Below are 57671 nucleotides of genomic sequence, written 5' to 3'. Positions count from 1 at the left end.
TACATGATTACAGCAATTTTGATCAATCCATGGCGAAATTTCGGGGGTGGGCAGAATGATAGTTTTGGACATTATAATTAGTTTATTTGTGATTGTCCTCTTGCAATTCGCAGGTATGTATGTGTTTAGTTTAATGACGCCCTACCGCGATATGGAGGAAATAAACAATGGCAATGTAGCTGTCGGCATCACCATGGGTGGCAAGTTTGTAGCTACGGCGATTGTTTTATGTATTGCAGCTTACACCAATTCATCAATTTGGCATATGAGCTTATGGTTCGCGGTAGGGTATGTATGTTTGATTGCGACGTATTGGATCTTTGACTGGCTCACGCCTGGTGTGAAGCTATCTGATCAACTAAAGCATGGGAATGTAGCTGTTGGCACCTTGCTAGCTGCAGTCTATATTGGAATCGCAATCGCGGTCAGCAGTCTTATTATTTAATTAGATAGCGATCTGCGTTATTTCTACGTCTCCAAGCTGTGACAGATCCAAGAATTGATTATCAATGTTAATGAGCGGCCGGAAGAAATCAGTTGGATTTGTCAAGACAATTGTACCGACGCGTCCGTCACTAAGTGACACTTTCTTACCGATAAAATTAGGAATCATGTTGCGGATAAATATTTGCGTTATTTTCGGATCAAGTTGGCCAAAACTCATGCGGTGCAGTTCCTTAAGTACGACCAGAAGATCACGTTTTTGTTGATAAACCCGGTTGCAGATCATAGCGCTATAAACGTCTGCAACCGCAATGATCAGCGAATACGAATGGATTTCTGTACTCTTTTTGCGTAAAGGATAGCCTGTACCATCCATACGTTCATGGTGCTCAAGAGCAACGAGAGCAAGGATTTTGTCATTTAAGGATTGTTTGATGATTTCGTAGCCGTATATCGTATGTTTTTGAATTTCATTGTACTCATCGTTGGTAAGCTTTGCGGGTTTATGTAGAATGTCCGAAGAGATCTTGCTTTTGCCAATATCATGGAGATAGCCTGCTTTTCCAATATGAAGGGCTTCCCGCTCACTTTTATTCATCCACTTGGCAATATAGTAGGATAACATACCTACTTGCACACTGTGCAGGTACGTGTATTCATCTTTGCTATCCAAAGAAAGCAGTAAGGAAACAACGTCTTTCTCCTCTTGAAAGCTTTCTATCATCGGATTGAAAGCGGATTCTATAAGTTCATTATTAATAGATTCCCCGTTTTGGGCGGCAGCAAATAAATCTTTTATACCGGTGATTGCATCGTTAAAGCAGTATAATTGTTTGCTATTTGCTTGTCGGACTGCAGGCTCTTCAAGCCCATTTATGGCTTCATTCCCTCTAGGGTAAATATCTACATAATCTACATTGTGGCGATTGAGCATCAAAATATCTCCGCTATCAACGACAGTGCCTGATGAAAGAAGATGAAGTCCTACCATATTGTAGGAATCTGAAATTAGTTTATCACCAACAATAAGCTGAAGCACATGTATACGCATAGAAGCCCCTCTCCTAGTCCTATAATCCGTAGGTATATAGTTATACTACATCCCAATATATCGGCTGTAAAGACTTTTAGCCTGAATTAAATCTTCGGTTCCTTGGATGAGAACACGGCCATCTGGAAAGATGATCATTTGCAAATCCGGGGCTGCTTGGAATTTTAAAAGGAAGCGATTTTTGTCCACCGGACCAAGCGGTTTTAATCGTTCTTCCCAATATTCAAGCGGTTTGTCGGAAGGAGTTACCGGATGAATTTGGACGGAATTACGACCGCATAAGGATTGAATCGTGTCACTTTCCACACCGACTTCTAAGTAATCGTACTGCTTCATTGCACAAGCGGGACAGTCTGATTTATGCGCACCTGCTACACTAATTGCTGAGTTTTGGTTGAACCATAAGTCCCACTGCTGCATTCGGAGATTAAGCTGATCGTGCGCGCCAACAAGCAATTTAAGAGCTTCCGTTGCTTGAAAAGAAGCTACGACATGAATGATCCCGCCAATAACACCAGCTGTATCGCATGTTTCAGTCGTGCCTGCTGCAGGTGCTTGTGTGAAAAGGCAGCGAAGGCATGGGGTTTGTCCCGGTATGATCGTCAAAGAGACTCCTCTAGAGGCGACCGCACCGCCATAAATCCAAGGAATTCCTAGTTTGATACTCACATCGTTAATTAGGAAGCGAACCGAGAAGTTGTCGGTTCCATCTAGGATTAAATCTACATCACTTAACAGCTGTTCAGCATTCAAGGAATTCAGATCGGTTACATGAGGCTCAATCGTTACCTGTGAGTTCACGAGTTGTAACCGTTTTGCTGCTGCAATCGCTTTGGGTGTTGTGGCAGCTGCATCCTCTTCATCGTAGAGCATTTGTCTTTGGAGGTTGCTAGTATCAACAAAATCACGATCAATCAATCGTACGTAACCGACCCCTGCGCGGACCATATGGTTGGCAAGAACGGTGCCCAGCGCACCCATGCCTACGATAGCAACTCGACTTCCTCCGAGTTTACGCTGTCCTTCTATGCCAATGGGGGAAAACAGAACTTGTCTGGAATAGCGTGTATCAACGTCATCATGATGATCTATATGTAAATGTGTGTCCAAGTGAGGTCATCTCCAGTCGGGTTTATTCAAATTGTGGCGTTTGGAGCGGGTTCCAAGGACCTGTTTGGCTGCCTTTCCACTCCGAACCGTCTTCCCATATTTCTTTTTTCCAAATAGGTACGATTTGTTTCAGACGTTCAATCGCATATCGACTCGCTTCATAGCAATGTGCTCGATGCGGGGAAGAAACGGCAATAACGACGCTAGCTTCGGCAATAGCGACCTTGCCCAAACGGTGTGTGATTGCACAAAGCGTGCCTGGCCACTTATTTTCTATCTCTTCACCGATGGTTTCCATGGTTTTGAGTGCCATCGGTTTGTAGGCTTCATATTCCAAAAGGACGGTCCGCTGTCCATAAGTCATCTCTCTTGTTGTTCCGATGAAAGCAAGCGAAGCGCCGTGATTAGGGTGATTGACTTTAGAAGCTACCACGGCAGGATCAATCGTATCGTGGGTGATTTCATACATAGAAGGTTGTCCACCTGAAACAGGAGGAATCAATGCAAGTTCATCTGCAGCTGTGACGATTTCCTGATCTCCCGCATAAGCTTGGTTTTTAGCAAAAAAACAAGTCGCAAGTTGAGTGGAAGCTGCCGGATAGGCTGCTATGATCTGTTGTTTGAGCTGCTCAATAGAAACGGATTCTTGTTCGATATCTATAATTAGGACGGAAGTCCCGAATAGGTCTACCAGACCTGCAAAGAGTTGGATGTGGACGTTCATGGCTCGCTCCTAATGGCTTAGTTAGTGGAATTCCTTACAGCATATCATATTTTGGCCTGAAAATGGTATAATGGGTGGAGTCTTTGGATGAGAAATGGAGCCTAATTATGAGAGGGGAAATGGTTAGATGCAAGAGGATTTACGCATACAAGTGTCAGACCTACATATAAAGAATGAAGCTTTCACAATAACTGAGATGGTTGCTCTTGCAGAGCAGCAGTTAGCACTTCAGGAGCGTGTACCGAATATGCAGGGAGATGCTTTTGATTTGAAAATGTGGTATCGAAGCTGGAAAAGCAGCCGTAATAGGGGGCATGCTGAAGAACCTTCACATGTGAAAGTGGAGGCAATAGACGAATTTCAAGCACTTATGCCATGGTCTCAATTAGATTCTGCCTTGTTTTTATATGCCCAAGGTGGACAAGTGCTCAAGAAAGGTTATCCGATTCGCCTTTATGTACCTGATGGCAGCAGTGAATGTCTCAATGTCAAAAGTGTTGTTAAAGTGTGGTTTCTTCATGATCAGACGCTTGGGGAAGAAGCGACGTTCGGTTTCAAAAATAAAGTGGCACTTGATGAGCTAAAATTCAAGAAATGATAGGGGATTCTGCTGCATAAGATTAGACATGCTTCGGATCTGGCTTACAACGAAAAGAGGTGATCGGTGTGTCTGAGCCCTTGCAACGACTCGTTATTTTACATACGAATGACATTCATAGTCATTTTGAACAGATGCCCAAAATTAGCGCATATTTTGATCGCGTACGTCGACTATGGCCGGCTGATCAGGTGTTGACACTTGATATCGGCGATCATATGGACCGGATGCGCCCTGAAACGGAAGGCACGAATGCTTCAGCCAACTTGGAAATTATGAACGCGACCGGCTACGAAGCGATGGTCATGGGTAATAATGAAGGGCTGACTTTCACACCGGAATTGTTAAGAACGGTTGTGAAAGAGCATGCCAAATTTCCAATTATCGGCAGCAATATTGTAGAAGTGGCGACGAATAAGACGCCGGATTGGATGCTTTCAACACTTACGATTGAGAAATCGGGCCTCGCCATTGGCATCATTGGGGTAACAGCAGCTTACCAAGCGTACTATGAACTGCTTGGATGGCATGTAACGGACCCAATCGAAGCTGTAAAGACCTATGCTAAGCTTCTGCGCCCAAAGGTGGATATCATTATCGTCATGTCCCACTTGGGATTGCGCTCGGATCAACGTATGGCTGAGGAGCTGGAAGGCATCGATGTGATCCTTGGCGGCCATACGCATCATGTGCTTGAGGAGCCGCTCCTGCTCAGCGGCACCTATATTTGCGCGGCCGGCAAGTTCGGTCAGTATGCCGGCCACATTGAACTTGCCTACGATCCGGCGCAGCGCCGGATCGTAGAAATGCAAGGCCGCGTCGTCCCTATGACGGACGCGAGTGAAGAAGACAGCAGCGTTACCACGCTGCTGGAGCACTACCGCATCGCCAGCGCAGCTGCGCTGGATGCGGAGGTGGCGCAGCTGCGGGAACCGCTGCGCCTCGATTGGTACGGCGAATCCCCGCTCGGCAACTTGCTTGCCGCAGGGATTCGCCGCTGGACCAGCGCCGAGATCGGGCTGGTCAATAGCGGCCAACTCCTTCAGGGACTGAAGGAGGGGCGCCTGACACGCGGCAGATTGCTGGAAATCTGCCCGGGTCCGATCAACCCCTGCCGCTTGCTGCTCAGCGGGGCGGACCTGCTGCAAGCACTCGAAGAGTCGCTGCTTGATGAGTTTATGGAGAAGCCGATTCGCGGCTTCGGCTTCCGGGGCGAGGTGCTGGGCGTGCTGTGTGTCGACGGATTGATCGTCATGACCGACAGCACCCGTGCACCTTACGAACGCATCATCGCTGTGAACGTGGGCGATGAGCCTTTAGACCCTAGCCGTGACTATGTCGTTGGCACGATCGACATGTTTACTTTCGGCTCAGGTTACTTATCCCTCAGTCGAGGTAAGCAGGTGACGTATATGCTGCCTGAATTTATCCGTGATGTTCTTGCTTCTGAGCTTCAGGATGAAGAAGCGATCCAAAGCAGTCATTTCCAAAGATTTACGGATAGAAAGCCTCCTGCTCATACGGTATAAGTCGAACAACCACAACCTTTGTCGAAATAGTTGTCAGATCTACCAAGTTACAGGTAGAATAGATAATTGGACAGGAGTACTACTATAAACTCTCAATTCATAGGGGGAAAACATGCATACTATTTTTGAAGCGATCATTATCGGGATCGTAGAGGGATTAACCGAGTTTTTACCGGTTTCTTCTACGGGACATATGATTCTAGCACAGAGCCTATTAAACACCCAAAATGATGAGGTAATGAAAACCTTTGATTTTGTCATTCAGCTTGGCGCCATAATGGCTGTCGTCCTTATCTATTGGAAACGAATTTTATCTTTATTCGGGTTAGTGAAAAGGAAAAGCGAGAGCAGGTCCGGGAAGAAGCTGAACTTGCTGCACATTCTTATCGGTATCATACCCGCTGGTGTTATCGGAGTCTTGTTTAATGATTTCGTGGATGAGAAGCTTTTTAACTCAACAACCGTGTTAATTGGGCTCGTTCTAGGTGGTATCCTGTTGATCATCGCCGAGAAGAAGAAGGAACAGCCGAGTTCAGTAGTTTTAGATGATTTGACTTATCGTCAAGCGTTTTTCATCGGTTTGTGGCAATTGGTATCCATTTGGCCAGGATTCTCCCGGTCTGGATCGACCATTGCGGGTGGCATGCTGTCCGGCGTAAGCCGCGCTGCTTCTGCAGACTTCACTTTCATTATGGCGATTCCAATTATGTTTGGAGCCTCTGGTGTTTATTTTCTCAAAAACTACCATGCACTCTCTTCGAATGACTTTGGTTTCTTTGCAGTAGGTTTTGTCGTTGCCTTCATCGTTGCTTTGTTAGCGGTTGTTACATTCATAAAGCTTGTTCAAAATATGAAATTAACGTATTTTGCCTACTATCGATTTGCAGTAGCCATTATTTTCGCTCTTTATATGTTCTTAAAGTAATCATGACTCTTTCAATTATCGAACCGCGTCGAATGATGCGGTTTTTTATATTGAACTTTTTACTGAAATCTATTACATTTAGATAGAAAGTAATGCTCACCTATTCGGGGGTCCTGAAATGCTGTTAATGCCGATCAACATGTGTCATCCTGGAATGAGGTTGGCCAAGAATATTTACAACGACGATGGTATGGTCCTGCTGGCCGTGAATGTTGAGCTTTCTCAGAGACTCATTGATCGACTTTTTACATACGGAATCGACTACATATATATTCAAGATTCTCGGACCAATGACATCATTCAAGAGGATATTATTCAGGATGAAACGAGAACAAAGGCTGTTCTCGAAATCCGTAACACCTTTAAGAAGGTAATGGAAGATTCGAACAAACGCGGAGCCGTAAATTATTATGATATCGGACGTAATTTCCGTGATGTGATGAAAATGATTATTGACGATCTAAGCGCTCATCAAGGGGCTATGGTTATGCTCAATAATATAAACGTTAAAGATAATTACTTATTTCAGCATTCTGTTAATGTAAGTATTTATGCCATCATGCTGGGAATTAGCTTTGGATATAGTCGAGAGAACCTCGAAACACTCGGATTAGGCGCTTTACTTCACGATATAGGTAAGACGAAAGTACCACTGGGTATTCTTCGTAAGCCTTCGCAATTGACTGAGCAAGAGTTTACTGAGATGAAGAATCATACGACATACGGTTTTAACATTTTGAAAGACGAACCGAACATTCCTCTTCTGTCAGCACATTGTGCTCTTCAGCATCATGAGCGAATTAACGGAAGCGGTTATCCGCGTGGGATTCAAGGGACAGAAATCAATGAATTTGCCAAATGGGTTGGGTTAGTCGATTCTTATGATGCGATGACGACAACAAGAGTATATAGAAGACCTTTACTGCCGCATGAAGCTATGGAGCAGCTATTCACGGGCTCTGGCACGATGTATGATCAAAGTCAGATTGCCTTATTCCGTGATAAAATCGCAATTTATCCATTAGGCATAACCGTTCGATTGAATACGGGGGAGTTTGGCATTGTATCGAAGTTAAACGTAACCGTTCCTCATAGGCCGATCGTTCGCGTTCTGCAGGATGAATCCGGTCAAGAGCTGAAAGAACCGTACGAAATTGACCTGTCAACGAAGCTTTCTACATTAATTTCAGATATTGGGGAAATTAAAGTAGGCGAATTTGATCCAGATGAAAGTATGCCGACCATATTTTAAGATAAAATATAGATAACAAGCACGAAGAACCTGGGAATCCAGGTTCTTTTTGCAAATTAGGGGGATGCCTGTGAGAGAATCAGTTGTGAAAGGGAAGTTCTGGAGATGGGGATATGCGATGCATCGTTTCCGATGGCTCGTGCTGGTTATTGGCGTGCTTCTGCTTCTCAGCTTTGCTATTTTTGCTCAGAAAACGCCGGGTATGCTCAAAGACAACGGCTTCACGCCTAAAGGCAGTGAGTCCGATCGCGGCCTCATTCAAATGAGGGATGAACTTGGTGTTCCACTTACGATGCTGAACCTGGTTTATACAGGGGAAGGGCTCGATATGACGGAAAAAGTCCATCAACAAGCCATTATGGATTCGCTTAGCGAAATGAAGAAGCTCCCCTATGTTGAAAGTGTGAAATTCGTCGCAACACCTCGTAACGAGGGGCATCGGGATGTACTGGCTGTGAACGTGTCACTGAATCTAGATACCGACCCTGCTCTGGAGAAATATCCGGAACTTAAGGAACGCGTGCATCCGCCAATAGGCATGAAAGTATATGTGACTGGCGGACCTGCAATTTTGCATGATATGCAGGAAGCGAGTAAGCATGATATTGCCAAATCAGAAGCGATTGGCTTACCGATAGCGCTGATTGTCTTGCTAATCGTGTTTGGCACCCTAGTCGCGGCGCTATTACCTATGATTGTAGGGCTTATGAGCGTTACCCTTACTTTAGGGATAACCTATTTTATCGCCCAGCACCAATCCTTATCAAACTTCCTTCCGAATATGGTGACGATGCTCGGTCTTGCCGTAGGGATTGATTACGCTTTGTTTCTCGTCAGCCGCTTTCGAGAGGAACTCAAGGTTCGGAAGAATGTGGCTGAAGCTGTGGCCATGACGTGTCAGACGGCTGGGAAATCGATCTTTTTTTCCGGTATAGCCGTGTTGATTGGGCTGCTTGGCATGTTATTCGTAAATCTCACCTTCTTCCGCTCCTTGTGCTTAGGCGGCGTAATTGTCGTGTCGATATCCGTTATTGTCGCGAATACGATGCTGCTGTCGCTTCTAGGTATACTTGGTGAACGAATTAACTCCTTGCAGGTCGTTCCTAAACGTTTTCGCAAGCAAGAAACGTCTCGCTTTTGGGAACGGATCGCTTATGCTGTCATGAAACGGCCCGTAATGCTGGTTGTCATTGTCGGGGGTGCCCTAATCTACACCATGACCCCGATGAGTCATATAAAGTTAAATGTCCCGAATGCCGAGGTACTGCCTCCTAGCTATGAATCCCGATATGGCTCGGAATTATTGAAGGCGGCCTACGATCCGCGTATGATGGGGCCTATCCAAATTGTTATTCATACAGAAGGAGAAGTGTGGGAAGAGGCTTCGATTCGTCAAGTTCAGGCTTATAGTGAGCAGGTTAAAGGGGTATCTGGTGTAAAAGAAGTACAGAGTTTCCTCAGTTCCCTAGGTCAACATTCGGATGCTGAGTTAACAGCTATGTTAAGGGATTCAGGTGTCAAAGCACAAATTGAAGGCAATAAATTGGCAAAAGATCGCACTGCTCTGATGGTTGTAGTGCCTGAGAAAGATACCGATGATCCTTCGACGGACCGCCTTGTTCGAGAACTTCGCAGCTTAAGTAAGGATGGACTTGATATGGCAGTCACAGGCGGACCGGCCTATAGGCTGGATATCATAGATCGAATTCAGAACGAGATACCTAAAGTATTAACTTTTGTGATGGGGATTACCTACATCGTATTATTGCTTGCTTTTAGGTCCGTTGTGCTTCCGCTCAAGGCTGTATTAATGAATATGCTCAGTCTTGGTGCGAGTCTCGGTGTTGTTGTGCTAGTATTCCAGCATGGCTACATGGCTGATTTGCTGCACATTACATCCATTGGTTATGTCAGTGCTACTCTGCCAGTAATCATTTTTTGTGTAGTGTTTGGCATATCCATGGATTATGAAGTATTCCTGATTTCTCGCATTATGGAGGAGTATGAGGTAAGCGGTGATAATGATAAAAGTACGGCTGAGGGGCTTAAGAAAACGGGAAGCCTAATTACAAGTGCAGCTTTCATTTTAGTTGTCGTTGTAGGTTCATTTATTTTTACAGATATCGAAATCATGAAGGCGTTGGGGCTCGGTCTAGGTCTCGCTGTTCTGATTGATGCAACCATCGTTCGAGTGATGCTCGTTCCTGCACTTATGAAACTGCTTGGGGATGCGAACTGGTGGGCACCTAAGTGGCTGCGAATGAGTTCGCAATTGAAAGCAGAGAAGGAATAGTGGAGCTTCAGATTAACATGCCCGCCGTTTCCTTTTTTGTGAATCATAAGTTACAATAAAGGGCATAGGTATAGGCATGATAGGAACAATTAGCTAGTGAATAGGAAATGATAGGTCAGGTGTAAACAGCATGAATATGAATGGAACAAGCTCCATCTTACCGGAGCTAACCCCCGCATACGATCCATGGGACCCTATTCGGTCTTATCGCAAATACGGGAAACACGTACTAACAAGTGTTGAGCTTACAATAACGAATTTATGTAATATGCGATGTGAGCATTGCGCGGTTGGGGATTCGTTAACCATGACGGAAGGACCTCGCATCCCCTTGCCGATCATTTTGAAGCAGCTCGATCAGGTTGAGCATTTAGAAACGATCAGTTTGACCGGCGGAGAGCCGTCGTATCACATCAAGATCGTCAAAGACTATATGCTGCCAATCCTTAAATATGCACGAGAGCGCGGTATTCGTACACAAATCAATTCCAATTTAACGCTTGACTTAGCCCGGTATGAACTTCTCGCTCCTTATCTGGATGTCATGCATATTTCTTTCAATTACTTGAATGCGGACGATTTCCATCAAGTCGGCTTTGTGAATAGCGGGCATCCGGTTAGTCATGATACCGCGGCGCGCATGTATGAACGCATGGTTGATAACACGATCGCGCTTAGCAAAGGTGGACTTTATGTCTCAGCGGAATCGATGATTAATACACGCACACACGAGAAATTACCACAGATTCATAAGCTGATTGAGGAAATGGGCTGCAAGCGCCATGAGGTTCACCCGATGTATGCCAGTTCCTTTGCTTCTCATCTTCCAATGGTATCTCTGGACGAGTTGAGAACGAGCATTCATCGGTTGTTAGACAGCCGGAATCGTGACATGTGGATGCTGTTTGGCACACTGCCATTCTTTGCTTGCAATGATCTTCAAGAGGACAGAATATTGGTTAAAAGGCTTCGCGAGGAGCCGAATGTAACTGTACGTAATGATCCGGATGGACGTAATCGCTTGAATGTGAGCACGTTTACAGGCGAGGTGTTCGTCACGGATTTTGCAAATGAACCACCTCTTGGTAATATCAAGGATGACCCGCTAGATACCATTTTTGCACGTTGGGAGAATAATCCGCTGAATCAGCGTGTAAACTGCTTCTGCAGCAGCGCTTCTTGCTGCGGCCCTAACCTGCTGGTAGCCGACTCGTATTACCGTTCTGTTGATTTCAAAAGCCGCAAAGCTATCATCTAATCATTTTACTGAAGGAGATATACGCTTGCCACACACTTCGTTTGATTTCGGTTCCATTGTTCTTAACCTGATAGTAATCATTATATTAGTCCTACTCAATGGTTTCTTCGTTGCTGCCGAATTTGCGCTTGTGAAGGTTCGGCAATCCCGCATCCAGCAGTTAGTCAATGAAGGCAGCGGCAAAGCAAAGTATGCCATCAAGGTAACTTCGCAGTTAGATACTTATTTATCAGCAACACAATTGGGGATTACACTTGCCTCTCTGGGATTAGGTTGGGTTGGTGAACCTGCCATCGCGGGGTTGATCATGGAACCCCTCTTACATAAGCTTCAAGTAGAATCTTCGGTGTATACAGCGACCTTGTCTTTCATTGTTTCATTTGGATTTATTACGTTCCTGCACATTGTACTCGGTGAGCTGGCCCCGAAATCGTTCGCGATTCAAAAAGCGGAGTTAACCTCGCTATGGCTCTCAGCGCCGCTGCTCTTCTTCTACAGGCTGTTTCGCCCGATCATCTGGGTGCTCAATGGTGCAGCCAATAAATTTCTATCATGGATTGGTGTAGAGCCGGCAAGCGAGCATGAGGCCGCCCATACGGAGGAAGAGATTCGGATCCTGATGGATGAGAGTGTCAAAAGCGGCCATATCGATCAGGATGAAATGGTGCTTTTCGATAATATTTTTGAGTTCTCAGAGCGTATTGCCCGTGAGGTTATGCTGCCGCGGACAGATATGGATTGTCTATTCCTTGAGCTAAGCTTTATTGATAATTTACGTATGGTTCATGAGACGAAGCATACCCGTTACCCTGTGGCTGATCAGGATAAGGATAACATCGTCGGTTTCGTTCACATTGCTGATTTGCTAACAGCTGATCCGGATGAAGAGCAGGAAATTAAAAACTTTATTCGCCCAATTCTCAACGTTCCAGAGTCGATGGAAGTCAGCCGTGTATTAAAATTAATGCAGAAAAAACATTCTCAACTTGCTATCGTTATTGATGAATACGGCGGTACTGCAGGACTTCTGGCACTAGGGGATATTCTGGAGGAGATTGTTGGCGAGATGCACGATGAGTTCGATATCGATGAGCGGCCGGGCGTTGAGGTCAAAGATAAGTATACGTCTGTAGACGGCCGTGTCCTGATTGAAGACTTGAATGATATGCTGGATCTGGACATCGAGGACGATGATGTGGATTCTATCGGTGGTTGGTTGTTTAAGAAGCTTGAAGGTGCACCTGTCAAAGGCAAAAAAGTGGCTTTCGGCAACCATGTGTTTGAAGTATCCGAAGTAGATCGACTGCGTATCGTGCGCATTCACATCACGAAAATCAACCCTGTCAGACCTATAGATGAATAAGCGGAGGAGTACTGATGTCGCCTAAGACGATCTTAATCATGGTGCTTGGATTACTGCTATTGTACGGATTGTTCACCATAGGTTTGCCATTCTTACTCGCGCTCGTGACAGCTATTTTCTTGGACCCTTTAACCGTGCTTCTCATGCGTGCTGCAAGAGTGAACCGATTAATTGCAGCTACGATCATTTGTACCGTCTTTACACTGCTGACGCTGACCTTATTTTATTTCATTGGGTTAAATGTCGTCACAGAGCTCATTGACCTTGGCCGAAAAGCGCCGAATTATATGGATGAAGTGAATAAGTATATGGATCAAGCTGTCAACCGCACACAATTGTTCTATGACTCTTTGTCACCAGATATGGCGGCTCAAGTGCAGACTTGGCTGGAAAGCAGTACGGAAACCTTAACGGGGGCGTTAACTAATGTATTAAGCGGCATTTCTGGCTTCTTTTTAAATCTAGCTGGAAAAATTCCGAATTTATTTATTTTAATGCTCATGTACGTCATTGCTTTATATTTGTTTATGTTTAGTTTACCTAAACTTAGGTTGTCTTTTCTGTCCATGTTTGAAGAGCATTCCAAACGAAAGATGGAAAACGTGCTGACTTACCTGCGGGAAGCTATCTTTGGCTTCATTCGTGCGCAGCTCATCATGGCCGTGTTGACCTATTTGGTCACATTTGTAGGCCTACTGGTCCTAGGTGCTGAATATCCGCTAGCCATTTCCTTATTAGTGATGGTTATGGAGTTCGTTCCTGTGATTGGCACCGGGCTTGTGTTTATTCCTTGGCTCGTTTATCAACTGCTGATTGGAAACACGGGAATGGGTGTAGGATTATTAGTCCTATTCCTTGTTTTGACGATATTCCGCCGCATTGTCGAGCCTAAAGTGCTCAGTGATGCTGTAGGAATTAATGCGCTCGCAGCTTTGATCAGTTTGTACATTGGTTTCGAGCTTTTAGGAATAACAGGTCTCTTTCTAGGGCCGTTGGTTGTTATTATTTATCAAGCTATGCGTAAAGCTGGCCTGTTAAACTTAAATATTAAACTGGATTAAGCCACAGTAAATGAACAGGGTGGTTGGGTATGAAGTTAATTTTATTTGATTTGGATGATACGCTGTTTGACTTCTCAAGTACGTGGAATGTCGTGATGAAAAAGATGTTTGCGGAACATGAGGTGACAAAAAAGTATGACAACGAGTCGTTCTTCACTGCATTTCAAAAGAAAAGCGACGAGCTATACTACTTATATGAGCAGCGAATTTGTACGGTTGAAGCGTATCGTAGCCGAAGGTTGATCGAAACATTAGCTGACCACCAATACACGATGTCGGAAGACGAGGCAGAAGCTTTCAACCTCCAATACATCCAACGATATGAAAAGAGCTTAGAGCCCGATCCTCACGTGCTGGAGCTGCTGCTGAAGCTCAGGGACCGTTATCACCTAGGAATCATTACGAACGGACCTCACGATATGCAAGAGGGTAAAATAGTGCGTCTAGGTCTGAAGGAATTGTTCCCTCCCGAGCAGGTGTGGATCTCTAATGTCGTTGGAATGGCCAAGCCTGATCCGCGTATTTATCAACTGGCCCTTGATTATTTCAATGTGCTGCCAGAGGATGCCTTGTTTGTAGGTGACTCTTGGGAAGCTGATGTAGCTGGTCCGCTGCAAATAGGCATGAAAGCAATTTGGCTCAATAAATATGCTAAAACGCCTCCTGCCTCCGATATGAAACCGCTAGCGATCGTTAGTCAGCTTCATGAACTTATTCCTCATCTAAATTAATGCACCCTTGAAAGTTGCTTATAAAAAAACCCTGCTTCGTTGCCTAATGGCAGCGCATCAGGGTTTTTTTCATTACTTGTACAGTACGGACGGTCAGCTGAGAAGTCGATTTCCGACCTCTCAGACACAGTAGATGAGCTTCGGCTCGAGGAATTCTTATTATAAGCGCGTTTTTTGCGCTTATTTGTTTGTATATACGCTTGGCTCCTAATGGCATCTTCCAACAGCTATGGAAATGTTGTAAAACATGTGATTTTGTCCAAGTCATCCCGCATATAACGAGCATATAGGCCATTTTTGGTTCTGCGCTTGATTTCAATTACTCACTAGACAGAAGAGGAGGAGAGATATGCATATGCACGCGCATTCGCAATTTAAAAAATATTTCCCATTCATCGGTCCATTTGATCCTTGTCCACCCATTCGAATGAAATTTTATAACACACCGCCACAATTATATATCCACTTTCAACCGCCTGGCTTGCCACAATATAGTCCCTACGAAGCACTCAGAAAAGGAACGCTCTGGCCGGCACTTTACGGGCCTTATGAGGCTAAAGCAGTAGAGGGGGTCCCATTGACATGAGTGAACCCATGTTACCCGATTCGTATTACAGACAACTTCACGATCTGCAAGCTGTAGATTTCGTCTTAGTTGAGCTGACGCTGTATTTAGATACTCACCCTGATGATCTGGGTGCTATTCAACAATATAATCAATTCGCACAGAAAAGAATGCAAATTGCAAGTCAGTTTGAGTTGGAGTTCGGCCCTCTCATGCATTTCGGTCACAGTTATACCAAACAACCTTGGCAGTGGTGTGAGCCTCCATGGCCATGGCAAGTCTGAGAAGGAGGAGAGCGCATGTGGATTTATGAAAAAAAGCTGCAGTATCCAGTCAGAGTCAGTAAATGCGACCCTCGGATGGCTAAACTGCTCCTTGAACAATATGGGGGTGCTGACGGGGAGCTAGCTGCGGCATTGCGATATTTAAATCAGCGGTATTCGATTCCAGACAAGGTAGTGGGGCTGTTAACAGATATTGGCACGGAGGAGTTTGCCCATTTAGAAATGATTGCAACCATGGTTTATAAGCTTACAAAAGACGCAACCGTCGATCAACTGAAAGCCGCTGGTCTGGATGACCATTATGCGAGCCATGACAGAGCGCTCTTCTATCAGAATGCATCCGGTGTGCCATGGACAGCAGCCTACATACAAGCCAAAGGAGACCCCATCGCGGACCTCTATGAGGATATTGCCGCCGAGGAGAAGGCAAGAGCAACCTATCAATGGTTGATTGATCTAACTGATGACGTTGATCTGCAGGACAGTCTAAAGTTCCTCCGTGAGCGGGAAATTGTGCATTCGCTGCGATTTAGAGAAGCTGTTGAGATTTTGAAGGATGATCGAGAGGCCCAGAAGGTTTTTTAAGCAGGGAGGTATGGAGTAGGACGAGGTAGCTAGGATAAAAAAAGCAGGCCGAGAGGCCTGCTTTTTGTTTAAAGTATACAGTATAAGTTTTCTGAGGCATTAGAGATCTCCTTTGGCTAGGTTCGTCAAAATTAGTACAGGAATACGTACAGATGAACTCTTCTTTTCAGCCACCGTCCCTTAGAATCTTTACTTTTTCCAATGGGAGTGGATGTAGCCAAATCAGATTCATATTGTTGAAAAGGGCGCACAGCCAATGCACAAGCTGTAAAGATATTTTTGAGCCTGTCGATTAACTGTTCATAACTTCGGAAATTCTGCGGGAGACCACAAAATGTATGCGAAAAATCATACATAATGAGCGGCACACACAANTGATTTGAGCCCTGATTCTGTATATGTATCCGAAAAATCATATACATTCTCTGCATGTGTCCGTGCACTTTAAAACTGTCCACAATTAATCGACAGCCCCTTTTTCACCGTTACAGTCGCGAGGGAATGTGGAATTGAATCTCTAACGATGTTTTGCATTCTTACAAACGAAAAGAAAGCAGTTTAGCGAGTGGTAGCAAAGAGAAGTTCGCTCCACCGCAGCAAGGTAGAAAAAGATGAAGGCAGCACAAAGTAGAACAAAAAGGGAATGGATATGGGGTGGAAAAGCGGCGCTTTGCGGTGTCCGTATTTGAAATCTTGTTATAACCGCTAAATAAATTTTAAAAAACACGATTTCAAGAAACGGTTGGAACCCCACATCCATCCCTCCCCCTGCTCAAAACGTATGGGTTAACACGAAAAAAGACCGTCAGGTTGCCCTGACGGTTTTTCTTACGGAAGATGTAAGCTCGGAAACCGACCGTTACAGCCGTCATACACAACTTCAACGCTGCTCTCGCTTACTTTAGGCTCTGAAATCGCGCTTATCACAAGTGTTGTAAAGGATACGAAAGAAAGCCAACTGTTACTAGTATTAGTCCAATAGCGGCAATCCGTCTAATTGTTTCTTGCTGCAAACAAGCCTAAGAACTCCTTCAGCGCAATCGTTGTGGTGGATAAACCGCTGGATGATGGAATGAATTTGCTGATACTAAGCCGCTGATTCTGCCCAGAAATATAGTCAGTTGGATAGGGGATTACGTCAATTTTGAGTTTTTGGAATTGCTTAACGGATCGGGCCATGTGGAAGGCAGATGTGATGAGAATTGGAGCTTTCCATCCCTTTTCTGTGAGAATAGCTTGGGTATTCACGGCATTTTCCTCGGTATTGCGACTCTTATCATCCATGTAAATGGAAGATTCGGGAACGCCAAGTGCGAGAAGATGCCTTTTGGCAATCCGAGATTCATTGCCCGTGTCAGGAAACACTTGACCGCCAGACAAAAGGATAGGCAGCTTTGTGCTTCGGTATAGCTCAGCGACTGTTAATACACGCGCAGCTGTGTTTCCTGTCAGATATCCTTCCCCTTTGGTAAGAGGGTCTGCATGATCTAAGGTGGCACCTCCAGTTAGTAGAACTAGCACGTCGCCGGACACTTGAACTGGTGGTGTGTACCTTTTTTCAATGGAATTTAGTAATGTATTACCGAAATAAGGCATGGAGGATACACCTAAAAGAAGTGCGGCTAGACCCACAAGCAGCGTGCCGAGGTACTCCTTTTTTTGCTTCAGCCATAAAGCTATAGCTAAGAGTAGAAGTATGATAATTCCTGGAGGGAATAGTATCGTGTAAGCGATTTTTATCAAATATATCATCAGGCGTCAAACCCTTTCTTGTGCGAGCTCAAGTATGATGTTTAGGGATTTTCGACAAATGTTGGTATTTTCCTGCAAATTTACAAGAGCTTCAAAGAGGAGAGATGAAAAAAAGCCCCGGCTTCGCGATTAGACGAAGCCGGGACTAGCAAAAATGATATTTGCATCAGAGACTGTCGATGAATTCACAACTGGTATTCATAACTCCAAAATACGATTTTAGAGACATTCAGCTTTCGTGAGGGCTGATGGGCTATCGTGGCTACCAATGTTGTATTTTATACAACAAGTAACACGCCAAAAGGCTATTTTGCAACTTGAAGTTGCATTTCGTACAACATTTTGAGCTCAATTGATGCGATATGGTCCATATTTGGCTAATTTGTTGTACATGATGCAACAATGAAGGAAGAGAGGCGAGATTTAGGCATAAATTGTTGCACTTTCTACAACATCATTCAACAGCGAATACGAATCATACATCTGAGCTAGCAACCTAAATTCTGCGCATTTGGCGATTGATAACGGTTTAAGACAAATCTATGTAGAGCAAGATTGGTCAAATGATTCAACGGTATCCATCAGCCAACTTAATTTGTAATTTCTTTGCCGCGAACCCACACATGTTCAAGCTCTAATTGAGGGCTGACAAGCAGCAAGTCAGCCTGCTTGCCCTGCGCAATCGAGCCGTGCGATGCCTCGAGGCGCAGCAGCCTCGCAGGGTTGCCGCTCGCGAAGCGGCTTGCGTCTTCGACGCTGACACCGACCTCGCGCACCATAAACCGGAGCGCCTCGATCATCGTCAGCGTGCTGCCGGCGAGCGCGCCGCTTTCCGTCAGCCGGGCTGCGCCCGACTGTACGGTCACGGCTTGCCCGCCCAGCTCATACTGCCCGTCGCCGAGTCCCGCGGCTGACATGGCGTCCGTGATCAGCAGCAAGCCATGCGGCTGCTTCGCCTTAGCCAGCAGGCGAATCGCTGCTGGGTGCACGTGGATCCCATCGGCGATCACTTCGCCGCTGATGCGTTCGTCGGTGAGTATCGCACCGACGGTTCCAGGCTCGCGATGATGCAGCGGCTTCATCGCGTTGTAGGTGTGCACCGCATGCGTAAGCCCTTCGCGAACCGCCGACTGAATGTCGGCATAGGTCGCGTCGGTGTGGCCGCAGGCGGCAACGATGCTATGATCGCGCAGCCACGCGATCATTTCGAGGCCCCCCTCGCGTTCGGGGGCCAGGGTTAACTGCTTCATGAGCTGCGGATAGCGCTCGTGCCAGTCTTCAATCCATGAGAGCTGAGGCGGTACCATGAGGTTCGGATCCTGCGCACCTGCCCATTTGGGTGAGATGAAAGGACCTTCCAGATGTACGCCGAGCAGCTGAGCGTAAGGCATCTCCTGGCTCTTATAGCGGTCTACTTCACCAAGCACCCGATCAATCGCCTCTCGAGTCGCTGTCATCGTCGTAGCCAGCATGGAGGTTGTGCCATGTAAGGCATGAAACCGTGTAATAATGTCAAGTGTCTCTGGATTCGAATCCATGAAATCGGCGCCGTATCCACCATGAACGTGAACATCGATGAATCCTGGCAGCAACCAACTCCCATGGGCATCGACTGACCTAGCGGCAGAACCGGCTGATGAAGGGTCCCACTTGGACATCTCGCCAACAAAAGCGATAGAGCCATCCTTTACATGAAGGATACCTTGCTCAATAATTCCATGCTCAGTAACGATCTTAGCCCCCGAAATCACAAGTTCACTCATTCAAAAAGCCTCCCCGCCTCAGCATCAAGAAGAACGACAAGGTGTGGGTGAGTTTGCAAAAGGGTTGCCGGAATTTCCGTTGTAATCGGACCGGTAAGTGCACGATGTACGATTTCGGCTTTATCGGCTCCACGAACGATCAACAGGATCGTTTTGGCTTTCAAAATGGTGCCTACTCCCATGGTTAAGGCGTGGGACGGAACTTCGTCGATGGAGGTAAAGTAACGTGCATTCGCTTCGCGTGTCTCCGCTTTTAATTCTACGCGGTGTGTACCGCTGATTAAGGAATGATCGGGCTCATTGAAACCAATATGCCCATTATGGCCTAGGCCGAGAATTTGCAAATCGATCTGCTTCGCTTCTTCTAAAAGTTGATTATAACGCTCGCATTCCGCTTCTAGATCCGCTGCATTTCCGTTTGGGATATGGGCTCTAGCAGCAGGTAAGTCGATATGTGCAAACAAATGCTGCTGCATATAAGCGTGATAGCTTTCTGGGTGATCTATTGGTAGACCGCAATATTCATCCAAATTAAAGGTAGTAACGGATTTAAAGCTAACCCGTCCTTTATCATAAGCTTTAACTAGCTCCTCATAAATGCCTACAGGCGTTCCGCCAGTGGCTAAGCCAAGTACCGCTTTAGGCAGCATTTGGACAAGCGAGGTAATAATGCCAGCTCCTGCTTCATTCAGCTCTTGTTGATTTTGAAAAATATGAAGGTTCATGATCGTCTTCCTCACTTTTCATAGATAAGTTATCAAATAGGGATGTTTGCAAGGGGTGAACCCTATTTCGATTAATTATGATTGAATTTTGCATAAAAGTATCATTTTCAAAACAAATTACTCTCATTTCAATCATAACTGAATTTTTTCTTATCGGCAACAGACTTTTTCCTTAATATGAACATTGACTTACTTGGGTATGTTTGCCATTCTTATCTAAGATCATTTTAATCATATTCGATAAATAAACGTAGAAGGAGCATGAGCATGAGTAATCAGAGAAAACAACCAGAAGCGATGCTTTTTGACTTGGATGGAACACTATTTCAGACGGAGACCTTACTTCTGCCTGCTTACCATAAGACGTTCGATGAGCTTCGAGCTAAAGGTCTTTTTACTGGGGAGACTCCACCGGAAGAACGAATCCTAGGGGCGCTAGGCATGCTTCTTGAGCACATCTGGGAACGGGTAATGCCGAATGAGCAGCTTGAAACTCGTCAGGAAGCAGACAAGCTGCTGATTAAGTATCAAGTGGAGGGACTGCAGCAGGGGCAAGGCGATCTTTATCAAGGAGTGGCTGAGACCTTACAAGTTTTACATAGTAAAGGAATTCGTTTATTTGTCGCAAGCAATGGACTAGAAGATTATGTGCGGCATGTGATTGAAGCCAAAGGTGTAGCTCATTTATTCGAAGGATTGTATAGTGCAGGGCAACATCGAACGAGATCCAAGGTGGATTTAGTAAAAATATTGCTGGAAACCCATCATATCCAATCCGCGTGGATGGTTGGCGATCGCTCCTCCGATGTGGAAGCAGGACTCCAGAATAACCTAACCGTAGCTGCTTGCGATTATGCAGGTTTTCGAGAGTCGGGTGAGCTAGAGGGTGCACATATACGAATCCGCAGCTTCGCCGAACTGCTTGAATATTTATAATTAAGGGTAGGCTGTCGCAAATATGGCTAGGTGGGCATACACTGTAGAACTTTGATAGATAAAGGGTGCTGATCAGAAATGCCTTCTTTTGTAGGAATATTCAACATTAATAGGAATGAAGGAAATCTGGTGAATGGCGATAATTTCGTGATTGCTCCGACAAGTGCAAGCAAAACGTATTCTGGCGCCGGCGGCGGAATAACGGGAGATTTCGGGGCAATCAATACGCTGGTTAGTGCAACGATCACATTTGACCCGGATGGCATAGAGGCTGGAGCGAATAAAGTCGCAACAGCGACATAGTTGGCAGTTAGACAATCATTCGTTAGATCGATTCAGGCTCATGTGATGTTGAGCAGATGAATCGATCTTTTTTTTGCAGAAGCCGTATTGACATCAGCCTGTTTAAGTTACTATTATGAATATATGAGTAAATGCTCATATATAAGGTGTCACTTAAAAATCAAATAGCGGCACAACACTCTAATGGGTTGAGACACAGGGAGGAAATTCTATGCATCATCATGAGTCTGAAGTACAGTCACACCAACATAAAGATCATTCTAAGTGCAGTGGTCACATGGATCACCAAGGACACGATCATGCACACCATGGACAACATCATGGACATCACCACCATGGTCACAGCGGAAATAAACAGGGACTCTTTATTGCGCTATGTATAACAGCGAGCATCATGATTTTAGAGTTTGTAGGTGGATTATGGACCAATAGTTTGGCTCTTCTCTCTGATTCAGGCCATATGTTAAGTGATGCTGGCTCTCTTGTATTAAGTCTTACCGCCCTTTGGTTCGCGGCCAAGCCATCCTCAGCTCATAAATCCTATGGTTTTCATAGAATTGAAATCTTAGCGGCTCTGTTCAACGCTATCACACTATTTGTAATAGCAGGGCTCATTATCTGGGAAGCAGTTGGGCGATTTATAGATCCTCCTGCTGTTGCCAGTGGTTCAATGATGCTCATTGCATGCGTCGGTTTAATAGCTAATTTACTTAGTGCTTGGGCACTTATGCGCAAAGGGGATGTGCATGGCAATCTTAACCTGCGCAGCGCTTATCTGCATATTCTAGGTGATGCTTTGGGCTCTGTGGGGGCTATCTTAGCCGGCGGGGCTATGCTGATCTTCGGTTGGTATGCGGCTGATCCAATCATTAGTATCCTTGTGTCTCTACTTATTCTTAAGGGAGCTTGGACCGTTCTGAAATCGACGATTCATATATTGATGGAGGGAACACCCGCAGCTGTTTCTTATGGGGATGTCAAACACGTATTGGAGAGCATTGATGGTGTTATCAATGTTCACGATTTACATATTTGGACGATTACTTCAGGCCTTGATTCTCTGAGCTGCCATTTGCTCATTGCGGATGATCGTAATAGTCAGGTAGTTCTCCAGCAAGCTATTCATCAAATCGAGGAACGATTTCAAATCACGCATGCGACTATTCAAATTGAAAACTCGACTAACGCCCATCCGGAACTAAAAGTATAGCTAAGCAAGCATTAAGGAGGGATAATCATGGAAAAAATAGGGATAGAAGCAATTAAAAGAGAGGACACATGTACTTGTACAGGTATTGGCTCGGTAGAACTCATGCAGGAACCTCAAATAACCGAGGAGCAAGCGGTAGGGATTGCGGAGGTATTCAAAGCCTTAGGCGACCCGACAAGGGTTAAAATGATCTATTACCTGCAGCAAAGGGAGTTATGCGTGCATGATCTTGCAACGCTTCTTGAGATGGGGCAGTCGGCTGTTTCACATCAGCTTCGCTACTTGCGGGATTTGCACATTGTCAAAAGACGTAAAGTGGGAAAAACGGTTTTTTATTCGCTAGATGATGAACATATTGAGCAAATTTTTGTTCAAACATTAGGACATCTTCAGCATATGTAGGCCGGAAGCTAGCTTTAGCCTTTAGCTGACGCTTCCGATTGCTTGCTTGCGTTATGATTCGGCTTTTCCTGTCTTCGGTTTATTCTTCTATTTTTATTTTCTTTTGTTTCATCATCCAGACAGCATATTCAAGTGGCCTTGTAACCGCCTTCTGATAAATCGAATGTTGACCAATTTTGCGAAAAACTTCGCGTGATGGCTTCGGATTGACTTCAAGCAGCCAAACATGACCTTTGGGATCCACGGCAATATCCATGCCTAACTCGCACAACTTACCGAATTTAGTTTCCAGATACTCAGCAAGCTTATACGCGAAGCTGTTCATCTCGTTTTTAATTGCATCCATTTTTTCTTCGGAAGAAAAACGATAGGCTAACAATTTATCCTGGGTTATGGCACTCCCGCCGCCATGAAGATTGGAAGTGATGCTGCGTTGAGGACCAATACGGCCAGCACAACCGGTCACTTCCCACTCGCCGCGGCCATTTTTCTGAATTAGCAAACGATAATCGTGTACGCGGCCATCTCTCAATGTTAGCTGGATTCCTTGCTGAACCACATAATCCGGGCTTAATTTCAGGGTATGCAGTTTGATGGCAAGCTGTTTTTCCGTAGCGCGGAATGGAGCGATGATGGTTCGCTGCTGATTCCTGCCTTGTAATAAATAAAGATCAGAACCGAGCTGTTCAATTCGTAATATTCCTCTTCCACCCGTACCATTCTTCGGTTTTACATAGATTAACTTGTGCTTCTTTAGAACCTTCAGCAGCTCCTGTACGGAGCTAAATCGTACAGTAGCTGGTAAATAGGGGCGAATGCTTTCATTCTCTGAAAGGGTTTGATGCATCGACCATTTATTAGCTAAAGGCCTGCTTAAAAAGGTTAGCTGGGCATGTCGATTACGAAATGCTTTGAGTATCTGATAATTTGCCGCCGCTTTATACCGGCAGCGATCATAAATAACAGGGGGAAAAGATGTTCGCTTGCGAATCCATTTCCCCGAACCGGAATCATACGTCAGCGTACGAACGGCGTTGTCACCTTCGACATCATCCGGGGTAAATACCTCAACTTGAACACCAAATTTCTTTCCTTCCCTACTTAGCCGCTGGAAGTAAGAAAGCTCTTCGAGCCGAGATTTACTTAAATAGATAGCGAGTACGCCCAGTCGTTTCGAAGACAAGCATAATCACCTTCTTCTCTCATGATTGATCAAGTAAAGGCTGTAACGGATAATGCGTTCAAGAGATTTTTGACGAATTTTGGGTTCATCGAATTTCATTGGTTTAGAATTAGCTTCGAAGAACCAGATGTGTCCAGCGGTATCGACACCAATATCCATCGACATTTCGCCAAGTTGATTACCGGATGACTTCTCAATTTGCGCAGCGAGTGTAACAACGGCTTTACGAACTCGCTTCAAAATATTTGTGGCTTCTGCGGCACCAAACGCATTCGTAAGCAATTTGCGTGGCTCGTCGATGGATCCGCCGCGAGGCACATGTGTCGTGATGCTAGCTCTACCCGCTACACGAGCTCCAATACCGGATACACTCCAGTTTCCTTTGGACGTCTTCTGGACCAAAGCGCGTAAATCGTAAGCGCGGTCTTTGTATCTTGCTAATGCGATACCTTGCTGCACGATGTAGTCATGAGTCCCCCGGTGTTTATTCCATTCATTCCATAGTTCATCCGTGGAATTGTGGTAACTATAAGCCATCTTCTTATCTTCTTGGCGGCTCAGCCGATAAGTACGGCGGCCATTTACAGTCGTTAATCGATCAATGCGCATAATGCCTCTCCCAGCTTTACCTTTTACTGGTTTTAAGTAGAGAACGGCATGTTTACGCAATAGCTGAGTCAAATCAATTGCAGAATTCAATTGCTGCGTATCGGGTATATAAGGTTTGCTTTCTTTAGCACTATTTAACCAACCGAACAAGGTCCACTTGTTAAAGAAGGAAGGATTGAATAATTGAATGCTAGAGCTGCGATTGCATGCTTGAATGGTTTGCTGCACCTCAGGCTTCATTTCCATCTTGCGATAGGGAATACGATTGTATACGACTTGTGGAGCGGGAACGAGTTCCCTGCTCCATTTTTTGGTTTCGACATTAAACCGATAGCCATATATTTCGGGGCTGGATAAGGTAAAGTCCTTCGTAGTCACGATGTAAACATCAACACCAAGTCGTTCGCCAGTTTGAATTAAATCCTTGAAATTGTCCAGATTGCCGCGAAAGATACGATTACTATCCTTTACCGTGAGAATGGCAAGTGTAGGCTGTTGTCGTATCTCATGAAGGAAGAAGCCCATTAATTTTCCCTCCTAGAGCGGAAGCGACTCAAATAGAGGCAGTGCTCATATATATTTTGTAAGGTGGCAGTGTCTCCTTCTTTCAACGAGGGGTGTTTGAAGATGGATCTTCCGGGTTTAGCATTAGCTTCGAACATCCAAATTTTCTCGCTCTGATCAATACCTATATCGAAACCAAGCTCACCAAGCAAATGGTTATAGTTATTCTCGATGCCCTCGGCAAGCTTAATGGCTGTCTCCTTGGCATTAGCGAGTATCTGCTCTGCACGAGTCCCATAAATTTGACGAAGCACCTGTTCGGGTGTCATCAATTGACCGCCATTACGGATATGGGTTGTGACGCTGCCTTTCCCAGATTTCTTCGCGCCAATCGCTGCTACGACCCAATTGTTATTACCGTTCTTCGTTAAATGGAAGCGGAAATCAATAGGACAGCTGTCAATTTCAATGAGACGAATCCCTTGCTGTGCGACATAATTCGTGAGACGGCCGCGTCCAGTTCCAAGCATTTGCATTAAACCTTCGAATTTTCCGTAACGGATGAGAACATTTTGACCGCCCTTGCGGTACCGAACAAAGTAACCTCGCTTAGGATTATACGTTACGCGGAAAATACCGATACCTAGGCTCCCTGCCGTGGGCTTCAAGTAAATGAATTTATGATTATCAAGCATTTCCTTGATTTGATCAGCAGACGGATTGATCCGGGATTCTGGAACGAAGCGGAAAGCATCATCGCCATCTAACATCTTGTAAACGTCCCATTTATCAAAAAAGCTCCAGTTAAAGAGGGGAATCCCTCTGCGTACAAATCGGTCCTTAAAGCCCTCAATACCTGCGGATTTCTCTGCTTTACGGCTGGACAGACGATTATAGACGACATCAGGCAAAGGGAATGTTTTGCGAGTCCAGCCTCCATCTTCTTTTGGGATAATCCCAGTAACGGTTTCTTGGATCCAGTTCACACTACTTGGGCTAAAAGCAAAAATAAAGGACTTATTAGAGCCTGTATTCATAATTTGACGAATGAATCCAGTTTTTGTACCGAAGGGAGACGAACCGTTAGTCACATTGGTTAAGATACCAATAAGCGGACCGATGCGAAGTTCTTTATTATTGTTATTGGCGACTAATACACTCCCTGTTCGAGGAATGCGTAAAGAGGCCATCAGGGAAAGCGGTATATACATATGCTGACCACTCTTCTTGATCAGACGAATCGGTAGGGTTGAGCTTTTGCTGCCGACCTTTACAGTAATCGATTTATTGCCGGTTAACCGTAAAGCTTTGACGAGTTCACTTGTTAAGTAGACCGATTTATCCGTTCGTTGTACGGCGTGGAGCATACACGTTGTCAAACTCATTAGGTTACCCTCCTAAACTTGTTGCCCTACGGGGCTTTCCGTGTCAAAGCAGGCAGACATAACCTTCTGCCTGCTCGGGCACTTCACAAAAAGCCAAGCTAGCTCAGCTTTTTGTGAAGCAAAAATCCAGCATAATGGATAGGGTTTGCGATGGATTTTGTGCGTGCTTTTTCGTTATGTGTTCGCGCAAAAATCGATCTTCCCGGCTTCGAATTCACTTCAAGAATCCACACGCGACCATAGATATCAATCCCTAGATCAATGCCGAGCTCAGCCAGTCGCCCGTGATGAGCTTCCAGAAAAGGGGGGATCCGGCTTGAAAGCATGGCGAGTGTGGCAATAAGCTCATTTGCCTTGGAGTCACCAAACTCCTTGGTAAGGAACGAGGACACATCTTCAGCAGTACCTCCGCCATGTAGATTTGAGGTGATGCTTCCAGGTTTGCCAATACGTACGGCCATGCCGGTACTTTCCCATAACCCCCGGCCGTTTTTTTGCACGAGGGAGCGTACATCGTAAGCCATTCCCTCTGTTGAATGGAGAGTTAGGTATTCTTGTATTAGATAGGGTCGCATACCAATCAGGTTGCGAAGCCAAAACCAGCACGAATCAAAGTTTTTAAAATCACGCTCTATGGGTTGATTGTGAGCATCGCGCCCTTTTATATGATAAGAGCTGATACCGTCTGTTGATCTTATCTTGTGAATGTGCAATGCCCCTCTGCCTTGACTGCCGCCCTGTGGTTTGAGAAAGACGTCGCTCCTTGTACGAAACCACTTTCTTAGCTCGATGCCGTTTGTCAGCAAGCACGTTTCAGGCAAATAGAGGTGCAGCGTATTGTCTTTTTGCAGGATTTGATCCACTTCCCACTTCCCGCTCAAGCCATAACCGAGAAAGCGAATATGTGGCGTCTCACGAAGCTTGCTCACATGATAACGGTATTGTTGATAGCTCTCTTTGTTATTAAAGAAACACCGATCATAGATGATCGAGGGAAGAGGAAAGAGCTTCATCACCCATTCTTGTCTTTCACTTAAATAGGTGTACCCCCGCACCAGCTCTTGCTTCCAATCGATTCGATTCGGTGAGAAAACGAACACGTCAAGACCCTTGGTGGCACCATGATAAGTGAGATGCTCATAAAAGTCTGAACTTCCAAAGGGCAGCTTTCGATTCAATTCCGTAACCATAATCCCTAACAAGGGACGATGTGATCTTTGCCGCATGCTTTCACCTCAGAACTTCGCTAAATAACGCGAATATTGCACAATTTGTTTCACAGATGGCCTAATTTTTCGTTCATTGTTAAGTGGGGTATTGTCATCCTTAGATGGTTTGGAGTTCACCTCGAGCAACCAAACCTTTCCCATTTTATCTACAGCAAGATCGATCCCTAGCTCTCCAAAATGATTAGGTATATTCGTTTCAATCCCTTTGGCAATATCCAGAGAAGCCTTGCGCAAACGTCCAATGACAGAGACACGAAGTGCTGACGAAAAAGTTGATTTTGCCAGTGCTTCGGCTACGGTGGTTAGACTTCCGCCTCGTGCCAGGTTAGAGACAAAATGCTGCGTTCCTGCAATACGGGCAACAATCGATGTTATAGCCCATTCTCCCTGAGCCCCTCTCTGCACAAGTGCTCGGAAATCAACAGGATTGCCGTCTGCAGTGATGAGATCAAGTCCTTGTTGTAACTGATAACGTTGTGTCTTAAGCTTGCCTGATAAAGATTGAAAAACAGCGGTTAACGAGGCGAAGGACTGTTTGCGAACTCCGGCGAGACTCGTGTAATGACAGGTGTAAGCTTCCCCCGGCTCTTTACGAATGCGAATAATACCTTTACCTAGACTTCCGGTAATCGGTTTGAGGAAGAGAACAGTATGGCGGGCAGCCATGGTTTTCAACATCTGATAGTTTTTGAAGAGGTAGGATTCGGGTAAATAGCCATGGAGGCTGTTATTTTTGCGCAAGGCTTCGAAAACTTCCGTTTTGTCCAAATATTTCTCATTGAAGATGTCAGTGGCAAAGCGTGCTTTGGCATCATTCATGAATTGTTGAACATTCTTCATGTTCTCGAATTTGCGCGAGGTGAGCCGGTTATAGATGACATTGGGGATCGGAAACGTTTTTTTGCTCCAGGCACCATTGGAATACGAATACGCAGATAGTGTTTGGGCATTGGCATGCATTTCATCAGGTGGAAAAAAGCATACAATAGCCCCAAAAAGGTCACAGGCGTCCGTCATTTCTTTACAAAAAGCGGTGATAGCACCGAAAGGACGATCAGTTGAGCCAGCATAAACCCGGCTAATCATGACGCCAATCAAGGGTCCAATCGACAAGGTGCTTGTGTTTTGCTTATAATGGAGATTGAGCTGAGCTCCATGATGAAGACCGATTTTGTTTGCGATAGCAGGGTTTATACGTAAACTGTTCGACGTTGAGGCTGTAACAATTTTGACATCCTGCTTGGCAGAGCCAAATCGCATAGTAATCGTTTGATTAGACGGAACTTTCCATTTTCTTGCAATGGCTTCACTTAGAACAACGGTCCGATCATCCAAATAGATGCTGGTGCCTTGAATGGATATTCCAACTTTCGTCCGGGTCAATAGCGAACACTCCTTCCAGCATCAAAAATGGCATTGTTTGCTTAAGCAAAGTAAACTACTCCATCATATGAGGACATATTTCCCTTGGTGCCTAGGCATCTGTCCGAAAGTGCCCTTTTATTCATTGAGGAAGTACATAGGACATAACAAACTAAAAACGAGGAGGAAATAAAATGAATGTACATGATAAGGCTTACGAATTGGCAAAAGCAATTAAAGAAAGCAACGAATACAAGGATATGAAGGAGTTTCGATCCATCATTGACGGCGATGCATCCAGTAAAAACTTGTTGGAAGATTTCCGCAACCGTCAGAATGAGCTGCAGCAGAAAATGGCAGGGGGCGACATGCCGCCGCAAGAGGAAATGGAGCAATTGCAGAAACGATATGAGGAGCTCGCCCGCAATCCGCGTATTAATCAATTATTCGACGCGGAGCGCCGATTGTCGATCGTACTTGAAGATGTGCAGCGGATTATTGCTGAACCGTTAAAAGCAATGTTGGAATAAAAAGAGTGTATCCCTTGCAGAAGTCTAGCCGTCTAGAATTCTACTCCTGGGATACACTCTTTTTTTTAGCAGCTAAGAAAGTATAAGTTTTATACTTTTGCTTCGCATCTACCTTGACAAACGCGCTCGTCCCTGAAGGACGACGGAGTCGTTATCCTTGGCAAACAATCGAAGAGGAGCGAAGAAGAGGGATACCTGTTTACTAGGCTCGCTGTTGCGAAATATCTCGAAACTGTCTATAGTAAAAAGGGTATTTATTAAGAAAAGAGGACTTGAAACCGTTATGGCAAAAGCAAAAATCACGGAGCTCGATATCGTTAGAGCCTTCGCCATCCTTGCAGTCGTTATGATTCATGTTACCGCAGACTGGACAGTGGATCCGGCATTGAAGGGGAGCAGATCAGAGTTAGTTATTTTATTTTTGAACAAAATAAGTTATTTTGCCGTTCCGCTGTTTATTTTTTTGAGTGGCATTGTATTGTTCTACATTTATACAGATAATTGGAGCGGGAAACAGGCTGGCATTTTCTACTGGAAACGTGTCCGCCAAGTGTTAGTTCCTTATATCGTTTGGTCCTTCTTCTACTATATATTTAATCCTTGGCTCTGGACGCCGGGGCACCCTATTAAGTTTGATCTACGTGTTTTTCTGGAACAGTTAAAATGGGCAGATTCCGGCTATCATTTGTATTTCATGATTATTATCGTACAGTTCTACTTGCTGTTTCCGCTGCTAGTTTGGGTTGTTCGAAATGCTCCATGGTTTCGCCGAATGCTGGCACTTTGGGGACTAGCCATTCAAGCAGGCGTTTACATTTACACCCACTGGTTCGGTACAATTAGTCATAAACCAGAGCTTTGCATAACGTACTTCGGGTATTTCCTCGTGGGCGGTGCAATTGGCATGAACTATGGTGCCTTTCGTTCTTGGATGGATCGGAACAAAGGGTGGGTGCTGCCGGCTGCAATCCTCAGTGGTTTGGCCTATGTGATGCTTTACCTATTAGGACTAAAAGGATATAAGTTTGAAAATACGTGGTTCGAAATTTTATGGCTGCTCTATAGCATTGGCATTGGTGTAAGCTTTATCTGGATCGCGAAATGGCTTCTCCAAAAATCCACCAGAATGGCACGCTTCTTCGTCTCGCTAGGATCGGTATCATTTGGTGTCTACTTGATGCATCCAGCGTTGTTATCTCTATGGAAATATAAAGTAAATATGCCTGGCTCGATTTTGCTTTTTAACGTGTATAATGGCATTGTGTTTGTGCTGATTGTTGCGATACCGTGGATACTTACGCTGCTATATAGGAAAGTAAGAAAATTGTTATCGATACGATAGAGATGAGGACCCAGGTGGTTGGGTCTTTAACGAGAAGAAGTGACTACGGTTGTGATAATCCTGCAATTATACATGCTTTTTTTCTATGAATAGCTGTTGTTCGTTAATTCCTGCAATCGTGCAGGCTTTTTCGGTCTTTTTTAATTTCAGGAATGGAAAGGCTGAAAATTCCTGCATAATAGCAGGCTTTTCCTCTTTTCAACCGATTTTAGTAAAAATGCCTGCACTTTCGCAGTTATTGGGCCTTGAGTGAATAATCGTTCTCCTCGACACTCTTTTTGTCGACCATATGGGTGGAGACTTTCTTAATATATTCTACATATAAAAGAAAGGTTGTTGAAGGATGAACGAAATCATTTCTTTATTGCAAAATCATCGCTCCATTCGTAAGTTTACGAATGAGCCAGTAAGCTCGGAACAGCTGGATGCTATTCTGGCAGCCGCTCAGGCGTCATCTACATCCAGCAATATGCAAGCATACAGCGTTATCCACGTTACGGATGACGGGTTGAAGAACCAGCTTGCCGCGCTAGCCGGCAATCAAGCTTACGTCAGCGAGTGTCCGCTGTTCCTTGTGTGGTGCGCGGATTTGCACCGCTACGCGCAGGCTGTCCACCGTCACGGGGACACCCCGGTTACTGGCAACGCTGAGAATTTCATCGTTGCCACGGTAGATGCTGCATTAGCTGCGCAAAATGCAGCCATCGCCGCCGAGTCGCTCGGACTCGGTGTGGTGTATATTGGCGGGCTGCGCAATAAGCCCGCTGAAGTGTCCCAGCTGCTGGGCTTGCCGCAGCTGGTGTATCCAGTCTTCGGCATGTGCATCGGCATGCCGGATCAAGAGCCGCTACTGCGCCCGCGGCTCCCGCGAGAAGCCGTATACCATGAGAATCGGTATACGGATAACGAAGGAGCGGTCGACGTGTACGACGAGAGCATCCGCGACTATATGAAAGTTCGATCGGGCGGCAAGGTTGATACGACCTGGTCCAAGGATATGGCCGCTAAAGCGCAGCGGCCGCGAGAGCACATGAAACCATTCCTAAGCACCCAGGGTTTCGAGATGGAGTAAGCGAGACCGTCGATTCATTCGACCAATCTTGCTCTTCATGAATCAATCGACAGTCTCTAAGTTTTAAACTTTCGCTTCGAACATATATAAAGAACTTGTCTCATACAATGGAAATAGGTGGAGATAGGTTCTTTTTTATCTAAAGCGAAAGGAGTGATCATTTTGAAAGGCTTTAAAAATGTCGTTTACATGAGCTTAGCGTTAGGCATGCTATTTTACTCCATTCCGCAATTGGAGTTTCGAGATGTAGGGTCGCTGCCTATGGTGTTTAGTATCATCTGGGTCGTGATGGCTCTGCTAGTGACAGCTGCTCATTTGCATCAAATACTTGGGGTAGATGAAGAGAAACGCAAAGAGATGAACCGCATCAATCGGATGAAAAAATGGCAGTTGGAGCAGCTTGTTCAAGGCCGCCGGAAACTTCTGCAGTTTCGTAAATAGCTAAGAAGAAGAGATTTCCATTTTGACAACGAACGTATGTTTGCTATAATACAAATAAAGCATCCAATCCAATAGGGTTGGATTTTTTGTATAGGAAAAGCTGATCTCATTGTTCTTGCGCTTTGGAACGATTATACTAGTAGTACAGAGTAATACAGGAACAAGCGAATGAGGTGTAACAGTTGGATACACAATCCGTGGATACGTTAACGAAGCATGAACAAATTTTGCGTTACATTGAAAGCTTGAAGCTTGGAAGCCGGATCTCCGTTCGCAAAATTGCCAAGAACATGGAAGTCAGTGAAGGTACAGCTTACCGGGCGATTAAAGAGGCCGAGAATCAAGGTCTGGTCTCGACCAAAGAGCGAATCGGAACCGTAAGAGTCGAGAAAAAACTGCGGCAGAACATTGATAAGCTCACATTTGCTGAAGTCGTAAACATGGTCGATGGGCAAGTGCTTGGCGGCTCGCGTGGTCTCCATAAGACGCTGCACAAGTTCGTTATCGGCGCGATGGAACAAGATGCCATGATGCGTTACATTGAGGCAGGCAGCCTACTTATCGTTGGTAACCGTAACCGTGCCCATATCTGTGCTTTGGAACAAGGCGCAGGTGTGCTCATTACGGGGGGATTTAACACCAGTACAGAGGTGAAAGTCCTTGCAGATGAACTGGAGCTACCGATTATTTCGAGCAGCTACGATACATTTACAGTTGCCTCTATGATTAATAGAGCCATATACGATCGTTTGATCAAGAAGAAGATTATGCTTGTAGAGGACATCCTTGCGTCAGGTGCTTCGCTATATGCCCTTAAGGCAAATAGTACACTGAAGGACTGGCAGCGCATGTCAGAGGATACTGGGTACAGCCGTTTTCCTGTCGTAGACGAATGGAACCGAATTATCGGTGTTGTGACCTCTAAGGATATGGTAGGGGCTAATTCGCTGCAAACGGTAGATAAGTTAATGACGCGCAGCCCGCTTACTGTAACGCCCCAAACTTCGGTAGCATCTGCGGCTCACATGATGGTGTGGGAAGGCATTGAACTGCTGCCCGTCGTGGATACAAACCGCAAAATCCTTGGCGTGCTTAATCGCAGCGATGTGCTGAAAGCCATGCAGTATATTCAGAAGCAGCCGCAGAATGGCGAGACGTTCGAGGATTTAATCTGGTCCGGACTTGAAGAAGTCAGGGATGAGAAGGGGACACTGCAGTTTCATGGCGTTATTACCCCGCAGATGACGAATCATTTGGGGACGGTATCGGAAGGTGTTCTTACAACACTAATGACCCAAGCGGCCTATCGCATCGTGCAGGAGCATAAGAAGGGGGATCTCGTCATGGATAACATGTCGACCTATTTCTTAAAACCGCTGCAAATTGACTCCAAAATAGAAATACGACCCACCATTATTGAGGTGAGCCGTAAGTTTGGCAAAATTGATGTAGAAATTTATCATGCTGGGACTTTGGTTTCCAAAGCGATGCTAACCGCTCAAGTCATTTAACGCAGCATGCGGTCGAAGTGCCCGTGATTACGAATGCCGGCGAATAAGTTGAAGAGGCCTAGCAAGACCAGCACGGTGCCGAAGATGCGGCGAAAGCTGGATTCACTAAAGAAGAAGATTTGGGTGATGGCAATCAGAACGAGCATCAAACCCATGCAAATATTCATGCGTGCCGAGTAGAGACCGCGTTTGGCGGGTTCCTTTTCTCGGCGTGCCTGAAAGCTGAAATACACGGATAAGGCAAGCAGCAGGCAAATAAGAGAGAATAAAGTGATTTGAATCGCGAGCATGTGATTAATCCGTCCTTTTAAGTAAGTTTACTTTTAACTTTAGCGATTATAGGAGAAGATTGCAATCACATCGCGCTTAAATCTTGCCGAATCCTCATGTTCGTTTTTCCTGGGCTGTAATCCATACCGTCAATTCAGTCTGAATTAACACGATCGATTTAACTTCAACGATATATTTTTTATCATGCAAAATGTAGGTCTTTTGGGTGATCAATTTCTCATAGAGAGGCTGGGCATCTTTTACGTAAGTAGCTTTTTGACCGATGACGAGCTTGAGCTCGCTTTTAATATCGCTCTCAATTTCCTTCTGAATATCTTCACTTATGATTTCTTCCTGATTTTTTGAAACTAAATGTACGTTGACGACATTAATTAAGGATTGCTTATTTTTTGTTTTGTTTAAGTTGTCGATATCGGCACGCAAGTCACGATTTTCTTGCAAATATTTATGCATCTCCACATATAGCTGCGTGTAGTTATACTGATGAATGCTCATATAGATTGCGCTCCCAATGATGGCTCCCGAAAGCATCAGTCCTAAGCTCGAAAGCAGACGTTGATATCGGGCAAAAGGAGGGATCCTCAAGGCTGATTGCCCCCTTTGCAGATCATTTGAATGAGTGAAGTGCCCATCTGAGCGCCAATAAAGGCAACAATGATCAGAACAATTTGCTTTATAGCGGGATTCAAATGCCCTATAGCTACATGGCTTTCAATATAGCGTATTGGATCAATCGTGCCGCCAACAGCAGCTACCATGGCCCAGATTTTAATGTTTTCTGCAATGGTCATCATTTTTTCTGTAGGTGATTGAAGCGTGAGCACGGCTGCTATTCCACTTAACATGCTGCCTCCAAATACGACCCCGAATGCAATACAGAAATACACGATAATATTTGCCCAAAAGACATACATGTCCTAATCGCTTCCTTTCCTGCTAAGTTAAAGAGGACAATCTCTCTATACTTAATGTATGGGAATGCCTAGCGCCAATATGATAAAATATAAGGAATAAAATGAAAGAAGGGAGGACATGCTGATGAGTTCGTTCGTCCACTTGCATGTTCATAGTGAATACAGTTTATTAGACGGTGCGGCACGTATGGAGGAGCTTGTTTCCCGAGCGGCTGATCTTGGCATGACCTCTCTGGCATTGACGGATCACGGTGTCATGTACGGGGCCATTGCCTTCTACAAAGCCTGCAAACAGCGAGGCATTAAGCCAATTATTGGTTGTGAGGTTTATTTCACAGCGGGATCTATTCGCGATAAAGGGACTAGACAGGAACAACCGATCTATCACCTCATCCTGCTTGCCAAAAATTATCAAGGCTATCAAAATTTAATGAAGCTCTGTTCAATCGGGCATTTACAGGGCTTTCACTATAAACCCCGTATCGATTTGGAACATTTATCCAAGCATTCAGAGGGACTTATTTGTCTGAGCTCCTGCTTAGGCAGCGAGGTTTCCCAGCACTTGCTTCACAATCGTCACGATGAAGCCAAGAAAGCGGCTGAGCGATATCGTGATATTTTCGGCGATGATTTCTTTCTGGAAATTCAAGATCATGGGATGATTGAGCAGAAAAAAGTAATGATCTCAATGATCGAGCTGAGCAAAGAAACCGGAATTCCGCTGATTGCCACGAATGATGTGCACTATGTGACTGAACCGGATCATGTGATGCAGGACATTCTTATCTGTATTGGAACAGGCAAGACGGTGGAAGATACAGATCGGCTTAAGATGGGGACAAGTCAGATGTATTTGAAAAGCGAAGAGGAGATGAGACGTTTATTCGTCCATGTACCCGAAGCGCTTACGAATACGAGCGTTGTAGCTTTACGTTGTGAACTCGAACTTACGTTCGGTAAATCGATTTTGCCTAGCTTTCGTCCGATTCCAGAGCACCTCACAGCCGGAGAATATTTGCGAGAGCTCTGTGTGCAAGGGCTGGAACAGCGGTACTCTGCTAAAGCTGAGTGGCATACTGCGGATTCTCCGCTGCGGAAACAAGCAGAAGAACGTCTAGCTTATGAGTTAGGCGTCATTGAGAAAATGGGTTTTTCCGATTACTTCTTGATCGTATGGGATTTTATTCGTTTTGCGCACGAAAAGAGTATCATGACCGGGCCGGGCAGGGGATCTTCTGCCGGTAGTCTAGTTGCTTATGTGCTGCGCATTACGAATGTGGATCCACTGAAATATAAGCTCTTGTTTGAACGTTTTCTTAACCCTGAGCGGATTACGATGCCGGATATTGATATCGATTTTAGCGATGAACGCCGGGATGAAGTCATTGACTATGTAGTTGCCAAATATGGGCACGAGCATGTCGCGCAAATTATTACCTTCGGAACGATGGCGGCAAAAGCCGCGGTTAGGGATGTTGGACGCGTACTAAATGTTCCCTATGGGGATGTCGACCGGGCGGCTAAGGCTATTCCGAATCAATTAGGTATGACCATATCGGAAGCACTGCAGGTAAGCTCTGATTTAAAGGGGTTGGTCGCAAGACAGCCCAAGACAGCAGAATTACTTGAAATGGCAATGCGTGTTGAAGGAATGCCGCGCCATGCTTCAACGCATGCTGCTGGGGTTGTCATTTCCAGAGAACCGTTAACGCAGTATGTCCCTCTCCAAGAAGGTACGGCTCAGACAGCTCTTACCCAGTATACGATGGAGCATTTGGAGGCCATTGGTCTGTTGAAAATGGATTTTCTCGGCTTGCGGACGCTGTCTATTATTGAACGAACGGTTGATTGGATTGCACAGATGGAAGATGTGCGCCTCAATTTTGATATGCTGGACATGGATGAGGATGCCGTGACCTACGGTATGCTGAGCAAGGGAGAAACGACGGGTGTCTTCCAGCTAGAGTCATCAGGTGTACGCAAGGTATTGAAGGATTTGAAGCCTTCTGTATTTGAAGATATTATTTCCGTTGTGGCCTTGTACCGTCCAGGTCCGATGGAGTTTATACCTAAGTACATTTTTGGGAAGCACGGACAGATGGAGGTCGTCTATCCGCACCCCACGTTAGAACCTATCCTTCGGGATACGTACGGCATTATCGTCTATCAAGAGCAAATTATGCAAATCGCCTCATCAATGGCAGGTTTTAGCTTAGGTGAAGCGGATTTGTTAAGACGAGCGGTGTCCAAGAAGAAGCGGGAAGTGCTGGATGAAGAGCGGGCACATTTCGTGTCGGGCAGCTTGCATCAAGGTTTTAATGCCGATGAAGCTAATCATGTATATGATATGATCGTGCGTTTTGCGGACTATGGTTTCCCGCGTGCACATGCAACGGCATATGGGGTTCTGGCCTTCCAAACGGCTTATTTAAAAGCGCACTATCCGATTTATTTTATGGCCTCAATGCTGACGGCTGTCATGGGGAATCATCGGAAGGTAGCCGAATATGTGGATGAATGCCGGCGGGTGAAATTGGCTGTGCTTCCGCCTGATGTCAATGGCAGCGGAACGGTATTTACACCGGACCCGGCAGCCGGGGCGATTCGCTTCGGACTTGCTGCGATCAAAAATGTAGGTACTCAAGCGATCGATGCTATTCTGAATGAACGGAAAAAGTCACAGTTCGAGAGCTTGCTAGATTTCTGCAGACGTGTTGATTTACGCGTATGTAATAAACGAGTGATTGAATCGCTCATTCAAGGCGGTGCCTTCGACACGCTAGGCGGGCATCGCGCTCAATTGATGGCTATTCTCGATGAAACCATCGCCTCCGCAACCAAATGGCGCAAGGAACGGGATGATCTGCAGCTTCACCTCTTCGGCTTCGTTGAAGAACCGAACTGGGAGGTGGAGGTTCCGAACATCCCTCCGATGCCGCAGAGCAAACAATTGGAGCTCGAGAAGGAGCTTCTCGGCATGTATATCTCTGGACATCCGCTTGATGCCTATGCGGAGCAGCTGGGTGAGATGGAAGCGGCTATGCTTCATCAGTTAGCCGAGCTGCCGGATAACAGCGAGGTACTTGTAGCGGGGATGATCCTCTCGAATAAGACGATCATCACGAAGAAAGGGCAGCCTATGGCTTTCATGGAGCTGGAGGATCGCATCGATAAGGTCGAGGTGGTGTTGTTCCCTGAGACATGGAAGAATGCGGCTCCGCTCGTGCAGAAGGGCAGGCTCGTCCTCGTCCGGGCGAAGCTGCAGCTTCAGGACGAGGACCCGCCCAAGCTGCTCGCGGAGCAGCTTGCCGCACTGGACGACCCTGCGGGCGTCCAGCGGCTTCGCCGGCAGCCAGGGGCGCACAGGCGATCAGCTGACGCAGTCAGCGATCGGCCTGCGCGCGCGGCTGCCAGCTCAGGCGGCGCGCGCAGCGCCGCCGCTGTCACCCAGGCGGCCCCTGCGGTGCAGGCGGCGCGCACGAACGCTGCGGAGCCGAAGGCGCAGCGGGTGTTCGTCAAGATCTCGGCTGACTGCGAGCAGCCGGATAAGCTGCTGCAGCTGAAGGCGCTGCTGAAGCTGCACAGGGGTGGGCTCGCGGTTGCGCTTTTCTACGAAAGCAGCAACAAGCTCTTGGCCCTGAGCGACCAATATTTGGTCGATCCTTCGAAGGATTTGTTCCGTATGATTGAGACCATCATGGGTAAAGATTCGGTCAGAGTGAAATAAAGATGACATCCTCCGCATATGAATAGGAACCCGGCATTTCAGGGGCTTAATACATGCGTAGGAGGAGACTTATGACCGAACAACATATGGTCCAGTTGCTGCAAAGACGTGGTGTAACAGTAGACCAAATCTCTGAAATTGTGTTCAAGCTGCAAAAGCCTTATAATGATCAACTATCGCAAGAAGATTGTATCGAGAGTGTGCTGGCTGTTCTCGCCAAGCGGGAAGTTCAGTATACGCTATATACGGGCATTGCTCTTGATGAATTGGCAGAGAAAAAGCTGTTGCCCGAGCCTTTGCAATCGATTCTTGAAGCGGATGAGCCCCTGTTCGGCGTTGATGAAACTCTGGCCCTAGGCATTGTTCATGTATATGGGATGATTGGCTTAACTAGCTTTGGCTATTTAGATAAGGAAAAAATGGGTATTATCCGAACATTAAATGATGATAAAAGTTCTGTGCATGTTTTTCTGGATGATTTGATCTGTGGTTTAGCGGCTGCCGCTTCTGCCAGAATAGCTCATCAGAATGAGCATGCGCCTGATTATAGCAGTAAATTGCGTCTGGACTAGCTCAAATAGTTCAGACTTCACTTTTTTTCATGTACGTGCTCTGTTGCGGGAAAAAGAGAAATTATGATATCATTATTCCATTGTGTGCGCCTATGCTTATGTAGGATGTTAATTATCATCGTTGCTAACTTGCCCTAATCCATGTAGTTGCACGTCATAGGAGGTTTTTTTTTCATGTGGACGGTGATATACATAGCTCCTACCGCTAAGATTGCAGAGCGGATTAAACAGAGGCTAACGGAAGAAGGATTTCTCGTACAAGTTCGAGGTATCTCCTTATCCAAAAATCAGTTCGAAATCGTCGTACCCGAAGGCGAAGTAGAGGAAGTACAGGAAGTGCTCAATTCTATTTTACATAGATAATGAAAAGTAGAAGTGTAAGTAACGTGGCTTGTCAGAAGTTCAAGATAATAGCCAAGTAGAGGTGGAAATGTGCTAAAGGATTTATTTCAAAAGCGTAAGTATGCAACGATTCCTTCCGAGAAAACAAAACGGGATATTCCCGAAGGTTTAATGAATAAATGCCCGAAATGCGGTACGATCCAAACAAGCAAAGAGCTTGAGAAAAATCTAAAAGTCTGTACAGCCTGTGGCTATCATTATCGTTTAAGCGCGTCCGAACGTCTCCAAATAACGCTCGATGAAGGTCAGATTGTGGAATACGACGCAGATATGATCTCTGAGGATCCTTTGGAGTTCCCTGATTATGTAGAGAAATTGGATAAAGCGAAGAGCACAACGAAATTACAAGATGCAATTATGACCGGGGAAGGTACGATTGGCGGCTATCCGGTTATTGTTGCGGCTATGAGTTTTGACTTTATGGGTGGATCACTAGGCTCCGTTGTTGGGGAGAAAATAACCAGAGCGATCGAAGCTGCAATTCATAAGAAAGTTCCAATTATCATTTATTCCACATCAGGTGGAGCTCGTATGCAAGAAAGCATTCTCAGCTTGATGCAAATGGCGAAGACAAGCGCTGCTCTGTCCAAGCTGAGCGAAGAAGGCGGATTGTTTATTTCTATTATTACAGATCCGACTTTCGGCGGTGTATCTGCGAGTTTTGCAATGTTAGGCGATATTATTATTGCTGAGCCGGCTGCACCATTTGGATTCACGGGCCGTCGAGTTATTGAACAAACGATTAAACAGAAGCTGCCTGACAATTTCCAGACATCTGAATTCAATCTCGAGCATGGTCAGCTCGACAAGGTCGTGAGCCGTAAGGATATACGTCCTACGTTAATCAAGCTGCTGGACATGCACGGAGTGGAGGGGGAGGCGACTTATGGCGAGTGAAATGCCGTTTGAACAGCCGCTGGCGGAACTAAAGAAAAAGATTGCGGAACTGCGTGCATTTGGCGCGGAGAAGAAAATTGACTTTTCAGAGGAAATCCGCCGTTTGGAAGAAAGATATGTTGAACTCGAAAATGAGCTTTATGCGAATATGTCTTCTGCTGAGAAAATGCAGTTGGCTCGCCATCCGCAAAGGCCGACAACGATTGATTATATTGGAACCATTTTCACGGATTTCATAGAGTTTCATGGGGATCGCCTTTATGGGGATGACCTTGCAATTGTAGGTGGATTAGCCAAGTTGAACGGCATTCCGGTTACGGTTGTCGGTCATCAAAAAGGGAAAGATACGAAGGACAATATTGCTCGTAACTTCGGTTGTCCGCATCCGGAAGGATTCCGTAAAGCGCTGCGATTGATGCGTCAAGCGAACAAGTTCAAACGTCCTATTGTGACGTTTATTGATACCAAGGGGGCATTCCCTGGGAATGCTGCAGAAGAGCGCGGCCAAGGAGAAGCGATTGCCAGAAATTTACTGGAAATGGCCTCTTTTCGTGTGCCGATCATCTGTATTGTTATTGGCGAAGGCGGCAGTGGCGGCGCACTAGCGTTAGGTGTAGGTAACAAGGTATTAATGTTGGAGAATGCTATCTATTCGGTTATTAGTCCCGAAGGCGCGGCTTCCATCTTATATAAAGATGCTTCCAAAGCTTTACACGCGGCAGAAGCAATGAAAATTACGGCGGATCATATCCTGGATCTTAAGGTGATCGACGGTATTATTCCAGAGCCCAAAGGTGGCGCACACCGGGATTTAGCCGCACAAGCAGAATTGATCAAAACAGCTATCTGGGAACAGCTTCAGCATTTGCTAAGTATGAACGAACAGGAGCTACGCGAGGACCGCTACCGCAAATTTAGAGAGATCGGCCGGTTCACATTCACTCAGGAGGGAAACCATGCGTAAAACGAAAATTGTCTGTACCATTGGACCTGCAAGCGAATCACAAGAGAATTTGAAAAAGCTTCTAGAAGCGGGAATGAATGTTGCCCGTCTTAATTTCTCCCATGGAGATTTTGAGGAGCACGGAGCACGTATCCGCAACCTTCGCGCTGCATCCCTATCGACAGGCAAAGTAGCAGCAATTTTGCTTGATACCAAAGGACCGGAAATTCGTACAGGAAAATTGAAAGAAGAACCGATTGAGCTTGTTCAGGACAAGCACATCATTTTGACAACAGAAGAAATCTTGGGCGATGCAGATCGTATCTCAGTTACCTATTCGAATCTGCCGCGTGACGTTGCTGTTGGATCTACCATTCTAATCGATGATGGTTTAATTGGTCTTTCGGTTGTTGATATTCGCGGAACAGAAATCGAATGCCGCATTGTCAATGGCGGAACGATTAAAAGTAAAAAAGGCGTTAACGTGCCAGGTGTGAAAATCAGTCTGCCAGGGATCACGGAGAAGGATGCGAATGATATCGTCTTCGGTATTGAGCAAGGCGTAGATTTCATCGCGGCTTCTTTCGTTCGTAAAGCAAGTGACGTTATGGAAATTCGTGAATTGTTGGAAAGACACAATGCTTCACACATTCAAATCATTAGTAAAATCGAAAACCAAGAGGGCGTAGACAACTTAGACGAAATCCTTGAAGTATCCGATGGTCTGATGGTTGCTCGTGGGGATCTTGGCGTTGAAATTCCAGCTGAAGATGTTCCAGTTGTCCAAAAACAGATGATCAAAAAATGTAACATCGTAGGTAAACCGGTTATTACGGCAACGATGATGCTCGACTCCATGCAGCGTAACCCGCGTCCAACGCGTGCAGAAGCAAGTGACGTAGCCAATGCGGTATTCGACGGAACGGATGCAGTGATGTTGTCTGGTGAGACAGCTGCTGGTAAATATCCAGTTGAGTCCGTGCAAACGATGGCTCGTATCGCTGAGCGTGCAGAAGAAGCATTGGAATATAAAGAGATTTTCCTTCGTCAAGCTCAAGCTCAACAAGTTACAGTTACAGAAGCGATTTCTCAAGCTGTAGCTAACTCTGCGTTGGAGTTAGGTGCTAAAGCGATTCTTACGGCAACGGAAAGTGGATATACAGCAAGAATGGTATCCAAATACCGTCCGAAATCACCAATCATCGCCGTTACGCCTAGCGAGCAAGTCATCCGCCGTTTGTCCCTTGTATGGGGTGTTATTCCAGTGATGGGTGTGCAAGCGAAAACGACGGACGAGCTGTTCAACCTTGCTGTGGATAGCAGCATTAAAACGGGTATCGTGTCACTTGGGGATATCGTTGTTATTACAGCAGGTGTTCCTGTTGGACGCTCCGGAACTACGAACTTGATCAAGGTTCATCAAGTAGGCGAGATGATAGCCAAAGGAACAGGTATCGGCATGCAGACGGCAAGTGGTACCGTAGTAACGGCTCGTACACCAGAAGAAGCGAATGCGAAAATGGTAGACGGTGCAGTACTTGTAACGGTATCAACGGACAAAGAATATATGCCAGCCGTACAAAGAGCTTCAGCGTTAATTACCGAAGTTGGCGGAATAACTTCACATGCGGCAGTAGTCGCTTTAAGCCTTGGAATTCCGGTCATTGTAGGCGTTGAGAACGCTGTGGAATTAATCAAAGACGGTACAGAAGTTTCGATCTATCCAGAAGTTGGCGTTATCTACTCTGGTCAAGCGAGCGTTCTGTAAATATAGCTAAGAGTGAAGCGAGATTAGTCTCGGCTTCACTCTTTTTTATTTTACTAACTACGGCAACTTATGCATTCATAACCGCCCCGAAGGTAACATTCGAACTAAAACTCGCCTCAAACGGAACGAGAAGACCTTATTTACTGTAAAAACACGTTTTTAGTTAGTTAACGGAACGAGAGAACCTTATTTTTTCGAAATGAAGGGGAAAAGACTCAATTTTACTGAAATAGCGTCACGTAGTTCCGCTTGATCACTCCAAAAGGCTGAATTCAGCGAAATAAGGCTTCTGAGTTCCCTTAAGCGTCAGAATGTTGCATGCGTACCGAACAAATCATCTCGAAGAGATCATAAAGAGGGAATGCGGGACCTAGCATCCGCTCTAATCGGGTGCATAGACCCCGTAGGACTCAGGTATTCCTTCCAATCTGAGTACACGTTGATCACTCCGCATCACTCCAGATCACTCCGCAGCATTACCCATCCCTAGTACTAGCTGTGTTATAATTGTTCTAAGAATTGTTACTGGAGGAATACATCATCATGACTCAGGAGCGCTGGCATCAGCATCAGTTTCGTGTGAGATATGAAGAAACGGATCAAATGGGGGTTGTGTACCATGCCAACTATTTGACGTGGTTCGAGATTGGGCGGACCGAACTAATCAGGGAGCTAGGTTATCCCTATCGGCGGATTGAGGAGAAGGGGCTACTGCTGCCGCTTGTTGAAGCGGAGATTAAGTTCAAGAAGCCTGCTCGTTACGATGACTTGGTATGCGTGAACACGCGAGTGATTGACATGAGCAGCGTTCGGCTCCATTTTGCCTATGAAGTCCGTAAAGTTTCGGAGGAAATGATGACTCTAACCGCAGATTCTGCAGCGAAACCTTCTGGGAAATTACTTGTTACGGGAGAAACTCATCACGTTTGGGTGAATCCTTCTTGGAAGCCAATACGTATAGAGAAGGAAGCGCCAGAATTATGGCAGCTGTTAGCTAAGTATTCTTAAAAGGGGCTGAGCTTATGTTTCGTATCATTCTTGCCATTCTTATTCTAGTACCTGCTATAGAGATTACGATTCTCATTGCACTGGGGCATTATATAGGCGGCTGGTCAACATTCGCGCTTATAATAATAAGCGGCTTCTTAGGTGCCTATTTCGCCAAGCGGGAAGGACGCAAAGTGCTGGAGTATGCCAAGTTTGAGTGGTCTCAAGGCCAATTGCCTACACAGCATTTGTTAGATGGAATCTGTATTTTCATTGGAGGCATTTTATTAATTTTGCCTGGATTCATCACGGATATTTTCGGATTTCTACTTGTTTTGCCTTACACGAGACCGATCTTCAAAGTGATGCTGCTTGCACTGATTCAAAAGCAAATCGGCAGAGGCGGAATCAATATCATAAAACGTAGATAATGCTTAGCGGTAGTCGTTGGCATTACGCAACAAAGGCTCGGTCACCCCGCTTATTTGGGAGGAACCGAGCCTTTTTGTATGTAAGTCGCTATATCATGAAAGATTTTTGCGCGATAGAACGCGGCAATCAGAATGAGAGTCACAGGACCAACAATGAGCCCGAGGAGTCCGAATAGTTTCAATCCAACGAACATGGCGATTAACGTAGCCAGAGGGTCTAATCCGACTGAGGAGGCGAGCACTTTAGGTTCCATGATCTGTCTAGCAATCACGATGACGCCATACAGGACACTGAGACCGACTCCGTGAAAAAAGTCCCCTTGCGCAAAGAAAACATACAAAATCCAAGGCACCATGACCGCACCTGTCCCCAAATAAGGCATCAAGTCTGCTAAGCCCGTTAATAAACCGATGGTTATGGCATAGTCAACACGCAATACCAGCAAACCGATAATGACCACAAGAGCGGTTAGTGAAACAAGAATCAGTTGGGCGCGCATGTAGCCGAACAGTGCTTTTTGCAAATCGTTGCGAATCAATTGGGTGGTTCTCACAATCATGTCGGAGAAGATCCCTTTATACCGTTTGATAAGCTGATACCAATCTTTACTAATGAAAAAGGTGGCCAGCATAACAATAATGGTAATGGTTGCAATATTCGGCAAAGAAGTTAGAAATCTTTTTAAAGTATCAAATACATAGCCGATAATGAACTTACTCACATCTGCTATGGAGCCTGCTGTCGATGATAAATTTTTGTTGACGGTTTCTTGGTATTTCGGGTTATTTTCAAAAAACTGATTAATTCGTTCGATCCAATCCTGGAAAGAGGTAGAGTTAATAAATACATTGAATTGCTCCACCCACAGGTTAATCTGAATCTGCAAGGTATCCGCAAGTGAACCCAATTCTACGACTATATTCGCGACTAGTAAGGTTATGGCCGTAACCATGGCACCTAGAAATAACAACATGGATAAGGTCACGGCAAGCCAACGCGGCAATTTCAATTTGAATTGGAAGAAGTTGACAAGTGGATTAAGCATAAGTGCAAGAATCCAGCCGAAAATAAATGGGTAAATCAGAGGGATTACGTAGTAGAAAACGAGTCCGATTACACCGATAATTAGTGCTACCCAAATGCCCCTGAAAATCTGGTGAACTAAACGTGGATTCAGGATACCCATGGTTTTTCTCTCCTTGTTTCAAGTATTTTCATTGTAACATGATCTTGGATAAATACGGAAATAACATCACCTTTACAAAATCTTAATATATTAAAACAGGGCATTCAGCATTGTCGGTATAAAGTACGCATAGTACAATAAAGATATAATTGGCACATATGTGAAAACATAAGAAAATATAAGTGGAGGCTTTATGAGTATTGCGCGCGAACCTGATTTGAAGGAATTTAAAGAGCTCAAGGAAGTCAAGGAAGTCAAAGAGATTTCGACCAAGTACTTGAACCGGGATTTAAGCTGGATCGAATTCAATTGGCGTGTTCTGGAGGAAGCTCAAGATGCGAGCACTCCGCTGCTTGAGCGTGTGAAATTTCTGTCCATCGTATCCAGTAATCTCGATGAGTTCATGAGCGTTCGTGTCGCAGGACTAAAGGATCAAATCAAGGCTGGGTATACCAAGAAAGACTTCACAGGCTACACCCCTGCCGGACTTATTAAACGAATTATGAAGCGTACGGCCAAAATGGTAACAGAACAGTACAAAACGTATCGTGAAGTAACGAGACTGCTAACCAAAGAAGGCATTGTGTTTACGGAATATGAAGATTTGAATACGACTCAGAAAAAAGCCATGGATGCTTATTATCATGATATTATTTTTCCCGTATTAACGCCGATGGCCGTGGATCAAAGCCGTCCATTTCCGCTTGTACATAATCAATCCGTCTATTTAGCCGTCTTGCTTGTGCGGGAAGGGGATGATCCGGATGATGAGCCTTATTTTGCCATCGTTCAAGTACCGAGCAATTTATCTCGTTATATTTCCGTGCCAACACGGCCCAATAGTAAAAAAACAGAATTTATTCTTCTCGAAGAATTGATCGAGCATCATATAGATACGCTTTTTAGTGGATACATTCCAATTTCCGTGCATGGCTTCAGGGTGACTCGAAACGCCGATTTAACGCTCAATGAAGAAGGGGCGGAAGATCTGCTTGAGGAGATCGAGAAGGAGCTTAGACGCAGACGTTGGGGCTCTCCTGTTCGACTTGAAGTACAAGAGGGTATTCATCCCTATGCGCTTGCACAGCTTCAGGATGAGTTCGAGATTGAAGAACAAATTTTTGAAATTGACGGTCCGCTGGACATCACCTATTTCATGAAGCTGGCCGGTACGCTGAGTGGCTATGAAAATCTTCGCTATCCGCGTGTAGCTGCCAAATACCCGATAGAATTTGAGGATACGAACGACTTCTTCGAGGTTCTTAAGCAAAAGGATGTCTTAGTACATCATCCCTATGAAACGTTCGACGCCGTAACTGACTTCATCATCCATGCTGCCTATGATCCGAAAGTGCTCGCAATTAAAATGACTCTGTATAGAGCGAGCGGAAACTCGCCGATTATTCAAGCGTTAGCCAGAGCCGCGGAGTCCGGGAAACAGGTCACAGTCGTCGTTGAGTTGAAAGCCAGATTTGACGAAGAGCGAAATATTGCCTGGGCAAGAATGCTTGAAAAGTCAGGCTGTCATGTGGTTTATGGGCTTGTTGGGCTCAAAACGCATGCCAAGATCACACTCGTCGTTAGACAAGAAGAGCATACGCTCCGCCGATATGTGCATGTGGGAACGGGGAACTATAACGATAGCACAGCCCGTCTTTACACTGACGTAGGGCTATTTACTTCAAACAGTGTAATTGGAGAGGATGCCTCCGCGCTTTTCAATGAAATTACTGGCTACTCCGCGCCTCATGATTGGCAGTCTTTCGCTGTGGCTCCAACGGATTTGAAGGATAAGCTATTCGAGCTTATTGAACGTGAAGCAGCGCACGCGAGAGCGGGTAGACCTGCCAAAATTATTGCGAAAATGAACTCATTATCCAATCAAGAGATGGTAGATGCCTTGTATACGGCGTCGCAAGCAGGTGTGAAGATTGAATTGATCATTCGCGGCGTATGCTGCTTGCGTCCTGGGGTGCCTGGGATTAGCGAGAATATTACGGTTCGGAGTATCGTAGATCGTTTCTTAGAGCATTCCCGCATTTATTATTTCGAAAATGGCGGACTTGTTGATGTATATTTATCTTCGGCCGACTGGATGACACGTAATTTGACACGTCGTATTGAGCTGATGTGCCCGGTCCTTGACCCTGAAATGAAGAAAATGATGATTCAAATTCTGAATGTCACCCTGCATGATAACGTCAAAGCAAGAGAACTGATGCCCAACGGGATGTACAGTCGCATAAAAAATGAACTGACCCCTTATAGGAGCCAGTTCGAGGCGATGAAAATTACTTCTTGGAAAAAACTCCGGCTTGAGTCTTAAGTTTCAGCCCCCAGATTTTTTCGAAATCCTTGCTGATAGCTGCGAGTTCCTTTAGCTCCATAATGGGGTTGTGGATACATAACAGCTTGAGAGTTAAGGTCGAATCGGTTGTCGTTGTTTGCAGTTCTTGAACAGGCTGTGTCTCACTATGATCCAAAGCCATTGCTAATTTAAGCAGTGTGCCCAGCTTTACGATTAATGCCGCGTCGGACTCCAACAAAAGGTCCTTGTAAGCTAGGACTTGTTGTTGGGTCCGGCTTTTTGTTTTGTAAGTAGCAATGAAAGAGCAAATCACAATTTCTCGATGACTGAGACCGTCGATATGTGCCCCTGTCATCATGTATTGCGTATGTTTGAGGTATTGATAATAATGAATGCTCGCTCCAATTCGATGCAAGAGGGCAGCAGTATGCAAGTATTTTTGGCTGCGATCTTCCGTTTCAGGCGGTACAGTAATCGTATGATAAAGCTGCATAGCGAATTTATCTACGTGAGAGACATGCTTCACAGCAGCGTTCGGATGCAGCAAAAGCAAATTATGGATACTTGATTCAAGAACATCTTCCTTGATGGGGTGCTTAGGATCGAATGTTTCATAGAAAAGGCCATCACGAAGTCCTGATCCACTGATCATGCAAGCTGATGAACCCGCAGCTTCGAATATGGTGTCCATAATGATCAGTCCTGGAACTATAATATCTGCACGCTCTTTGGAGAGACCATCCATTTTTTTTCGTTTTTCCAATGGCATGGAGGATAACAATAGGAGGAAATCACGAAGCTCCCCAGGTTTCAGCGTATAATTGTGGGCAAGCTGAAGCGAGTGCTTGTTACGTTTTTGGCTTATTTTCCCAAGAGTTCGAATCGTTCCGCCTAGACCAATCATAGGCAGATTAGGAGAACTGGCAATCCAAGGATGAGCCAAGATCGCATCTTCAACCATCCGGCGAATATCACCCATTTCCTGCTCGGTCAGATTCCCATTTTTCATAAATTGGCGTGTGGTGTTTACCGCACCGAAAGGAAAGGAAACGCTGTGCAGCAACTTCCGGTTTCGAAGCAATGTGACTTCTGTGCTCCCTCCGCCAATATCTATGATCAAGCCGTCCCGAATATCAATGGAATTGATAACGCCTAAGTAGCCATAACGAGCCTCTTCGGTACCGCTCAGAACTTCAATATGAAGTCCGCTCTGTTCCTGGAGAATTCGTACAATTTCAGCTGAATTGGCCGCATTCCGAATGGCTGCCGTTGCTACGGCTCTTATCGTCTGAACCTCATGAACTTTGCATAGCAGAGCGTAATGGGATAGAATTGGGACAATAGAAATAATGTCTTTGCTATGTAAAATGCCATCGGAACCAATGCGTTCGCTGAGTCTAGCTGAATCCTTATGCTCACTGACAACACGGTATGCCCCGTGGGCATTAATTTCGTAAATAACAAGTCGTATCGAATTGGATCCGATATCTATGATGCCGATACTTGATCTGCTGCTCATGTATTTGCTCCTTTTTCAGAGAAAAATCACTTTTACTTTGCCTACATTGTATCAATCTGGGCACGACTCGACAAACTTTTCCTCCAAGGGTGCATAATTCGGAGGAATTAACAAAAACTTGTATCGTGTGTTTTGAAGAAATGGCTCAAAAAACAGTACGATTTCCGCCAAAAAGATTCTTTATGATAGTGATAATGAAGTTTTATGTCTGCTTTTGTTCACTTATTAAACAAAATACTTTATTATTAAGTTAGGAAAAAAGCAATTTTTTGCTAATAGAGTAGCTAAGGAGAGATTCCCATGTCTGCAACCAAAGGTTTAGAAGGAATTGTAGCCACGACCTCGTCGATCAGCTCCATTGTAGATGGTGTGCTAACGTATCGCGGGATTGATATTGATGACCTCGCAGAAAATGCGACATTTGAAGAAGTTATTTATTTGCTTTGGTTCGGTAAGTTACCGACGCAAACTGAGCTTGAGAAACTGCAAAGCGACCTGAACGCTTACAGCAAGGTGCCTGACGCGGTTATCAACCAGATTAAAGCATTCCCGAAAGATGTTAATTCCATGGCTGCGCTTCGTACGGCAGTATCGGCTCTTGCTCTGTATGATGAAGAAGCGAACGATTTGAGTCCTGAATCCAATGTGCGTAAAGCGATCAAGCTGCAAGCACAAATTCCAGGCATCATCGCAGCTTTCGCTCGTATCCGTGAAGGTAAAGAACCTTTAGCTTCCCCAGGATATGCTTCCGTTGCAGCTAACTTCTTGTACCAACTAACAGGTAACGAACCGGATAAAATCGCGATTGAAGCTTTGGATAAAGCACTAGTTTTACACGCTGACCATGAGCTAAATGCTTCCACATTCGCTGCACGCGTTACTGTTGCAACTTTGACAGACATCTACTCCGGTATTACTTCAGCGATCGGCACGCTCAAAGGACCTCTTCACGGCGGTGCGAACGAAGCTGTTATGGCGATGCTGGAAGAGATCGGTACGGTAGAGAACGTAGTTCCTTACATCAACGATAAATTAGAGCGCAAAGACAAAATCATGGGCTTTGGACACCGTGTTTACAAAAACGGAGATCCGCGTGCGAAGCACTTGCAAAAAATGTCTTACGAGCTTGGTAAATTAACTGGCAACCTGAAATGGTACGAAATGTCCATTAAAGCAGACGAATTGGTTACCAGCCTCAAAGGCTTGAAACCAAACGTTGATTTCTACTCAGCTTCCGTTTACACAACGTTGGAAATCCCACGTGACCTGTTCACGCCGATCTTCGCGATCAGCCGTACATCCGGTTGGGCTGCCCACATCTTGGAGCAGTACGAAAACAACCGTTTGATCCGCCCTCGCGCTGAGTATACGGGTCCGGTTAACCAAAAATACATTCCAATTAGCGCTCGCTAATTTGGTTTCAAGTAAGCTCAAGGTGCGGGCAGTTCGGTACCAACTCTAGGTCAATCCTAGGGAGTGCCGCGACTCCCGTCACTTTTTGTGTGTCTACCTACACTACTACGGTGACGAGTTAAATTTCTTAGGAAGTTTCTCGCAGCAGTTATATAGCTAAGTGGAGTGCTTGGCAGTGCCTGGAGAAACGTAAGTGTCCGCCTTTAGAATCCTGTCCATACCATAAAATAAATTCAATTGGACAAGATGATAACAGCGGTCGGAAGGCACTGCCAAAAGCACGCAACGTAATGCGCAACAGTAACTTTTTCGATAAACTAATCTACATAAATTTTAGGAGGAACTAATCATGCCACAATTCGAATCTTACGAACTACCAAAAGAAGGTCAAAAAATCACCATCGAGAATGGTGTTCTGCAAGTACCTAACAATCCAATCATTCCTTACATCGAAGGTGACGGTACAGGTCCTGATATCTGGGCTGCTTCCGTACGCGTTCTGGATGCTGCAGTTGAGAAAGCATACAAAGGCGAGAAAAAAATCGCTTGGTACGAAGTTTTTGCCGGCGAGAAAGCTTTTAACAAATACAACAACTGGCTGCCTAACGATACATTAACAGCTATGCGCGAATACATCGTGTCCATCAAAGGACCTCTTACAACGCCAATCGGTGGCGGTATTCGTTCCCTGAACGTTGCACTTCGTCAAGAATTAGATCTTTACGTTTGTTCCCGTCCAGTTCGTTACTTCAATGGCGTTCCTTCACCGGTTAAACGTCCTGAGCTGGTTGACATGGTTATTTTCCGCGAAAATACAGAAGATATCTATGCTGGCATTGAGTGGGAAGCTGGTTCCGACGCAGTTAAGAAAGTTATTAAATTCCTTCAAGACGAAATGGGCGTTAACAAAATTCGCTTCCCAGAAACTTCAGGAATCGGCGTTAAGCCAGTATCCTCCGAAGGTACTGAGCGTTTGGTACGCGCTGCAATCGAGTACGCGATCAAACATGGCCGTAAAACACTGACTTTGGTACACAAAGGTAACATCATGAAGTTCACAGAAGGCGCGTTCAAAAACTGGGGTTATGAGCTTGCTGAGCGTGAATATGCGGACAAAACATTCACATGGGCACAATACGATCGTATCAAAGAAGCAGAAGGCGCTGAAGCAGCTAACAAAGCTCAAAAAGACGCTGAAGCAGCTGGCAAAATCATCGTAAAAGATGCAATTGCTGACATCGCATTGCAACAAGTATTGACACGTCCAACGGATTTCGACGTAATCGCAACATTGAACCTGAACGGTGACTACCTGTCTGATGCACTTGCTGCACAAGTTGGCGGTATCGGTATCGCTCCAGGAGCAAACATTAACTACTTGACTGGTCACGCGATCTTCGAAGCTACGCATGGTACAGCTCCAAAATACGCTGGTCTTGACGTAGTTAACCCAGGTTCCGTAATTCTATCTGGTGTTATGATGCTTGAGCACCTTGGCTGGTTGGAAGCGGCTGAGCTGATCTACAAAGGCTTGGAAACTTCCATCAACAACAAAACCGTAACTTATGACTTTGCTCGTTTGATGGAAGGCGCGAAAGAAATCAAATGTTCCGAGTTCGCGAACGAAATCATCAAAAACATGGCTTAATTCTTTTGAGAAAATGTTGATCTACTAAAAACTATTAGGAGGTACATCTCAAATGGCAATTCGTCGTAATAAAATTACCGTTGTCGGGGCAGGTTTTACAGGGGCTACTACGGCTCTTATGTTAGCTCAAAAAGAACTTGGTGACGTTGTTCTTCTCGACATTCCACAACTGGAAAACCCTACAAAAGGGAAAGCGCTCGACATGCTCGAAGCAGGTCCGGTTCAAGGTTATGACGCTCAAATCACAGGTACATCGAACTATGCGGATGCTGCTGGTTCCGATATCGTTATCATTACAGCAGGTATCGCTCGTAAACCAGGTATGAGCCGCGACGATTTGGTAAACACGAATGCAGGCATCGTGAAATCCGTCTGTGAGAACGTGAGAGAAGTAGCTCCTGATTCCATCGTTATCATCTTAAGTAACCCTGTTGACGCAATGACCTACGTAGCATACCAAGCGCTTGGTTTCCCAAAAAACCGCGTAATCGGTCAATCCGGTGTGCTTGATACAGCTCGTTACCTGACGTTTATCTCCCAAGAGTTGAACGTATCTGTTGAGGATGTTAAAGGGGTTGTTATCGGCGGACACGGCGATGACATGGTTCCACTTGTTCGTTACACATACGCTGGCGGCGTGCCAATCGAGAAGCTGATCCCAGCTGACCGTATTGAAGCAATCGTTCAACGTACACGTACTGGCGGCGGGGAAATCGTTAACCTGCTTGGTAACGGTAGTGCATACTACGCACCAGCGGCTTCCCTTGTGCAAATGACAGAGGCAATCCTTAAAGATAAAAAACGTATCATCCCAACTATCGCTCTTCTTGAAGGCGAATATGGTTATGACAAGTTGTTCATGGGCGTTCTAACTGTACTTGGTGCTAACGGTATCGAGAAAATTCTTGACATCGAGCTGACTGAAGATGAGAAAGCAGCTTTGGACAAAACAGCAAACTCTGTTCGCAATGTAATCAAAGTTGTAACAGGTTAATACGCTTTTGAAGAAGGATCAACTACCTATGTGAATGGGTGGTTGGTTCTTTTTTTTACCACATAAGAAATGTTTAAGTATTCGGTAATCCAAAACCGTTTTCTTATTGGTGGTAAAACCTAATATAGGGATCTTTGGTCGTAGACCAAAGTCTCTCCGCATTAGGAATCTTTGGTCGTAGACCAAAGTCTCTCCGCATTAGGGATCTTTGGTCGTAGACCAAAGTCTCCCCCTTATTAATTTGGGTTGGAGCGAACTTTAACGAGAAGAATGATTACGGTTGTGGTAAACCTGCAATTATACATTCTTTTTTTCTTTAAATAGCTCCAATTCGCAAATTCCTGCAATCGTGCAGGCTTTTTCGGTTTTTTTTAGTTTCAGGATGGTAAAGCTAAAAATTCCTGCATATTAGCAGGCTTTTCCTCTATTCAAACGATTTTTAATAAAATGCCTGCACTTTCGCAGTTATTTTGGGTCTTGAATAATAGTTCTCTTCGATATTAGTGAAATCTTAAGGGGATTCAGCTGCAAAACGGCTAAAGTCTTCTTGTACACCCGAGAACAGCGAGTAGTCCCTTGCAAAGAAACCCGCCAAGTAACTGTCGTGATCGTTTAATTCCTCCTAATCAATTCAAATAACACGACTTCAAAAGCGCTTTGAATCCACATCTATCTCTCCCCATGAATAAAAGGAATGGCTTACACCAAGGACCTGAGGCTTTATCTCATTTTATTGTGGCGATGCACAATTTTTTGTTAATTTTGTAAATTGATTTCCATCTACTATTCCCAGTTAATGGTCTATGCTACGATAGGCATAAGCCAGCATAATTGGCTAAAAAATCCATGGGATGGTGGGATTTGATGTTGAAGAAAAGCTTGCTAGGAACAAGAAGCTGGAGAAAGCTCTGTTTAACCGCAGCATTATCCGTATCATTATTAGGCAGTGTTCCACAAGCTTTTGCGGAAGGTCCGAATGACCCCGCGCCATCGATAACGCCGACAACGGCGAATGGCAAAAAGGTGCTGTTTGACAATACGCACGGTCAAACGGCAGGTGCAGCTGATTGGGTGATTGACGGCGGTTTCTCTGATTTTGCTAACGCATTAGGAAATGCAGGCTATTATGTAAAAGAATTGCGTAAGAGTACGGCAATTACACTCTCCGATTTATCAGCGTATGATGTGTTTGTTATTGGTGAGGCTAACATTCCATACAAGACATCGGAGCAAAGCGCTATGCTGCAATATGTGCAAGGTGGCGGCAGTATCTTCTTCATTGGCGATCATTACAATGCAGATCGTAATAAAAATCGTTGGGACGCCTCAGAAGTATTCAATGGATTTCGTCGCGGCGCGTGGACGAATCCAGCTGCCGGTATGAGCACTGAAGAAGCAGCTTCCGCAGCGATGCAGGGTGTTGCAAGCTCAGATTGGTTGTCGGACAATTTCGGTGTGAAGTTCCGCTATAACGCCTTAGGTGATATTACAGCGAATAATATCGTGAGCCCACCGCAGGCTTTTAACATTACAAGTGGGGTATCGACGGTCGCTATGCATGCAGGTTCGACTTTAGCGGTTACAGACCCGAACAAAGCAAAGGGTATTGTTTACCTACCAGCGACAACGACCAAATGGGCTAGTGCTGTGGATCAAGGGGTTTACAATGGCGGAGGTGTAGCAGAGGGTCCTTTTGTCGCAGTTTCCAAAGTTAGTACAGGCAAAGCCGGATTCATTGGCGATTCATCACCAATTGAAGATGCGACGCCGAAATATTTGAAAGAAGAGACCGGCGGTGCTAAGACTACCTATGCTGGGTTTCAAGAACAAAATGATTCGAAGCTTCTTGTGAACATGGTAAACTGGTTGGCAACCAAAGAAAGTTATACAAGTTTAACGCAAGTACCAGGACTTACATTGGACTCAGCAACTACTCTCTACTCATGGGAGCAGCCGGCTAATACAACAGAGCCGCAGGCCGAGCCTTGGGCAGCGCCTGCAGCTGGTTATAAGTGGTGGGATCCTTCAACATATAAGGTAGGATCTTACGGATATAGTGCTGCTACGAATACGACAGATCCGTTTGTTTTTGTCCATCAAGCGCAATTGCCAAATCAGGCTGTATTTCAAGTGAAGATAATCCTAAATGGTTTAACGGCAAATTCAACAACAACCGGCTATACGATTGGCATTTATAATAGTTCAGGTACTCAGGTCGCTAAGGTTCAAAACAGCAATGGCACATGGCCTACCAGCTACGGTTACAGTTCGAGCTTCTCTTTAACAGCTGATGCAAGCGGTCATGCAGAGAAGATTGTGAGTATTCAAATTAATCCAAGCATCTCTGGTTCTGCTAATATGCGATTGAGACAGAACACTACAGCCAAGTTTACAGAGGCCGTTACGATCGCTAACGTTCCAGCTGAGCCGCTCCCTTAAAGTGTTAAGCTGACAGGCAATCTGCTTGATCAATAGGCAGTGAAAATAACCCAGCGGGCTCATCATCAGGATGAGTTCGTTGGGTTGTTTTGCGTAAAATTGGTCACAGTTATGTGTAGATATAGTGAATTAGCTGTATTCATGGGATCGCTTTCTTGTCGGGACTGTTCCAGTTCGGTTATACTTAGGAAAACCATTACATAAAATTGCGGAGGTTGTCCAAATGTATCCAGTTATGATTTTTTTACATGTCATTAGTGCTTTACTGCTTGGTGCGTATGTCATGTTCCCATTCTTAGTGGGACGAGCTGCAACTTTGTCTGGAGCTGCTCAAGAGAGTTTTGTCGGCGTGATAGCTAAGATCAATCGCATCGGTCAATTTTCACTCATTGTAACCTTCCTTACAGGTGGCGCAATGATCAGTCAAGTGGATCCGAAGCCGTCCGTCCTTTGGATGATCTCTTCCATTGTTCTTCTTCTGATTGTAGGAGCAATCACGGGGATGATCGGTGGTAGAATCAAAAAGCTGATTGCGAATAGCAAAGCAGGTAAAAGCACAGCTTCTGATGCTGCCAAAATTAAAACATTCAGCTGGATCGCAGCCATCGCTGTAATCGTGGCAGTACTGATTATGACGAATCCGCAGCTGCTGTCGTAATTGTTGGAATTCGAAAGAGCATGCTCATCATGGATGATGGCATGCTCTTTTTTTAATAGAAAAGAAAGTATAAGTTTCGAGGTAGAGCTAGAGGCACACCCTTTCTGATTTTTTTGGGAAACGTAGCTGCTGGCTTTATTACGGTGTATCAATTGTAGTTATCTTTCTACCCGACACTACACTATGCTGGCGGAACATAGATGCCTTATATTGCTCAAAAACACGTATTTCACGTTTTGGCGGAACGAGGATCCTCTATTTCCCGCATTCTGAAGTNTGCTGGCTTTATTGCGGTGTATCAATTGTAGTTATCTTTCTACCCGACACTACACTATGCTGGCGGAACATAGATGCCTTATATTGCTCAAAAACACGTATTTCACGTTTTGGCGGAACGAGGATCCTCTATTTCCCGCATTCTGAAGTAAAAACTGGTAAAACGTCAAAATAGTTATAATGAACGAAACCGACTGCCACTTTGCGTAACGTAGATTAATTTTGTGAAGAATGGATGTATCAAGAAAACAACCCAATCTTTCAA

The 57671-nt window shown here is 45.2% G+C and carries 53 protein-coding genes (1 of these 53 running past the window's edge); 37 read left to right on the top strand and 16 right to left on the bottom strand.

Translation table 11 applies throughout. The features are described from left to right. Both ASG93_RS19825 and ASG93_RS19820 read left to right on the top strand, forming a co-directional pair. Positions 1–59 carry the final stretch of a hypothetical protein gene (locus ASG93_RS19825; protein WP_056834485.1) on the top strand. Its footprint begins 589 nt before the window's first position, so 59 of the gene's 648 nt are visible here — the last part of the coding sequence; its start codon lies beyond the left edge, outside the window; it ends in the stop codon at positions 57–59. Next, positions 56–445 carry a DUF350 domain-containing protein gene (locus ASG93_RS19820; RefSeq protein WP_056834484.1) on the top strand — a complete coding sequence of 130 codons (390 nt, stop codon included), beginning with the start codon at positions 56–58 and terminating at the stop codon, positions 443–445. The genes ASG93_RS19825 and ASG93_RS19820 overlap by 4 nt, the downstream gene beginning before the upstream one ends. Here the strand turns inward: ASG93_RS19820 and ASG93_RS19815 are convergent, their stop codons facing one another. The 3 genes from ASG93_RS19815 to ASG93_RS36965 are packed head-to-tail and all read right to left on the bottom strand — an operon-like array spanning position 446 to position 3329. Beyond that, positions 446–1495, bottom strand: a complete 1050-nt coding sequence (locus ASG93_RS19815; RefSeq protein WP_056834482.1) for an HD-GYP domain-containing protein — start codon at positions 1493–1495, stop codon at positions 446–448. A 45-nt stretch (positions 1496–1540) separates the two neighbouring features. Beyond that, positions 1541–2605 carry a ThiF family adenylyltransferase gene (locus ASG93_RS19810; RefSeq protein WP_082614987.1) on the bottom strand — a complete coding sequence of 355 codons (1065 nt, stop codon included), beginning with the start codon at positions 2603–2605 and terminating at the stop codon, positions 1541–1543. Between the two features lie 22 nt (positions 2606–2627). After that, complete coding sequence (locus ASG93_RS36965; protein WP_056834480.1) at positions 2628–3329, bottom strand: molybdenum cofactor biosynthesis protein; 702 nt, start codon at positions 3327–3329, stop codon at positions 2628–2630. A 127-nt stretch (positions 3330–3456) separates the two neighbouring features. On the opposite strand from ASG93_RS36965, the gene ASG93_RS19800 reads away from it, so the two are divergent. The 12 genes from ASG93_RS19800 (at position 3457) to ASG93_RS19745 (ending at position 15773) form a co-directional block, all read left to right on the top strand. After that, positions 3457–3927, top strand: coding sequence for a hypothetical protein (locus ASG93_RS19800; protein WP_056834478.1), 471 nt, complete (start codon positions 3457–3459; stop codon positions 3925–3927). 68 nt (positions 3928–3995) lie between these two features. Further along, entirely contained in the window at positions 3996–5456 is a 1461-nt protein-coding gene (locus ASG93_RS19795; protein WP_056834477.1) for a bifunctional metallophosphatase/5'-nucleotidase, read from the top strand. Between the two features lie 112 nt (positions 5457–5568). Continuing rightward, complete coding sequence (locus ASG93_RS19790) at positions 5569–6381, top strand: undecaprenyl-diphosphate phosphatase (RefSeq protein ID WP_056834475.1); 813 nt, start codon at positions 5569–5571, stop codon at positions 6379–6381. A gap of 118 nt (positions 6382–6499) precedes the next feature. Then, on the top strand, positions 6500–7633 hold the full coding sequence (locus tag ASG93_RS19785) for an HD-GYP domain-containing protein (RefSeq protein WP_056834473.1): 1134 nt from the start codon (positions 6500–6502) through the stop codon (positions 7631–7633). A 64-nt stretch (positions 7634–7697) separates the two neighbouring features. Further along, positions 7698–9926, top strand: coding sequence for an MMPL family transporter (locus tag ASG93_RS19780; RefSeq protein WP_056834471.1), 2229 nt, complete (start codon positions 7698–7700; stop codon positions 9924–9926). Positions 9927–10056: 130 nt separating this feature from the next. Beyond that, a complete protein-coding gene (yfkAB, locus tag ASG93_RS19775) occupies positions 10057–11184 on the top strand; it encodes a radical SAM/CxCxxxxC motif protein YfkAB (protein ID WP_056834469.1) in 1128 nt (375 codons plus the stop codon). A gap of 25 nt (positions 11185–11209) precedes the next feature. After that, a complete protein-coding gene (locus ASG93_RS19770) occupies positions 11210–12547 on the top strand; it encodes a hemolysin family protein (RefSeq protein ID WP_082614986.1) in 1338 nt (445 codons plus the stop codon). 14 nt (positions 12548–12561) lie between these two features. Continuing rightward, positions 12562–13608 carry a sporulation integral membrane protein YtvI gene (ytvI, locus tag ASG93_RS19765; protein ID WP_056834467.1) on the top strand — a complete coding sequence of 349 codons (1047 nt, stop codon included), beginning with the start codon at positions 12562–12564 and terminating at the stop codon, positions 13606–13608. 29 nt (positions 13609–13637) lie between these two features. Continuing rightward, entirely contained in the window at positions 13638–14339 is a 702-nt protein-coding gene (locus ASG93_RS19760; protein ID WP_056834465.1) for an HAD family hydrolase, read from the top strand. Positions 14340–14694: 355 nt separating this feature from the next. After that, positions 14695–14925, top strand: coding sequence for a spore coat associated protein CotJA (locus ASG93_RS19755; protein WP_056835099.1), 231 nt, complete (start codon positions 14695–14697; stop codon positions 14923–14925). Beyond that, positions 14922–15188: a spore coat protein CotJB gene (locus tag ASG93_RS19750; RefSeq protein WP_056834463.1), complete on the top strand. Its 267-nt coding sequence runs from the start codon at positions 14922–14924 to the stop codon at positions 15186–15188. Before ASG93_RS19755 ends, ASG93_RS19750 begins: the two co-directional genes overlap by 4 nt. Before the next feature lie 15 nt (positions 15189–15203). Beyond that, on the top strand, positions 15204–15773 hold the full coding sequence (locus tag ASG93_RS19745) for a manganese catalase family protein (protein WP_056834462.1): 570 nt from the start codon (positions 15204–15206) through the stop codon (positions 15771–15773). Positions 15774–16766: 993 nt separating this feature from the next. Here the strand turns inward: ASG93_RS19745 and ASG93_RS19735 are convergent. From ASG93_RS19735 to nagB, 3 genes are all read right to left on the bottom strand, one after another. Next, positions 16767–17525 carry a YdcF family protein gene (locus tag ASG93_RS19735; protein ID WP_056834458.1) on the bottom strand — a complete coding sequence of 253 codons (759 nt, stop codon included), beginning with the start codon at positions 17523–17525 and terminating at the stop codon, positions 16767–16769. 590 nt (positions 17526–18115) lie between these two features. Beyond that, positions 18116–19288, bottom strand: a complete 1173-nt coding sequence (nagA, locus tag ASG93_RS19730; protein WP_056834456.1) for an N-acetylglucosamine-6-phosphate deacetylase — start codon at positions 19286–19288, stop codon at positions 18116–18118. After that, on the bottom strand, positions 19285–20013 hold the full coding sequence (gene nagB / locus ASG93_RS19725; protein WP_056834454.1) for a glucosamine-6-phosphate deaminase: 729 nt from the start codon (positions 20011–20013) through the stop codon (positions 19285–19287). Before nagB ends, nagA begins: the two co-directional genes overlap by 4 nt. A gap of 267 nt (positions 20014–20280) precedes the next feature. On the opposite strand from nagB, the gene ASG93_RS19720 reads away from it, so the two are divergent. The 4 genes from ASG93_RS19720 (at position 20281) to ASG93_RS19705 (ending at position 22864) form a co-directional block, all read left to right on the top strand. Then, positions 20281–20949, top strand: a complete 669-nt coding sequence (locus ASG93_RS19720) for an HAD family hydrolase (RefSeq protein ID WP_056834452.1) — start codon at positions 20281–20283, stop codon at positions 20947–20949. Positions 20950–21027: 78 nt separating this feature from the next. Continuing rightward, positions 21028–21252, top strand: a complete 225-nt coding sequence (locus ASG93_RS19715; RefSeq protein WP_056834450.1) for a spore germination protein — start codon at positions 21028–21030, stop codon at positions 21250–21252. 277 nt (positions 21253–21529) lie between these two features. Next, positions 21530–22462, top strand: coding sequence for a cation diffusion facilitator family transporter (locus ASG93_RS19710; RefSeq protein WP_056835097.1), 933 nt, complete (start codon positions 21530–21532; stop codon positions 22460–22462). 27 nt (positions 22463–22489) lie between these two features. Continuing rightward, a complete protein-coding gene (locus tag ASG93_RS19705; RefSeq protein WP_056834447.1) occupies positions 22490–22864 on the top strand; it encodes an ArsR/SmtB family transcription factor in 375 nt (124 codons plus the stop codon). A 79-nt stretch (positions 22865–22943) separates the two neighbouring features. Here the strand turns inward: ASG93_RS19705 and ASG93_RS19700 are convergent, their stop codons facing one another. The 5 genes from ASG93_RS19700 to ASG93_RS19680 all read right to left on the bottom strand — a co-directional run bounded on the left by ASG93_RS19700 (position 22944) and on the right by ASG93_RS19680 (position 29157). Beyond that, positions 22944–24047, bottom strand: coding sequence for a YheC/YheD family protein (locus tag ASG93_RS19700; RefSeq protein WP_056834445.1), 1104 nt, complete (start codon positions 24045–24047; stop codon positions 22944–22946). A gap of 6 nt (positions 24048–24053) precedes the next feature. Then, positions 24054–25181 (bottom strand): YheC/YheD family protein, encoded by a 1128-nt coding sequence (locus ASG93_RS19695; RefSeq protein ID WP_056834443.1) that lies wholly within the window; start codon positions 25179–25181, stop codon positions 24054–24056. After that, a complete protein-coding gene (locus ASG93_RS19690; protein ID WP_056834441.1) occupies positions 25181–26545 on the bottom strand; it encodes a YheC/YheD family protein in 1365 nt (454 codons plus the stop codon). Before ASG93_RS19690 ends, ASG93_RS19695 begins: the two co-directional genes overlap by 1 nt. A gap of 98 nt (positions 26546–26643) precedes the next feature. Continuing rightward, entirely contained in the window at positions 26644–27771 is a 1128-nt protein-coding gene (locus tag ASG93_RS19685; RefSeq protein ID WP_063891915.1) for a YheC/YheD family protein, read from the bottom strand. 9 nt (positions 27772–27780) lie between these two features. Further along, positions 27781–29157: a YheC/YheD family protein gene (locus tag ASG93_RS19680; protein ID WP_056834439.1), complete on the bottom strand. Its 1377-nt coding sequence runs from the start codon at positions 29155–29157 to the stop codon at positions 27781–27783. Positions 29158–29330: 173 nt separating this feature from the next. Here ASG93_RS19680 and ASG93_RS19675 point away from each other — a divergent pair, with 173 nt between their 5' ends. The 5 genes from ASG93_RS19675 (at position 29331) to ASG93_RS19655 (ending at position 34032) form a co-directional block, all read left to right on the top strand. Further along, the gene (locus tag ASG93_RS19675) at positions 29331–29666 is read left to right on the top strand and encodes a YlbF family regulator (protein WP_056834437.1); all 336 of its coding nucleotides are present in this window, start codon (positions 29331–29333) and stop codon (positions 29664–29666) included. A gap of 283 nt (positions 29667–29949) precedes the next feature. Beyond that, positions 29950–31008, top strand: coding sequence for an acyltransferase (locus ASG93_RS19670; RefSeq protein ID WP_056834435.1), 1059 nt, complete (start codon positions 29950–29952; stop codon positions 31006–31008). A 343-nt stretch (positions 31009–31351) separates the two neighbouring features. Continuing rightward, positions 31352–32080: an oxygen-insensitive NADPH nitroreductase gene (nfsA, locus tag ASG93_RS19665; protein ID WP_056834433.1), complete on the top strand. Its 729-nt coding sequence runs from the start codon at positions 31352–31354 to the stop codon at positions 32078–32080. A 153-nt stretch (positions 32081–32233) separates the two neighbouring features. After that, the gene (locus tag ASG93_RS19660; protein WP_235550908.1) at positions 32234–32521 is read left to right on the top strand and encodes a hypothetical protein; all 288 of its coding nucleotides are present in this window, start codon (positions 32234–32236) and stop codon (positions 32519–32521) included. A gap of 182 nt (positions 32522–32703) precedes the next feature. Next, the gene (locus tag ASG93_RS19655; RefSeq protein ID WP_056834429.1) at positions 32704–34032 is read left to right on the top strand and encodes a DRTGG domain-containing protein; all 1329 of its coding nucleotides are present in this window, start codon (positions 32704–32706) and stop codon (positions 34030–34032) included. On the opposite strand, the gene ASG93_RS19650 is transcribed toward ASG93_RS19655, so the two are convergent. The 3 genes from ASG93_RS19650 to ASG93_RS19640 all read right to left on the bottom strand — a co-directional run bounded on the left by ASG93_RS19650 (position 34029) and on the right by ASG93_RS19640 (position 35237). Beyond that, positions 34029–34322 (bottom strand): YtpI family protein, encoded by a 294-nt coding sequence (locus ASG93_RS19650; RefSeq protein ID WP_056834426.1) that lies wholly within the window; start codon positions 34320–34322, stop codon positions 34029–34031. The genes ASG93_RS19655 and ASG93_RS19650 overlap by 4 nt on opposite strands. Before the next feature lie 94 nt (positions 34323–34416). Next, positions 34417–34908: a hypothetical protein gene (locus ASG93_RS19645; protein ID WP_056834424.1), complete on the bottom strand. Its 492-nt coding sequence runs from the start codon at positions 34906–34908 to the stop codon at positions 34417–34419. After that, complete coding sequence (locus ASG93_RS19640) at positions 34905–35237, bottom strand: YtrH family sporulation protein (protein WP_029197083.1); 333 nt, start codon at positions 35235–35237, stop codon at positions 34905–34907. The genes ASG93_RS19645 and ASG93_RS19640 overlap by 4 nt, the downstream gene beginning before the upstream one ends. A gap of 124 nt (positions 35238–35361) precedes the next feature. On the opposite strand from ASG93_RS19640, the gene ASG93_RS19635 reads away from it, so the two are divergent. The 8 genes from ASG93_RS19635 (at position 35362) to ASG93_RS19600 (ending at position 44964) form a co-directional block, all read left to right on the top strand. Then, positions 35362–38964, top strand: coding sequence for a DNA polymerase III subunit alpha (locus tag ASG93_RS19635; protein WP_056834421.1), 3603 nt, complete (start codon positions 35362–35364; stop codon positions 38962–38964). Positions 38965–39035: 71 nt separating this feature from the next. Then, a complete protein-coding gene (locus tag ASG93_RS19630) occupies positions 39036–39536 on the top strand; it encodes a phosphatidylglycerophosphatase A (protein WP_056834419.1) in 501 nt (166 codons plus the stop codon). Between the two features lie 174 nt (positions 39537–39710). Continuing rightward, a complete protein-coding gene (locus ASG93_RS19625; RefSeq protein WP_029197080.1) occupies positions 39711–39899 on the top strand; it encodes a hypothetical protein in 189 nt (62 codons plus the stop codon). Positions 39900–39968: 69 nt separating this feature from the next. Continuing rightward, positions 39969–40835 carry an acetyl-CoA carboxylase, carboxyltransferase subunit beta gene (gene accD / locus ASG93_RS19620; RefSeq protein ID WP_056834417.1) on the top strand — a complete coding sequence of 289 codons (867 nt, stop codon included), beginning with the start codon at positions 39969–39971 and terminating at the stop codon, positions 40833–40835. Further along, the gene (locus ASG93_RS19615) at positions 40825–41799 is read left to right on the top strand and encodes an acetyl-CoA carboxylase carboxyltransferase subunit alpha (RefSeq protein WP_056834415.1); all 975 of its coding nucleotides are present in this window, start codon (positions 40825–40827) and stop codon (positions 41797–41799) included. The genes accD and ASG93_RS19615 overlap by 11 nt, the downstream gene beginning before the upstream one ends. Then, entirely contained in the window at positions 41792–43546 is a 1755-nt protein-coding gene (gene pyk / locus ASG93_RS19610; RefSeq protein WP_056834414.1) for a pyruvate kinase, read from the top strand. The genes ASG93_RS19615 and pyk overlap by 8 nt, the downstream gene beginning before the upstream one ends. 543 nt (positions 43547–44089) lie before the next feature. Beyond that, positions 44090–44554, top strand: coding sequence for an acyl-CoA thioesterase (locus tag ASG93_RS19605; RefSeq protein ID WP_056834412.1), 465 nt, complete (start codon positions 44090–44092; stop codon positions 44552–44554). A 14-nt stretch (positions 44555–44568) separates the two neighbouring features. Further along, positions 44569–44964 (top strand): FxsA family protein, encoded by a 396-nt coding sequence (locus ASG93_RS19600; protein ID WP_056834410.1) that lies wholly within the window; start codon positions 44569–44571, stop codon positions 44962–44964. 50 nt (positions 44965–45014) lie between these two features. On the opposite strand, the gene ytvI (ASG93_RS19595) is transcribed toward ASG93_RS19600, so the two are convergent. Beyond that, complete coding sequence (gene ytvI, locus ASG93_RS19595; RefSeq protein ID WP_056834409.1) at positions 45015–46151, bottom strand: sporulation integral membrane protein YtvI; 1137 nt, start codon at positions 46149–46151, stop codon at positions 45015–45017. 193 nt (positions 46152–46344) lie between these two features. On the opposite strand from ytvI (ASG93_RS19595), the gene ASG93_RS19590 reads away from it, so the two are divergent. Then, positions 46345–48477, top strand: a complete 2133-nt coding sequence (locus ASG93_RS19590) for an RNA degradosome polyphosphate kinase (protein WP_056834406.1) — start codon at positions 46345–46347, stop codon at positions 48475–48477. Here ASG93_RS19590 and ASG93_RS19585 read toward each other — a convergent pair. Next, positions 48443–49978: a Ppx/GppA family phosphatase gene (locus ASG93_RS19585; RefSeq protein WP_056834404.1), complete on the bottom strand. Its 1536-nt coding sequence runs from the start codon at positions 49976–49978 to the stop codon at positions 48443–48445. The genes ASG93_RS19590 and ASG93_RS19585 overlap by 35 nt on opposite strands. Positions 49979–50278: 300 nt before the next feature. On the opposite strand from ASG93_RS19585, the gene citZ reads away from it, so the two are divergent. From citZ to ASG93_RS19560, 5 genes are all read left to right on the top strand, one after another. Further along, positions 50279–51391 (top strand): citrate synthase, encoded by a 1113-nt coding sequence (gene citZ, locus ASG93_RS19580; RefSeq protein ID WP_056834403.1) that lies wholly within the window; start codon positions 50279–50281, stop codon positions 51389–51391. 349 nt (positions 51392–51740) lie between these two features. After that, positions 51741–53039 carry an NADP-dependent isocitrate dehydrogenase gene (gene icd / locus ASG93_RS19575; protein ID WP_056834400.1) on the top strand — a complete coding sequence of 433 codons (1299 nt, stop codon included), beginning with the start codon at positions 51741–51743 and terminating at the stop codon, positions 53037–53039. A gap of 52 nt (positions 53040–53091) precedes the next feature. Next, positions 53092–54033 carry a malate dehydrogenase gene (gene mdh, locus ASG93_RS19570; protein ID WP_056834399.1) on the top strand — a complete coding sequence of 314 codons (942 nt, stop codon included), beginning with the start codon at positions 53092–53094 and terminating at the stop codon, positions 54031–54033. 864 nt (positions 54034–54897) lie between these two features. Beyond that, the gene (locus tag ASG93_RS19565; RefSeq protein ID WP_056834397.1) at positions 54898–56472 is read left to right on the top strand and encodes a hypothetical protein; all 1575 of its coding nucleotides are present in this window, start codon (positions 54898–54900) and stop codon (positions 56470–56472) included. A gap of 223 nt (positions 56473–56695) precedes the next feature. Continuing rightward, complete coding sequence (locus ASG93_RS19560; RefSeq protein ID WP_056834395.1) at positions 56696–57130, top strand: hypothetical protein; 435 nt, start codon at positions 56696–56698, stop codon at positions 57128–57130. Positions 57131–57671: the final 541 nt, after the last annotated feature.

The sequence above is a fragment of the Paenibacillus sp. Soil787 genome, from assembly GCF_001429545.1.
Taxonomy (GTDB): Bacteria; Bacillota; Bacilli; order Paenibacillales; family NBRC-103111; genus Paenibacillus_E.
The sequence above is the reverse complement of the archived record's forward strand: the minus strand, read 5'-3'. Positions and strand labels throughout refer to the sequence as shown.

Excerpts from the sequence above, each read along its gene's own strand:
- ASG93_RS19715 (WP_056834450.1), top strand. The coding sequence starts at position 21,028 with ATGCCTTCTTTTGTAGGAATATTCAACATTAATAGGAATGAAGGAAAT.
- pyk (WP_056834414.1), top strand. The coding sequence starts at position 41,792 with ATGCGTAAAACGAAAATTGTCTGTACCATTGGACCTGCAAGCGAATCA.
- ASG93_RS19710 (WP_056835097.1), top strand. The coding sequence starts at position 21,530 with ATGGATCACCAAGGACACGATCATGCACACCATGGACAACATCATGGA.
- ASG93_RS19785 (WP_056834473.1), top strand. The coding sequence starts at position 6,500 with ATGCTGTTAATGCCGATCAACATGTGTCATCCTGGAATGAGGTTGGCC.
- ytvI (WP_056834467.1), top strand. The coding sequence starts at position 12,562 with ATGTCGCCTAAGACGATCTTAATCATGGTGCTTGGATTACTGCTATTG.
- ASG93_RS19735 (WP_056834458.1), bottom strand. The coding sequence starts at position 17,525 with ATGATATATTTGATAAAAATCGCTTACACGATACTATTCCCTCCAGGA.
- citZ (WP_056834403.1), top strand. The coding sequence starts at position 50,279 with ATGTCTGCAACCAAAGGTTTAGAAGGAATTGTAGCCACGACCTCGTCG.
- ASG93_RS19635 (WP_056834421.1), top strand. The coding sequence starts at position 35,362 with ATGAGTTCGTTCGTCCACTTGCATGTTCATAGTGAATACAGTTTATTA.
- ASG93_RS19755 (WP_056835099.1), top strand. The coding sequence starts at position 14,695 with ATGCACGCGCATTCGCAATTTAAAAAATATTTCCCATTCATCGGTCCA.
- ASG93_RS19750 (WP_056834463.1), top strand. The coding sequence starts at position 14,922 with ATGAGTGAACCCATGTTACCCGATTCGTATTACAGACAACTTCACGAT.
- mdh (WP_056834399.1), top strand. The coding sequence starts at position 53,092 with ATGGCAATTCGTCGTAATAAAATTACCGTTGTCGGGGCAGGTTTTACA.
- nfsA (WP_056834433.1), top strand. The coding sequence starts at position 31,352 with ATGAACGAAATCATTTCTTTATTGCAAAATCATCGCTCCATTCGTAAG.
- ASG93_RS19590 (WP_056834406.1), top strand. The coding sequence starts at position 46,345 with ATGAGTATTGCGCGCGAACCTGATTTGAAGGAATTTAAAGAGCTCAAG.
- ASG93_RS19760 (WP_056834465.1), top strand. The coding sequence starts at position 13,638 with ATGAAGTTAATTTTATTTGATTTGGATGATACGCTGTTTGACTTCTCA.
- ytvI (WP_056834409.1), bottom strand. The coding sequence starts at position 46,151 with ATGGGTATCCTGAATCCACGTTTAGTTCACCAGATTTTCAGGGGCATT.
- icd (WP_056834400.1), top strand. The coding sequence starts at position 51,741 with ATGCCACAATTCGAATCTTACGAACTACCAAAAGAAGGTCAAAAAATC.
- ASG93_RS19685 (WP_063891915.1), bottom strand. The coding sequence starts at position 27,771 with ATGCGGCAAAGATCACATCGTCCCTTGTTAGGGATTATGGTTACGGAA.
- ASG93_RS19780 (WP_056834471.1), top strand. The coding sequence starts at position 7,698 with ATGCCTGTGAGAGAATCAGTTGTGAAAGGGAAGTTCTGGAGATGGGGA.
- ASG93_RS19605 (WP_056834412.1), top strand. The coding sequence starts at position 44,090 with ATGACTCAGGAGCGCTGGCATCAGCATCAGTTTCGTGTGAGATATGAA.
- ASG93_RS19560 (WP_056834395.1), top strand. The coding sequence starts at position 56,696 with ATGTATCCAGTTATGATTTTTTTACATGTCATTAGTGCTTTACTGCTT.
- ASG93_RS19800 (WP_056834478.1), top strand. The coding sequence starts at position 3,457 with ATGCAAGAGGATTTACGCATACAAGTGTCAGACCTACATATAAAGAAT.
- ASG93_RS19670 (WP_056834435.1), top strand. The coding sequence starts at position 29,950 with ATGGCAAAAGCAAAAATCACGGAGCTCGATATCGTTAGAGCCTTCGCC.
- ASG93_RS19650 (WP_056834426.1), bottom strand. The coding sequence starts at position 34,322 with ATGCTCGCGATTCAAATCACTTTATTCTCTCTTATTTGCCTGCTGCTT.
- nagB (WP_056834454.1), bottom strand. The coding sequence starts at position 20,013 with ATGAACCTTCATATTTTTCAAAATCAACAAGAGCTGAATGAAGCAGGA.
- ASG93_RS19600 (WP_056834410.1), top strand. The coding sequence starts at position 44,569 with ATGTTTCGTATCATTCTTGCCATTCTTATTCTAGTACCTGCTATAGAG.
- ASG93_RS19705 (WP_056834447.1), top strand. The coding sequence starts at position 22,490 with ATGGAAAAAATAGGGATAGAAGCAATTAAAAGAGAGGACACATGTACT.
- ASG93_RS19720 (WP_056834452.1), top strand. The coding sequence starts at position 20,281 with ATGAGTAATCAGAGAAAACAACCAGAAGCGATGCTTTTTGACTTGGAT.
- ASG93_RS19630 (WP_056834419.1), top strand. The coding sequence starts at position 39,036 with ATGACCGAACAACATATGGTCCAGTTGCTGCAAAGACGTGGTGTAACA.
- ASG93_RS19820 (WP_056834484.1), top strand. The coding sequence starts at position 56 with ATGATAGTTTTGGACATTATAATTAGTTTATTTGTGATTGTCCTCTTG.
- ASG93_RS36965 (WP_056834480.1), bottom strand. The coding sequence starts at position 3,329 with ATGAACGTCCACATCCAACTCTTTGCAGGTCTGGTAGACCTATTCGGG.
- ASG93_RS19790 (WP_056834475.1), top strand. The coding sequence starts at position 5,569 with ATGCATACTATTTTTGAAGCGATCATTATCGGGATCGTAGAGGGATTA.
- ASG93_RS19615 (WP_056834415.1), top strand. The coding sequence starts at position 40,825 with ATGGCGAGTGAAATGCCGTTTGAACAGCCGCTGGCGGAACTAAAGAAA.
- ASG93_RS19640 (WP_029197083.1), bottom strand. The coding sequence starts at position 35,237 with ATGTATGTCTTTTGGGCAAATATTATCGTGTATTTCTGTATTGCATTC.
- ASG93_RS19565 (WP_056834397.1), top strand. The coding sequence starts at position 54,898 with ATGTTGAAGAAAAGCTTGCTAGGAACAAGAAGCTGGAGAAAGCTCTGT.
- ASG93_RS19675 (WP_056834437.1), top strand. The coding sequence starts at position 29,331 with ATGAATGTACATGATAAGGCTTACGAATTGGCAAAAGCAATTAAAGAA.
- ASG93_RS19690 (WP_056834441.1), bottom strand. The coding sequence starts at position 26,545 with ATGAGTTTGACAACGTGTATGCTCCACGCCGTACAACGAACGGATAAA.
- ASG93_RS19695 (WP_056834443.1), bottom strand. The coding sequence starts at position 25,181 with ATGGGCTTCTTCCTTCATGAGATACGACAACAGCCTACACTTGCCATT.
- nagA (WP_056834456.1), bottom strand. The coding sequence starts at position 19,288 with ATGAGTGAACTTGTGATTTCGGGGGCTAAGATCGTTACTGAGCATGGA.
- ASG93_RS19625 (WP_029197080.1), top strand. The coding sequence starts at position 39,711 with ATGTGGACGGTGATATACATAGCTCCTACCGCTAAGATTGCAGAGCGG.
- ASG93_RS19585 (WP_056834404.1), bottom strand. The coding sequence starts at position 49,978 with ATGAGCAGCAGATCAAGTATCGGCATCATAGATATCGGATCCAATTCG.
- yfkAB (WP_056834469.1), top strand. The coding sequence starts at position 10,057 with ATGAATATGAATGGAACAAGCTCCATCTTACCGGAGCTAACCCCCGCA.
- ASG93_RS19815 (WP_056834482.1), bottom strand. The coding sequence starts at position 1,495 with ATGCGTATACATGTGCTTCAGCTTATTGTTGGTGATAAACTAATTTCA.
- ASG93_RS19745 (WP_056834462.1), top strand. The coding sequence starts at position 15,204 with ATGTGGATTTATGAAAAAAAGCTGCAGTATCCAGTCAGAGTCAGTAAA.